The sequence below is a fragment of the Kitasatospora sp. Root107 genome (assembly GCF_001424875.1).
Taxonomy (GTDB): Bacteria; Actinomycetota; Actinomycetes; order Streptomycetales; family Streptomycetaceae; genus Kitasatospora.
Map to the genome: position 1 here is coordinate 56,050 of NZ_LMCT01000013.1, position 45,980 is coordinate 102,029.

Annotated in this window: 42 protein-coding genes, 1 rRNA gene and 1 pseudogene (1 of these 44 running past the window's edge); 37 read left to right on the forward strand and 7 right to left on the reverse strand. The window is 69.7% G+C overall.

Features of this window, described 5'->3' with window-relative positions; translation table 11 throughout:
- A protein-coding gene (gene ftsH, locus ASC99_RS15235) for an ATP-dependent zinc metalloprotease FtsH (protein ID WP_057232308.1) crosses the window boundary here: on the forward strand, positions 1-522 show its 3' end. The gene continues 1,398 nt to the left of window position 1, outside the view; 522 of the gene's 1,920 nt are visible here — the last part of the coding sequence; the start codon falls outside the window, past its left edge; it ends in the stop codon at positions 520-522.
- Positions 523-615: 93 nt separating this feature from the next.
- On the opposite strand, the gene ASC99_RS15240 is transcribed toward ftsH, so the two are convergent.
- Positions 616-1,425: a class I SAM-dependent methyltransferase gene (locus tag ASC99_RS15240; RefSeq protein WP_235502622.1), complete on the reverse strand. Its 810-nt coding sequence runs from the start codon at positions 1,423-1,425 to the stop codon at positions 616-618.
- A 198-nt stretch (positions 1,426-1,623) separates the two neighbouring features.
- Here ASC99_RS15240 and proS point away from each other — a divergent pair, with 198 nt between their 5' ends.
- From proS to ASC99_RS15330, 18 genes are all read left to right on the forward strand, one after another.
- Positions 1,624-3,051 (forward strand): proline--tRNA ligase, encoded by a 1,428-nt coding sequence (gene proS / locus ASC99_RS15245; protein WP_057232309.1) that lies wholly within the window; start codon positions 1,624-1,626, stop codon positions 3,049-3,051.
- 415 nt (positions 3,052-3,466) lie between these two features.
- On the forward strand, positions 3,467-4,045 hold the full coding sequence (locus ASC99_RS15250; protein WP_057232311.1) for a hypothetical protein: 579 nt from the start codon (positions 3,467-3,469) through the stop codon (positions 4,043-4,045).
- A gap of 313 nt (positions 4,046-4,358) precedes the next feature.
- Positions 4,359-4,790 carry a 30S ribosomal protein S16 gene (gene rpsP, locus ASC99_RS15255; protein WP_057232313.1) on the forward strand — a complete coding sequence of 144 codons (432 nt, stop codon included), beginning with the start codon at positions 4,359-4,361 and terminating at the stop codon, positions 4,788-4,790.
- 2 nt (positions 4,791-4,792) lie between these two features.
- Positions 4,793-5,032, forward strand: a complete 240-nt coding sequence (locus tag ASC99_RS15260; protein ID WP_030306741.1) for an RNA-binding protein — start codon at positions 4,793-4,795, stop codon at positions 5,030-5,032.
- Between the two features lie 219 nt (positions 5,033-5,251).
- Positions 5,252-5,878, forward strand: a complete 627-nt coding sequence (rimM, locus tag ASC99_RS15265) for a ribosome maturation factor RimM (RefSeq protein ID WP_057232315.1) — start codon at positions 5,252-5,254, stop codon at positions 5,876-5,878.
- A 5-nt stretch (positions 5,879-5,883) separates the two neighbouring features.
- A complete protein-coding gene (gene trmD, locus ASC99_RS15270; protein ID WP_057232317.1) occupies positions 5,884-6,702 on the forward strand; it encodes a tRNA (guanosine(37)-N1)-methyltransferase TrmD in 819 nt (272 codons plus the stop codon).
- A 153-nt stretch (positions 6,703-6,855) separates the two neighbouring features.
- The gene (rplS, locus tag ASC99_RS15275) at positions 6,856-7,206 is read left to right on the forward strand and encodes a 50S ribosomal protein L19 (RefSeq protein ID WP_057232319.1); all 351 of its coding nucleotides are present in this window, start codon (positions 6,856-6,858) and stop codon (positions 7,204-7,206) included.
- 317 nt (positions 7,207-7,523) lie between these two features.
- A complete protein-coding gene (lepB, locus tag ASC99_RS15280; RefSeq protein ID WP_255359810.1) occupies positions 7,524-8,159 on the forward strand; it encodes a signal peptidase I in 636 nt (211 codons plus the stop codon).
- 187 nt (positions 8,160-8,346) lie between these two features.
- Positions 8,347-9,159: a signal peptidase I gene (gene lepB / locus ASC99_RS15285; protein ID WP_057232323.1), complete on the forward strand. Its 813-nt coding sequence runs from the start codon at positions 8,347-8,349 to the stop codon at positions 9,157-9,159.
- 237 nt (positions 9,160-9,396) lie between these two features.
- Positions 9,397-10,302 carry a signal peptidase I gene (gene lepB / locus ASC99_RS15290; RefSeq protein ID WP_157531553.1) on the forward strand — a complete coding sequence of 302 codons (906 nt, stop codon included), beginning with the start codon at positions 9,397-9,399 and terminating at the stop codon, positions 10,300-10,302.
- Positions 10,303-10,410: 108 nt separating this feature from the next.
- A complete protein-coding gene (gene lepB / locus ASC99_RS15295; RefSeq protein ID WP_235502621.1) occupies positions 10,411-11,199 on the forward strand; it encodes a signal peptidase I in 789 nt (262 codons plus the stop codon).
- 70 nt (positions 11,200-11,269) lie between these two features.
- Complete coding sequence (locus ASC99_RS15300; RefSeq protein ID WP_063857092.1) at positions 11,270-11,806, forward strand: NUDIX hydrolase; 537 nt, start codon at positions 11,270-11,272, stop codon at positions 11,804-11,806.
- Positions 11,803-12,129: a DUF2469 domain-containing protein gene (locus ASC99_RS15305; RefSeq protein WP_057232326.1), complete on the forward strand. Its 327-nt coding sequence runs from the start codon at positions 11,803-11,805 to the stop codon at positions 12,127-12,129. Before ASC99_RS15300 ends, ASC99_RS15305 begins: the two co-directional genes overlap by 4 nt.
- Positions 12,130-12,322: 193 nt before the next feature.
- The gene (locus ASC99_RS15310; protein WP_235502620.1) at positions 12,323-12,853 is read left to right on the forward strand and encodes a YraN family protein; all 531 of its coding nucleotides are present in this window, start codon (positions 12,323-12,325) and stop codon (positions 12,851-12,853) included.
- 1 nt (position 12,854) lies between these two features.
- Positions 12,855-14,504: a YifB family Mg chelatase-like AAA ATPase gene (locus tag ASC99_RS15315; RefSeq protein WP_082598347.1), complete on the forward strand. Its 1,650-nt coding sequence runs from the start codon at positions 12,855-12,857 to the stop codon at positions 14,502-14,504.
- A gap of 178 nt (positions 14,505-14,682) precedes the next feature.
- The gene (gene dprA, locus ASC99_RS15320; RefSeq protein ID WP_057232329.1) at positions 14,683-15,867 is read left to right on the forward strand and encodes a DNA-processing protein DprA; all 1,185 of its coding nucleotides are present in this window, start codon (positions 14,683-14,685) and stop codon (positions 15,865-15,867) included.
- Positions 15,868-16,205: 338 nt separating this feature from the next.
- Positions 16,206-17,051: an RNA polymerase sigma factor WhiG gene (whiG, locus tag ASC99_RS15325; RefSeq protein ID WP_369824228.1), complete on the forward strand. Its 846-nt coding sequence runs from the start codon at positions 16,206-16,208 to the stop codon at positions 17,049-17,051.
- Positions 17,052-17,181: 130 nt separating this feature from the next.
- A complete protein-coding gene (locus ASC99_RS15330; protein WP_157531554.1) occupies positions 17,182-17,820 on the forward strand; it encodes a TetR/AcrR family transcriptional regulator in 639 nt (212 codons plus the stop codon).
- A gap of 92 nt (positions 17,821-17,912) precedes the next feature.
- Here the strand turns inward: ASC99_RS15330 and ASC99_RS39405 are convergent.
- Positions 17,913-18,566 (reverse strand): annotated as a pseudogene (locus ASC99_RS39405) (M23 family metallopeptidase); the annotation flags it as partial.
- 425 nt (positions 18,567-18,991) lie between these two features.
- Between ASC99_RS39405 and rpsB the strand changes: the two are divergent.
- The 6 genes from rpsB (at position 18,992) to rlmN (ending at position 24,770) form a co-directional block, all read left to right on the forward strand.
- Complete coding sequence (rpsB, locus tag ASC99_RS15335) at positions 18,992-19,930, forward strand: 30S ribosomal protein S2 (RefSeq protein ID WP_057232333.1); 939 nt, start codon at positions 18,992-18,994, stop codon at positions 19,928-19,930.
- Between the two features lie 131 nt (positions 19,931-20,061).
- Complete coding sequence (gene tsf, locus ASC99_RS15340; protein ID WP_057232335.1) at positions 20,062-20,901, forward strand: translation elongation factor Ts; 840 nt, start codon at positions 20,062-20,064, stop codon at positions 20,899-20,901.
- Positions 20,902-21,171: 270 nt separating this feature from the next.
- The gene (gene pyrH, locus ASC99_RS15345; protein ID WP_057232337.1) at positions 21,172-21,927 is read left to right on the forward strand and encodes a UMP kinase; all 756 of its coding nucleotides are present in this window, start codon (positions 21,172-21,174) and stop codon (positions 21,925-21,927) included.
- 120 nt (positions 21,928-22,047) lie between these two features.
- On the forward strand, positions 22,048-22,569 hold the full coding sequence (frr, locus tag ASC99_RS15350; protein WP_369824227.1) for a ribosome recycling factor: 522 nt from the start codon (positions 22,048-22,050) through the stop codon (positions 22,567-22,569).
- The gene (locus tag ASC99_RS15355; protein WP_082598349.1) at positions 22,569-23,588 is read left to right on the forward strand and encodes a phosphatidate cytidylyltransferase; all 1,020 of its coding nucleotides are present in this window, start codon (positions 22,569-22,571) and stop codon (positions 23,586-23,588) included. The genes frr and ASC99_RS15355 overlap by 1 nt, the downstream gene beginning before the upstream one ends.
- An 81-nt stretch (positions 23,589-23,669) precedes the next feature.
- Positions 23,670-24,770: a 23S rRNA (adenine(2503)-C(2))-methyltransferase RlmN gene (gene rlmN / locus ASC99_RS15360; protein WP_057232344.1), complete on the forward strand. Its 1,101-nt coding sequence runs from the start codon at positions 23,670-23,672 to the stop codon at positions 24,768-24,770.
- A gap of 75 nt (positions 24,771-24,845) precedes the next feature.
- Here rlmN and ASC99_RS15365 read toward each other — a convergent pair whose 3' ends face one another.
- The 4 genes from ASC99_RS15365 to ASC99_RS15380 form a co-directional block, all read right to left on the reverse strand.
- Positions 24,846-25,994, reverse strand: coding sequence for a hypothetical protein (locus tag ASC99_RS15365; protein WP_057232346.1), 1,149 nt, complete (start codon positions 25,992-25,994; stop codon positions 24,846-24,848).
- Between the two features lie 2 nt (positions 25,995-25,996).
- Positions 25,997-26,725: an ABC transporter ATP-binding protein gene (locus ASC99_RS15370; RefSeq protein ID WP_057232348.1), complete on the reverse strand. Its 729-nt coding sequence runs from the start codon at positions 26,723-26,725 to the stop codon at positions 25,997-25,999.
- A gap of 378 nt (positions 26,726-27,103) precedes the next feature.
- Positions 27,104-28,495 carry an aspartate aminotransferase family protein gene (locus ASC99_RS15375; protein ID WP_057232350.1) on the reverse strand — a complete coding sequence of 464 codons (1,392 nt, stop codon included), beginning with the start codon at positions 28,493-28,495 and terminating at the stop codon, positions 27,104-27,106.
- On the reverse strand, positions 28,492-28,965 hold the full coding sequence (locus ASC99_RS15380; RefSeq protein WP_057232352.1) for an Lrp/AsnC family transcriptional regulator: 474 nt from the start codon (positions 28,963-28,965) through the stop codon (positions 28,492-28,494). Before ASC99_RS15380 ends, ASC99_RS15375 begins: the two co-directional genes overlap by 4 nt.
- A gap of 266 nt (positions 28,966-29,231) precedes the next feature.
- Here ASC99_RS15380 and ASC99_RS15385 point away from each other — a divergent pair, with 266 nt between their 5' ends.
- The 3 genes from ASC99_RS15385 (at position 29,232) to ASC99_RS15395 (ending at position 33,427) form a co-directional block, all read left to right on the forward strand.
- A complete protein-coding gene (locus tag ASC99_RS15385; RefSeq protein ID WP_057232354.1) occupies positions 29,232-30,677 on the forward strand; it encodes a gamma-aminobutyraldehyde dehydrogenase in 1,446 nt (481 codons plus the stop codon).
- A 175-nt stretch (positions 30,678-30,852) separates the two neighbouring features.
- Positions 30,853-32,211 carry an aspartate aminotransferase family protein gene (locus ASC99_RS15390; protein WP_057232356.1) on the forward strand — a complete coding sequence of 453 codons (1,359 nt, stop codon included), beginning with the start codon at positions 30,853-30,855 and terminating at the stop codon, positions 32,209-32,211.
- 64 nt (positions 32,212-32,275) lie between these two features.
- A complete protein-coding gene (locus tag ASC99_RS15395; protein ID WP_057232358.1) occupies positions 32,276-33,427 on the forward strand; it encodes a spermidine/putrescine ABC transporter substrate-binding protein in 1,152 nt (383 codons plus the stop codon).
- 172 nt (positions 33,428-33,599) lie between these two features.
- Here ASC99_RS15395 and ASC99_RS15400 read toward each other — a convergent pair whose 3' ends face one another.
- Positions 33,600-35,276, reverse strand: a complete 1,677-nt coding sequence (locus tag ASC99_RS15400; protein WP_235502619.1) for a PucR family transcriptional regulator ligand-binding domain-containing protein — start codon at positions 35,274-35,276, stop codon at positions 33,600-33,602.
- Between the two features lie 307 nt (positions 35,277-35,583).
- Here ASC99_RS15400 and ASC99_RS15405 point away from each other — a divergent pair, with 307 nt between their 5' ends.
- The 9 genes from ASC99_RS15405 to ASC99_RS15445 form a co-directional block, all read left to right on the forward strand.
- Complete coding sequence (locus ASC99_RS15405) at positions 35,584-37,098, forward strand: gamma-aminobutyraldehyde dehydrogenase (RefSeq protein ID WP_057232362.1); 1,515 nt, start codon at positions 35,584-35,586, stop codon at positions 37,096-37,098.
- 46 nt (positions 37,099-37,144) lie between these two features.
- On the forward strand, positions 37,145-38,395 hold the full coding sequence (locus ASC99_RS15410) for a spermidine/putrescine ABC transporter substrate-binding protein (protein WP_057232364.1): 1,251 nt from the start codon (positions 37,145-37,147) through the stop codon (positions 38,393-38,395).
- Between the two features lie 58 nt (positions 38,396-38,453).
- A complete protein-coding gene (locus tag ASC99_RS15415; protein WP_057232366.1) occupies positions 38,454-39,599 on the forward strand; it encodes an ABC transporter ATP-binding protein in 1,146 nt (381 codons plus the stop codon).
- Positions 39,596-40,519 (forward strand): ABC transporter permease, encoded by a 924-nt coding sequence (locus ASC99_RS15420; RefSeq protein ID WP_057232368.1) that lies wholly within the window; start codon positions 39,596-39,598, stop codon positions 40,517-40,519. Before ASC99_RS15415 ends, ASC99_RS15420 begins: the two co-directional genes overlap by 4 nt.
- On the forward strand, positions 40,519-41,322 hold the full coding sequence (locus ASC99_RS15425; protein WP_057232370.1) for an ABC transporter permease: 804 nt from the start codon (positions 40,519-40,521) through the stop codon (positions 41,320-41,322). Before ASC99_RS15420 ends, ASC99_RS15425 begins: the two co-directional genes overlap by 1 nt.
- Positions 41,323-41,377: 55 nt before the next feature.
- The gene (locus ASC99_RS15430; RefSeq protein WP_057232372.1) at positions 41,378-42,772 is read left to right on the forward strand and encodes an FAD-binding oxidoreductase; all 1,395 of its coding nucleotides are present in this window, start codon (positions 41,378-41,380) and stop codon (positions 42,770-42,772) included.
- A gap of 136 nt (positions 42,773-42,908) precedes the next feature.
- Positions 42,909-43,364 carry a hypothetical protein gene (locus ASC99_RS15435; RefSeq protein WP_057232374.1) on the forward strand — a complete coding sequence of 152 codons (456 nt, stop codon included), beginning with the start codon at positions 42,909-42,911 and terminating at the stop codon, positions 43,362-43,364.
- Positions 43,365-43,619: 255 nt separating this feature from the next.
- A complete protein-coding gene (locus tag ASC99_RS15440; RefSeq protein ID WP_057232376.1) occupies positions 43,620-45,143 on the forward strand; it encodes a CoA-acylating methylmalonate-semialdehyde dehydrogenase in 1,524 nt (507 codons plus the stop codon).
- Positions 45,144-45,880: 737 nt separating this feature from the next.
- Positions 45,881-45,980 (forward strand): 16S ribosomal RNA (locus ASC99_RS15445); the annotation flags it as partial.

A 45,980-nucleotide genomic window follows, 5' to 3' on the forward strand; every position in this document is an offset into this window, starting at 1 on the left:
ATGCTCCAGCCGGGCGCCGACCCGGTCCGCAAGATCACCATCGTGCCGCGCGGCCGGGCCCTCGGCGTCACGCTCTCCACCCCCGACACCGACCGGTACTCCTACACCGAGCCCTATCTGCGCGGCCGGATCATCGGCGCACTCGGCGGGATGGCCGCCGAACAGGTGGTCTACGGCGTGGTCACCACCGGCGCGGAGAGCGACCTGGAGCAGGTCACCAACATCGCCCGGGGCATGGCAGGACGCTGGGGCATGAGCGAGCGGGTCGGCCGACTCACCGCCGTACCCAACGACACCCAGGGCGCGTACGGGCTGTCGGCCGCCCCGACCACGCTGGACGCGGTGGACGAGGAGGCCCGGCGGATCGTCGCGGAGTGCTACGACGACGCGGTCCGGCTGCTGAAGGAGCACCGGCCGCAGCTGGACGCGCTGGCCGGCGCGCTGCTGGAGGCGGAGACGCTGGACGAGGAGGCGGCGTACCGGGCGGCGGGGGTCGACCGGAAGGCGCTCGACCTGGCCTGAGGCCCGACCTGGCCTGAGCCTCGGCCTGGTGTGCGTTGCGGGGATCGTGGGGCGCGTCCGATGCCGGGCGCGCCCCTTGGCGTCGGTACGCGCTCAGTTCACCCGGTCGCCGACCACGTAGCGGAACACGTTGACCATCCGGACCGAGGCGTCCGGACGGACGAACGGGTGCAGCGCCTCCTCCAGCTCCTTCACCACCAGGGCCGACCCGGCCGCCGTCACGGCCGGGTCGAACAGGCCGGTGGAGAGCATTCCGCGGACCGCGCTGTCCAGATCGGCGTAGGCGAACGGGCAGGTCACCCGGCCGCCACCGGCCGGCCGGAGCCCGGCCGCGCCGAGCAGCTCCTCCAGTCGCCCGGGCGCGCCGAGCGCGAAGGGATCACGGACGGGCGTACGCCCCGCCTGCCGCAGCGCCACCTCGAGTACGGCCGCGCTCTCGCAGCGCTCCGGCGGTCCCCAGGAGGCCAGCACCAGCTGACCGCCCGTCAGGGTCCGCCGGGCGGCGGCGGCCACCAGCCGGGTGGGCGAGGGGGTGGTCTGCAACTGCTCGAAAACTGTGACCAGGGAGTGGGCCGAGTGGGCGACGGACTCCGCCGTCCGGGGAGCCTCCTGCACCTGCAGCCGACGACCCTGCGCCAGCTCGCGCAGCTCGGTGTCCGACTCCAGTCCGGCCACCTGGGCACCCCGTTCGGCGGCCAGCAGCAGAGCCAGCCCCGACCTGCAGCCGAGGCCCAGCACGGACGTCGCCGGACCGACCTCCAACCGCTCGTAGACGGCCTGGTAGAGCGGGACGAGCATCCGCTCCTGGATCTCCGCCCAGTCCCTGGCCCGACTGTGTGGGCCGGTACAGACGGGTGTGCGGGATCGCTCCGAGGTCGTGCCGGTCACCTGCGCCGAAGCCATCGCGGCCTCCATCCGGTCCTTGGGTTCTTGCTGCCAACGCGCCCCCCAGAGTCCCGCCCCGAGACCAGCGAACAGCGCCCGGGCTCCGGCGTCCAGAGGTGTGCCGGGTGGTGTCCGCGCGCCGGGCCGGTGCGCCCCCAGCGCCCCCCGCTGGAACGGATTCACAGTCGGGGACCTCGGCCACGTACCATCTGCCCCATGGCTAAGGCACCCGTTCTCACTCCTCAGGCGGACGACTTCCCGCGCTGGTACCAGGACCTCATCAACAAGGCCGAGCTGGCCGACAACGGTCCGGTTCGCGGCACCATGGTCATCCGCCCGTACGGCTACGGCCTGTGGGAGCGGATGCAGCAGGAGATGGACGCACGCATCAAGAAGGCAGGCGCGCAGAACGCCTACTTCCCGATGTTCATCCCGCAGTCCTACCTGACCAAGGAGGCGGAGCACGTCGAGGGCTTCGCCCCCGAGCTCGCCGTGGTCACCCACGGCGGCGGCAAGGAGCTCGACGAGCCGGTCGTGGTCCGGCCGACCTCCGAGACGATCATCAACGAGTACTTCTCCAAGTGGGTGCAGAGCCACCGCGACCTGCCCCTGCTGATCAACCAGTGGGCCAACGTGGTCCGCTGGGAGCTGCGTCCCCGGGTCTTCCTGCGCACCACCGAGTTCCTCTGGCAGGAGGGCCACACGGCCCACGCCACCTACGAGGACGCGCGGGCGTACGCCTCGATGATCCACACCGCCGTCTACGGCGACTTCATGACCAACGTGCTGGGCATCGACGTGGTGCTCGGCCGCAAGACCGCGAAGGAGCGCTTCGCGGGCGCCATCAACACCCTCACCCTCGAGGCCATGATGGGTGACGGCAAGGCGCTGCAGATGGGCACCAGCCACGAGCTGGGCCAGAACTTCGCCAAGGCCTTCAACACCACGTACCAGCTGCAGGGCGCCGAGCGTGAGTTCGTCTGGCAGACCTCCTGGGGCGTCTCCACCCGGATGGTCGGCGGCCTGATCATGTCGCACGGCGACGACAACGGGCTGCGGGTGCCGCCGCGACTGGCCGCCGTGCAGGCCGTGGTGCTCGCCATCAAGGGCGACGACGCGGTGCTGGCCAAGGTCCGCGAGATCGGCGCCCAGCTGGAGGCGGCCGGCATCCGGGTCGTGGTCGACGACAAGACCGACACCCCGTTCGGCCGCCGCGCGGTGGACTGGGAGCTCAAGGGCGTACCGCTGCGGATCGAGGTCGGCCCGCGCGACCTGGAGAACGGCACCGCGATGCTGGTCCGTCGCATCCTTGACCGGAACAGCCCCGGTGGCAAGGAGCCGGTCTCGATCGACGGCCTGGCCGCCCTGCTGCCCGGCATCCTCGAGGAGGACCAGGCGCTGCTGCTCCGTCAGTCCCGCGAGCGCCGGATCTCCCGCACCGTCGAGGTCAAGAACCTGGACGAGGCCGTCGAGGCCGCCGCCACCGGCTGGGGCCGGATGTCCTGGGCCGAGCTCGGCCCGGCCGGCGAGGCCAAGCTGGCCGAGCAGGGTGTGTCGGTCCGCTGCATCGTCGCCGCCGACGGCTCGGTGCCGCTGACGGACGATCAGGAAGGCAACATCGCGATCGTGGCTCGCGCTTACTGATCGCGATCCGATGGGTGTTTACCTGACCGGCGCTTACCGATCGCGATCGGTTCGGTCTTTGTGAGTCATCGAGCACGACTAATGCGGTGCGATTGTTGTACCGCTGACTGACTGTCTGGTGAGACTACTGACCGGTCAACTCCCGGTCGTGCTGAACTAGCGGTACGGTGTACGGCCCGTGGCCCTGTCAATTTCGACGCTGCCACGGGCCGTTCGTCTAAGGGGGCAACCGTCCCCGTGGCGATAGCCGAGAGCCTGGCGAGGTTCGCCGGGCCCAAAGTTGCAGGGGGTTGGTCTTGCGTCAGATACGGGCAGCGCAATTCACGCGCGACAGCGCATTCCTGGGAGTTCGCTGGGAATTCCCGGAGAACAGGAACTCGCGGAACATCGGCGCTCACTGCATCGTTGGTCTAGCGTGAGCACGACACAGCCTCTCGTCCTCGCGGCCGAACTGGCCGCCGCCTGGAGTGACATCCAGGCCCATCACCAGGACCTTCCCGACCTCGCCTCGCCTGAGGCCCTGATCGGCGAGTCCTCCTCCGCCTGCGGCAGCCAGCTCGGCTTCGAGCGACTGCTGCACGAAGCCGCTCACGGCCTGGCCGCGGCCCGCGACATCCGTGACACCTCACGGGCCGGGCGCTACCACAACCGGCGTTTCCTGCTGCTCGCCTCCGAGCTCGGTCTGGCGCACCCGGTCGAGCCGCACGCCAGCAGCGGCTTCTCCCAGGTGACCATGCTGATGGAGACTCAGGAGCGGTACTCGGGAACGATCGAGCGGCTCGACCGCGCGCTCGGCGCACACCAGCTCGCCGTCAACGGCGAAGGTGGACACCGCGCGTTCCGCGGCCCGGCGGCTCGGCACGGTTCCTCCGGTGGCGGTGTCCGGGTCAAGGCGATCTGTGGGTGTGGGCGCAACGTCCGGGTGGTGCCGTCGGTGCTCGCTCAGGCGTCGATCGTCTGCGGTGCCTGTCAGCAGCCGTTCCGGATCGCGTGACCGTAGTTCCGTCCCGCTTTCCTGCCGGCGCCAGTGCCGGTGCCGGTGTCCCGTCCTGTTCCTGCCGTCCGTCGCCAGCGGGCTGTGCCGCACGTTCTGCATCACCTGTAGTGCTGAGACTCGGCTCAACCGGGGGCGGGGGCCCTCGGTCGGGCCGACCGGCGCGGTGTGGCAGAATGGACAGCTGAGTACTCGGCAGCCGAGCAGGACCCCTCTCTCCTACGGCTGGCGTGTCCCTTGAACGGCCGCCCTCGCAACCCCACGCGGTGGCAGCGGCTGTTCACCCACGTCAACACCAGGAGAACCCACTCCCGTGGCAGTCAAGATCAAGCTCAAGCGTCTCGGCAAGATTCGCGCCCCGCACTACCGCATCGTCGTCGCGGACTCGCGCACCAAGCGTGACGGTCGCGCCATCGAGGAGATCGGCATCTACCAGCCGACCTACAACCCCTCGAAGATCGAGGTCGACACCGACCGCGCCCAGTACTGGCTGTCCGTCGGCGCCCAGCCGACCGAGCCGGTCCTCGCCATCCTGAAGCTCACCGGTGACTGGCAGAAGTTCAAGGGCCTGCCGGCCCCGGCCCCGCTGCTGGTGGCCGAGCCCAAGGTCGAGGACTTCTCGCACCTGTTCGCGAAGGCCGTCGCCGGCTTCGAGGACAGCACCACCGGTGTTGCCATCACCCCGAAGGCCAAGAAGGCGGACAAGGCCGAGGCTGAGGCCGACGCCGCTTCCACCGAGGCCTGAGCGTGATCGAGGACGCCCTCGACCACTTGGTCAAGGGCATCGTCGAGCACCCCGACGAGGTGCAGGTGCGTTCGCGCAACCTGCGTCGGGGCAACACCATCGAGGTGCGCGTGCACCCCGATGACCTCGGCAAGGTGATCGGCCGGGGCGGCCGAACGGCTCGCGCTCTGCGCACCGTGGTCGGCGCCCTCGGCGGTCGCAACGTCCGGGTCGACCTGGTCGACGTGGACAGCATTCGCTGACGCTCGACCGTCAGGTTTCTGGGACCGGCCGGGACGCATGTCGTCCCGGCCGGTCCTTCTGCATTTCCGGGCCGGACGGTGCTGGTTTCCCCGGGCTTTGCCGGGGTGTCGCCTGCGCTGCTCTTCGTTTCCCGTCCTGCTCGGCTCTCTCGCCATTCACCGTCTTTCGGCTCACCGGACCCAACGCATCGCCGGTACAGATTCAGGAGAACGATCACCGTGCAGCTCGTCGTCGGCAAGATCGGCCGTGCCCACGGCATCAGGGGGGACGTCAGTGTCGAGGTCCGTACCGACGAACCCGAACTGCGGCTCGGGCCCGGCGCGGTCCTGCTCACCGACCCGGCCACGGTCGGCCCGCTGACCATCGAGTCGGGCAAGGTGCACAGCGGCCGGCTGCTGCTGCGCTTCGCGGGGGTGAACGACCGCAACGCCGCCGAGGCGCTGCGCGGCACCATGCTGATCGCGGAGATCGACCCGGAGGATCGGCCGGACGATCCCGAGGAGTTCTACGACCACCAGCTGATCGGCCTGGACGTGGTGCTGCTCGACGGCACCCTGGTGGGCGAACTCAGCGAGGTGGTCCACCTGCCGTACCAGGACCTGCTGACCGTCACCCGGCCGGACGGGACCGAGGTGCTGGTGCCGTTCGTCACCCGGATCGTGCCGACCATCGACCTGGAGAACCAGCGGGCCGTCATCGACCCGCCGCCCGGGCTGATCGACCCGGCGGAGGCTGTGGTGGTCCGCTCGGACGATGCGGATGACGCGGATGATGTTGCTGGTTCTGAGGGTGCGGCCGGCACCGCGGCCGACGACGCGTCAGACGAGGGCGGTGCGCGCGGGTGAGTGAGATGCGGATCGACGTCGTCACGATCTTTCCGGAGTACCTGGAGCCGCTGAACGTCTCGCTGGTCGGCAAGGCCAGGGCCCGCGGCCAGCTCGACGTGCACCTGCACGATCTGCGCTCGTGGACCACGGACATTCATCGCACGGTCGACGACACCCCGTACGGCGGGGGCCCCGGCATGGTGATGAAGCCGGAGCCGTGGGGGGCGGCGCTGGACGCGGTGCTCGCCGGGGGGCCGGAGGGCGAGGTCCCGACCCTGGTGGTGCCGACGCCGAGCGGGCGGCCGTTCACGCAGGAACTGGCCCAGGAACTGGCCGGACGGCCGTGGCTGGCCTTCGCTCCCGCGCGGTACGAGGGAATCGACCGCCGGGTGATCGAGGAGGCCGCCACCCGGATGCCGGTGGTCGAGGCTTCGATCGGCGACTACGTGCTGGCCGGTGGCGAGGTCGCGGTGCTGGTGATGGTCGAGGCGATCGCCCGGCTGCTGCCCGGTGTGCTCGGCAACGCCGAGTCGCACCGGGACGACTCCTTCGCCCCTGGCGCGATGGCGGATCTGCTGGAGGGGCCGGTCTACACGAAGCCGGCCGAGTGGCGTGGGCGCGAGGTGCCGGAGGTGCTGCTCAGCGGTCACCACGGCAAGATCGCCCGCTGGCGACGGGAGCAGGCGTTCGCCCGGACCTTGGCCAACCGGCCGGACCTGGTCGAGCGCTGGGAGCTCGGCGCCTTCGACAAGAGGGAGCGCGAGGCGCTCAGCATCCTGGGGCTTGCCTGGGACGAGAGCCTCGGCCGATTTCGGTCTCTGGCGGAAGCTGTGGAAGAATAGGCGACTGTTGTCTGCCGTCGGACTTCCCTTGTGGAAGTCGGTGGAGCGTTGCCCCCGCCACGGGGGGACCATCGCGAACCGAAGCGGCCCGCAGCACACCCCATTGTGACGAACTTCCGTGGGCGGCCCGTGGCGCCTGCGATGGAGAGCAAAATGAGCAACAAGCTCGCTGCTGTCGACGTGGCTTCGCTGCGCGACGACATCCCGGCCTTCCGCGCTGGTGACACCCTGAAGGTTCACGTCCGGGTCATCGAGGGCAGCCGCTCCCGTGTCCAGGTCTTCCAGGGCGTCGTCATCCGCCGCCACGGCGCCGGCATCGGTGAGACCTTCACCGTTCGCAAGGTGTCCTTCAACGTCGGCGTGGAGCGCACCTTCCCGGTGCACACCCCGGTCGTCGAGAAGATCGAGGTCGTGACCCGCGGTGCGGTTCGCCGCGCCAAGCTGTACTACCTGCGTGACCTCCGCGGCAAGGCCGCGAAGATCAAGGAGAAGCGCGACCGCTGATCCGCTGACCCCGGCCCTGGCCAGGGGTTCAGTACGCTCGGGTCGGGTGGAGTCCCTTCGGGATAGGCTCTGCCCCGATGAGCACGCAAGAACCAGTCGCGGACCGCGACGGCAGCGCCGCACCTTCGGGTGCGGACGGACTGGAGGGTGGCGCCAGTGCAGCTCCTGGAGGCGACGTCGGAACCTCCGCCGGACCCGCTGAACCAGACCGGTCCGCCGATAGCGCTGAAGCGGCTGAGGGATCAGGAGAGGCGGGGGGAACCGACGAAAGCGGCTCCGAGCTTCCGAGACGGTGGTCCGCACGTGACCTCCTACGGATCGTCGCGGTCTGCGTCCTGACGCTGATGCTGGTCAACGCGTTCGTCGCCCGGCCGTTCGCGGTGCCGTCCGCCTCGATGGAGAACACACTGCGACCGGGGGACCGGTTGGTGGTGAACCAGCTCGCCTATGCATTCGGCGGGCACGTCCGCCGGGGCGAGGTGGTGGTCTTTGACGGAACGGGCTCCTTCCTGCCTTACGCGGAGGAGACGCCGGCTGTGCGACGCTTCCTGTCGGCCGTGGGGCTCGGTTCCGGGAACGGCTCGGTGTACGTGAAGCGTGTGGTCGGCATCGGGGGTGACCGGGTGACGTGCTGTGGGGCGGATGGGCGGCTCAAGGTCAACGGGGTGCCGTTGGATGAGTCGGCCTACCTCTACCCGGGTGACGCTCCCTCAGCGGTGCGGTTCGACGTGGTGGTCCCGGCCGGGAAGCTCTGGGTGATGGGGGATCACCGGAGCGATTCCCGGGACTCGCGGGATCATCTGGGAGAGCCGGGCGGTGGGTTCGTGCCCGAGAAGAGGGTGATTGGGCGGGCGGACTGGGTTGTCTTCCCGATCGGCCGCTGGACGTCGTTGGACCGGCCCGTGAGCTTCGCTGCGGTGGAGGGGATGGGTGGCCATGGGGGACAGAGGTAGAGCCAGGACCGCCACCACCCCGACGGCTGTCGATGACCAGGCCGCTGTCCTGGTGACGCCGGTCGGACCGACGGGGACGGGAGTGACGGCCCCTCCGGCCCGAGGCCGCGCGGAGCGGCGAAGGTCCGCCCGTCGGGCCGCTCGGCGTAGGCGCCGGTCGTTGCTTCGCGAGATTCCGCTGATAGCCGTGGCTGCGTTGCTGATCGCCCTGGTGCTCAAGACTTTTGCGGTTCAGGTCTTCGTGATCCCCTCGCCGTCGATGGAGCAGACCATCCTGATCGGCGACCGGGTGCTGGTGGACAAGCTGACGCCGTGGTTCGGCAGCCAGCCGAGCCGGGGCGAGATCGTGGTCTTCAAGGACCCGGGCGGCTGGCTCGAGCCGGTCCACAAGTCCGAGCAGGACAACTTCGCGCTGCGAGGTGCCAAGCAGGCACTCTCCTACGTCGGGTTGATGCCGTCGGACGATGAGCAGGATCTGATCAAGCGCGTGATCGGTGTGCCCGGCGACACCATTGAGTGCTGTGACGCCAACGGCCGACTGACAGTCAACGGCACACCACTGGAGGAGCCTTACCTCGCGCCAGGGAACGTGCCGTCGAAGCAGCCGTTCAAAGTCACTGTCCCGGCAGGGCGGTTGTGGGTGATGGGGGATCACCGGGATCTCTCCGCCGACTCCCGTTACCACCTGACCGAGGCCGGCCAGGGCACTATTCCGATGGACAACGTGGTGGGCCGCGCGTTCGTGATCGCCTGGCCGGTTCAGCGAATCGGTCAACTCGGTGTTCCCGCCTCCCTGTCGGCGCTTCCTGTGCGGACCGAGGCGTTCGGGCGTAGCGTTCCGGGGGCGAGTGGATACCCGAGCGAGTCTGATCGGGCTAAATCGCCTGGAACTCAACCGGATCTTGCAGAACCTCCGCTCGTTATGGGTGTGTTGGGCGTCATCCCGCTCCTCGTGCGGCCCAGGCGCGCGCGAGTGCGGCGCGCGCCGCCCGTCGGCTGATTCGCCCGTCCTGCCGTGTGGGAGCACGGGCGTCGTGGCCTGGAGTGGTAGAGAAGTGCTGGAGTGCTCGGTGTACGGTCCGATCGCCTCCGGAGGCTGTGCTGGTGTGCCGGTATCAGATCGCCCTGTGACGGGCAGAGCTGATGCGGGCTGACGGTCGGTCACAGAACGTGGTGCCCGCTGTGCGGCACTGTGAGCGCGGGCGCGCAGGCGTCCGCACAGCAGGGAGGAGATGTTGTGGGGGATCTGGTGATCGGTGCCCGTTCCGGGGGCCCTGAGCCCGAGGGCGAAGGCGCTGAGCAGTTGGACGGCTCCGACCGGTCCGCGGACGCCGCTTCGGCGGCCTCGGCCGATGACGAGGCAGGGAGTTCCAAGAAGAAGAAGCCAAAGCAGCGTTCCTTCTGGAAGGAACTTCCGATCCTGGTCGGAATCGCGCTGATTCTGGCTCTCGTGATCAAGACCTTCTTCGTCCAGGCGTTCTCCATCCCCTCGGGATCGATGCAGAACACCCTGCAGATCGGCGACCGGGTGCTGGTCGACAAGCTGACGCCCTGGTTCGGCGCCGAGCCCGAGCGCGGCGAGGTCGTGGTCTTCCACGACCCGGGCGGCTGGCTGAGCGACGAGCCGGCCCAGCAGAGCGACAACGCCTTTGTCCGCGGCGTGCAGGACGTACTCAGCTTTGTCGGGCTGATGCCTTCGGCGAACGAGAAGGACCTGATCAAGCGGGTTATCGCGGTCGGCGGGGACACGGTCGAATGCCAGGGCAGTGGGCCGGTCAAGGTGAACGGGATCGCGCTCGACGAGCCGTACATCTTCCCCGGCAACACCCCGTGCGGGGACAAGCCGTTCGGGCCGGTCCAGGTGCCGGACAACCGGATCTGGGTGATGGGCGACCATCGGGCCGACTCGCTCGACTCGCGGTTCCACCAGGACCAGCCCGGTGGCGGCACCGTGCCCGTGGACAACGTGGTGGGACGGGCCTTCGTGGTGGCCTGGCCGATCAGCAACTGGGCGACGCTGCCGGTGCCGGACACCTTCGACCAGAAGGGGCTTGCGGCTGCAGCACTGCCCTACGCGCCGCCCGCGGCCGGTGCGGCGATCGCACTGCCTGCGGTCTGGTGGCTGCGGCGTTACCGCCGCTGACCTCTCCGGCTGCTGCCGATGAGGTGAAGCAGGGTCTTGCGCGGGCCGTGGTACTGGCGAGTAATCTGCTCGCACGTGCCACGGCCCGCCGGCTTTCCCGGACCCGCCGTGGCCCACCCGCGCGGGCTGCGGGTCGACCTGGAGGTGGCGGCGATGAGCGACGTGATGACCCCGAGGGCTGCCCCGCCGCGTCCGGCGAAGGCCGGGCGCAGTGTCGGGGCCCTGGTCCAGGGGTTGGTGATCGGGATCGGCTTCGTGCTCCTCGTGGGAGCGTTCGGGGCGCTCGCCGTGCAGTACCGGCCGTACCGGATCCCGACCCAGTCGATGACCCCGACCCTGACCACGGGTGACACGGTGCTGGCCCGGTCGGTCGGCGGCGACTCGGTGGGCCGAGGGGACATCGTGGTCTTCCAGAGCCAGCTCTGGGGCAATGTCCCGATGGTCAAGCGGGTGGTCGCGGTCAGCGGTGACACTGTGGTCTGCTGTGACGCGCAGCATCGGCTGGTGGTGAACGACCACCCGATCGACGAGCCGTACCTGGCAAAGCAGCAGCTCAACGACAAGCTGTTCACCACCGTTGTGCCGCCGGGGAGGCTCTTTCTGATGGGCGACAACCGGGACGCCTCGCTCGACTCCCGGAGCCACCTCGACCTGGCGGGCGGCACGGTGGCGACCACCGAGGTGCTCGGACGTGTCGAGGGGACGGTCTGGCCTGCCGACCGGGCTGGGCTGAGCGAGCGTACGGTGGCCTTCGACGGGCTGGCCGGCCCGACGGCCGCGAAGCCTGGACTGCTCGGGCCCGCCGCGATCACGATGGCGACCGGTGCGGCGATGATCGTGTTGGCCTCGCTGGTGGGCGGTCTTGCCTCGCTGGCCCGACGGTTCCGACGGGGTTGACCGGCAGCAGCAACAACAGGCGCAGCAGGAACGTCGGGGCGATCCAGGGGACTGCGCGGAGGAGTCGGCGATGGCGGTGGAACGGCGCCGGGCGGCGCGAGTCCTGCTGTTGGACGAGGCGGACCGGTTGCTGCTCTTCCGGGGCACGGATCCGGCGGTGCCCGGAGTGTTCTGGTGGTTCACCCCCGGCGGGGGAGTGGAACCGGGCGAGGAGCTGCGCGCTGCGGCGTTGCGTGAGCTTGCCGAGGAGACCGGCTTGACCGGAGTGGAGCTCGGACCGGTGGTGGCATACGACACGGTGTCCTTCTCCTATCTGGAGCAGCAGTACGAGCAGGATCAGTGGTTCTTTCCGGCTCGTACGCGTGAGACCGAACTGAGCATGCCGGAGGCAGCTGCGGCCGAGGAGCATGCCCAACTGCTGACGGCGCGATGGTGGACGGTGGCGGAACTTCGGGAGACCGAGGAGATGGTCTACCCGTTCGAGCTGGCGGATCTGGTCGAGCGGCTGCTGGCGGACAGCCCGCCAGTCCGGCCGGTACGGCTCTGCGGAAGGGCCGGGTGGTCCACAATGGGGTGGACGTATCGAGTTGAGGGGACACCTGGATGAGTGCCGAAGACCTCGAGAAGTACGAGACCGAGATGGAGCTCAAGCTCTATCGGGAGTACCGGGATGTCGTCGGCCTGTTCAAATACGTGATCGAGACGGAGCGGCGTTTCTATCTCACGAACGACTACGAGCTCCAGGTGCACTCGGTGCAGGGGGAGGTCTTCTTCGAGGTCTCGATGGCGGACGCGTGGGTCTGGGACATGTACCGACCGGCCCGGTTTGTCCGAAAGGTGCGGGTGCTGACCTTCAAGGACGTCAATATCGAAGAGCTGGCCAAGAGCGATCTCGAGCTGCCCTCGGACGACGCCTCCTTCGGTAACTGAGCGGACAGGACAGCTGCGCCGTCCTCGCGAGGAGACGCTCTACCAGCCTTGGCCTCGATGTCCAGAGGATGTCCGAAAAACCTCCCGCAAGGGTGATTTGGTTATCCACAACCCCTGAGTTATCCACAGAAATCACGAACTCTGGCCCGTTTTCGGACTGATACGACAGCCTCCTGGCACGGAGGTGATTGCCGTGCAGAGTTCCAACAACGGTCTCGGCCGTTACGGCGAAGAAGTCGCAGCCCGCTGGCTCACTGCGGGCGGGCTGCGAATCCTGGAGCGCAACTGGCGTTGCGCTGAAGGAGAGTTGGACATCATCGCGCTGGACGGGGACACGATCGCCGTCTGCGAGGTGAAAACCCGCTCCGAGCGAGGGTTTCAACAGCCGAGCGAAGGCATCGACCAGACCAAGGCCGCGCGGCTCCGCCACCTGGCCGAGCGCTGGCTCGGTGAGCGCTGGCCCGAGCATTTCGCTCGCCTCGCCGACTCGGTCCAGTCATCGGGAGGGCTACCCGCACTGCTCCCGCAGGAACAGGAAGCTGAGGCCGAAGCCGGCAAGGCCCGCCCAGGTAAGGGCAGCCGGAGTAACAAGCAGGTCGTAGAGCCCGCAGCACAGGCTCTTCCAGTGCCCTTGCCTCCCGGAGGCGTGCGGATCGACCTGGTTGCCGTGGTCAACCGCCTGAAGGGTGCCGCCTTGGTGGAGCACCTGCGTGGGGCGGTCTGAGATGGCATTCGCCCGCACCTGCTCAGTTGCCCTGGTCGGTGTGGACGGAGTGGTGGTGGAGGTACAGGCAGATCTTGAGCCTGGCCTCGCGACCTTCGCCCTGGTCGGCCTCCCGGACAAGGCGCTGTCCGAGGCCAAGGACCGAGTTCGGGCCGCTGTCGTGAACAGTGGAGAGCCGTGGCCGCAGCGGAAACTGACGGTCGGTCTGAGCCCGGCCTCGGTCCCCAAGAGCGGCAGCGGTTTCGATCTCGCTGTCGCCTGCGCCGTCCTGGCGGCCGCTGAGCGGCTCGATCCGGCCACCATCGCCGACCTGTTGATCATCGGTGAGCTGGGGCTGGACGGTAGGGTGCGGCCGGTCCGGGGCGTACTGCCCTCGGTACTCGCGGCGGCCGACGCCGGGTACCGGCAGGTCATCGTCGCTGAGCAGACCGCGCCCGAGGCCGCGCTGGTCCCGGACGTCTCGGTGCGGGGCGTCCGCAGCCTGCGCCAGCTGATCGCGATCCTCACCGGCGCCCCGGAGCCTGACGAGCCGGCCGACCACGGTGTCGGCCGCAGGGATTCGGCACTGGCCGGGCTGATGCTCCCCGGCGCCGGAGTCCGAGGGCTCACCGCTGAGAGGGCCGCCGAGCTTGACCTGGCCGACGTGGCAGGCCAGCATCAGGCCCGCCGCGCCCTGGAGATCGCGGCCGCGGGCGGTCACCACCTGTTCCTCAAAGGCCCGCCCGGTGCAGGGAAGACGATGCTGGCCGAACGGCTGCCGGCGCTGCTCCCACCGCTGACCCAGATTGAGGCCCTGGAAGTGACGGCCGTTCACTCGGTCGCGGGGCTACTGCCGACTGACCGTCCACTCATCGACAGCCCTCCGTACTACGCGCCGCACCACTCGACCACGATGCCGGCGATCGTCGGAGGCGGTAGCGGCCTGCCCAGGCCGGGAGCAGTGTCGCTGGCGCACCGGGGCATTCTGTTCCTCGACGAAGCGCCCGAGTTCCCGGTCCGGGTACTCGATGCCCTGCGCCAGCCGCTGGAGTCGGGGGAGGTGACCATCGCGCGCTCAGCCGGTTCGGTGCGGCTGCCCGCCCGCTTCCAGCTCTGTCTGGCGGCCAATCCGTGTCCATGCGGACGCCATTCCCGCCGGGGCGAGGGCTGCGAATGTACCCCGACGATGGTGAGCCGCTATCAGAGCAGGCTCTCCGGGCCCTTGTTGGACCGGGTTGACCTCCAGGTCCAGGTGGAGCCGGTGACCAGAGCAGAGCTGATGGGACAGAGCCGGGCCGAGGGCACCCGGGAGGTGGCGGCCAGGGTTCTGGCGGCCCGTGCGCGAGCTGCCGAGCGGCTCGCCGACACGCCATGGCGAACCAACGCGGAGGTGCCGGGCCACACTCTCCGTACGCGCTGGCGGCTTGCCCCGGGCGCACTGGCCGATGCCGAACGGGATCTGGAGCGCGGCCTGTTGACAGCGCGTGGCCTGGACCGAGTGCTCCGCGTCGCCTGGACGGTGGCCGACCTGGCCGACCGTGACCAGCCCACCCGTATCGACATTCGTACGGCCCTGGTGCTGCGCACAGGTGTGCAGCGCGGTCTGCCCGAACGGGACCCGGCTGTCTGCTTCGGCGAGGAGTCGGACGCTGACCTCGGCGGCGAGTTCTGAGCGCACGGTCCGACAGCCGGGCAGGGGACCCGGTGCCCGCTCCTCCGAGCATTGCCCGTCCGACCTGTCCGACCCGCCTGGGGTTCGATCCGTCAGAGCCGTCGTCACCGTGGAGGCGCAGGTGAACCGCAGTAACCAGACCCCGACAGCCCCCGCCACCCCCCGGGCCGCGCCAAGGATGCGCCCGTCAACGCCGTCGGCGGCAGAGCCGACACCCCAACCGGCGGCCGATGCCGAGCGCCGCGCTCGGGCCGCACTCACCAGACTGATCGAGCCCGGTGATGCCGTCATCGGCCGGTGGCTCGGTCAGGTCGGGGCATCCACCTTGGTCGAGGCCATTCACCGCCGTACCGTCCCGGGCTACCTCGACCTGGGCGCAGACCGTCTAGGCGCCTACCGCGCCAGGCTCCCGCTGGTCGACGTCGATGCGGACCTGGAACGAGTGGGTGCCGCCGGTGGCCGGTTCATCATTCCGGGCGACATCGAGTGGCCGTCCCAGCTCGACGATCTGGGCGACGGCCGACCCATCGGCCTCTGGGTCCGTGGCACCGGATCACTGCGGATGCTCGCCCTGCGCTCGGTGGCCATGGTGGGCGCCCGAGCCTGTACCGCCTACGGCGCGCACGTCGCGGGTGAGCTCTCGGCCCAACTGGCCGAGCGAGGCTGGGTGGTGGTCTCGGGAGCGGCCTATGGCATCGACGCGGCAGCTCACCGGGGCGCGCTCGCGGTCGGCGGAGTCACCCTCGGAGTGCTCGCCTGCGGAGTCGACGTGGCCTACCCGGCCGGCAACTCGGAGCTGATCGCCCGCATCGCTGCCCAAGGTCTGTTGGTCAGCGAGCTGCCTCCGGGCGAGCACCCGAACCGGTTCCGATTCGTGCTCCGTAACCGGGTGATAGCCGCACTGACCCGGGGCACCGTGGTGGTCGAAGCCGCCATGCGCAGCGGGGCGCTGAGTACCGCTCGTCGGGCCCGTGACCTGAACCGGCACACCATGGGTGTGGCCGGCCCAGTGACCTCCGAGCTGTCGGCCGGGGTCCACGCGCTGATCCGTAGCGGTGGCGCCACGCTGGTGACGGACGCGGCCGAGATCGGCGAGTTGGTCGGCGCGATCGGGGACGACCTGGCGCCACGCCGGTCCGGCCCGGTACTCCCCAGAGACCTGTTGCCCCCGCCGGTGGCCCGGGTGCTGGAGGCTGTGCCCGCCTCGGCCGAGGGCGCGCCGGTGGAGCGGCTGGCTCGGCAGGCAGGGCTCTCGCCGGACGAAGTCCTGCAGCGGCTCTACGAGTTGGGATCACTCGGGTTCGTCGAGAGATGTGGCGCGCACTGGCGACTGGTGCGCAGTAGTCGAGCTCGGAAGGAGTGACGCCGAGGGGTCGGCGCGGAGTGCGCCACGCCGGGTGCACCACCGGTTCGGGCGACGACCGAGTGGCGGTAGCACTGCGCAGTGACTTGGTCACGCTACGCTCGCAGTGGCTTCCCTATCAGCACATGACTCGGCAGAACGGCGCAGACCAACGTATGCCCACACACATTCCCGGACACAGGGTGACCGGCGCCCTCCGGTCCTCGGGAGGGCCAGGGCCGGGGGCCGAGGCACGACCCGCCGCCGAGGCGCAGAGCAGAGCGCCAGGGGTGATGGAGGTGACCAGGCAAGCCGGTCGGGTGCGAGCCCGAACCGCGGGAGAGGACACCTCGGTCCAGCTGCCTTCCCGCCCCCCGGCCGCCCGCCGCGAGGCCGAGGCGGCAAAGCCGCCCACGTCAAGCGTGGCAAAGCCTGCTGTTGACGACCGGTCAGCTCTGGAGCTGCTATGGCGCTCGTACAAAGAGACCGGGGACGCCAGACTGCGGGAGCAACTGATCCTGCACTACTCACCGCTGGTCAAATACGTGGCAGGCCGGGTCGGAGTCGGTCTGCCGGCCAATGTGGAGCAGGCCGACTTCGTCTCCTCAGGGGTGTTCGGTCTGATTGACGCGATCGAGAAGTTCGACATCGAGCGCGCGATCAAGTTCGAGACCTATGCCATCAGCCGGATTCGCGGCGCGATCATCGACGAACTCCGGGCGCTGGACTGGATCCCACGATCCGTTCGGCAGAAGGCCAAGGCGGTGGAGCGCACGTACGCGACCCTTGAGGCCCGACTGCGCCGCACGCCGCACGAGCCCGAGGTGGCTGCGGAGATGGGTATCGCGATCGAGGAGCTGCACGCGATCTTCAGTCAGCTCTCGCTCGCCAACGTGGTGGCGCTGGATGAGTTGCTGCACCCGGCCGGGGAGAGCGGCGACCGGCTCAGCCTGATGGACACCCTGGAGGACACCGGCGCCGACAACCCGGTCGAGGTCGCCGAGGACCGGGAGCTGCGCCGCCTGCTCGCCACCGCGGTCAACACCCTGCCGGAGCGCGAGAAGACCGTGGTGACCCTCTACTACTACGAGGGCCTCACGCTCGCCGAGATCGGCCAGGTGCTCGGCGTCACCGAGAGCCGGGTCAGCCAGATCCACACCAAGTCGGTGATCCAGCTTCGCGCCAAGCTCTCCGAGGTGTGCTGAGCCCTTCTGACGCACCCAGCAGCCGCGGCAGAGCGTACGTCGAGGTGAATGCGCCGGAGTGTTGCACCGCACGCCCGGCGATTCCCATGGCGCTGTCCCGGAAGTTCGTCCGGCTCCGTACAGTAGGAGCGTGCCGAAGATCCGGGCGGCCACGGTGGCCGAGCATCGTCAGCTGCAGCGCGCAGCCCTCCTCGACGCTGCCCGCACGCTGCTCACCGAGGGCGGCATGGAGGCGATGACCTTCCCCGCGCTTGCCGCGCGGGCCGGGCTCGCGCGCTCCTCGGTGTACGAGTACTTCCGTTCGCGCGCGGCCGTGATCGAGGAGCTGTGCGCGGTCGACTTCCCGCTCTGGGCGGCGGAGATCGAGGCGGGGATGGCGGCCTGCGACACCCCGCACGCCAAGGTCGAGGCCTACGTTCGCGGCCAGCTCGCACTGGCCGCCGACCCCAGGCACCGCGCTGTCGTCGCGATCTCGGCGCTGGAACTCGACGAGGCCGCGCGAGGCCGGATCAGGACGGCACACCACGCCCTGGTCGACCTGGTGGTCCAGGCTCTGCAGGAGATCGGGCACGAGCAGCCCCGGGTGGCGGCCGCGCTGCTCCAAGGAGTGGTCGAGGCGGCTGTGCGCCAAGCCGAGCGGGTCGGCGAGGAGGGGGCCGGTTCGGTCTCCGACTCCGCCGTGTCGATGGTGCTGCACGGGCTCTGCCCCGCCCACCGGCCCGGCGCCGATGCCGACGAGACGGTCCTGAAGCCCGCCACCACCGCCTGAGTGGTGGTCCGGTGCTGAGCCTGCGTCACCTCACCGTCCAGTGGCAGCAGCCGCGCCTGGCCGGTTCCCAGCAGAGCCAGCGGGTCGAGGTAGCGCTTCCCCCGCAGTAGTCCCCAGTGCAGGCAGCCCGTCGCGCAGTGCCCGACACCGGTCGCCAGAACCCCGATCGGTTCGCCGCCGGCGATGGCCGTGCCGACCGGCACGCTGCCGGTGACGGGTAGGTAGGTGGTGCGCAACGGGGGATTCCCCGAGGCGGGGTGAGTCACCGTCACCACCGGCCGGCCCGCGACCATCCCGGCGAACGAGACCACCCCGGGCGCGGCGGCCCGCACCGGCACTCCGACCGAGGCGGCCAGGTCCACACCGCGGTGCCCCGCCGCCCAGCGCACCGGCGGCGGGTCGAACCGCTGGAGCAGACCGCCCGGCCCGCCCACCGGCCAGGCGCGTCCGGGCCCCGGACCGACCGCAAGAGCCGCAGCCCTAACCCCAACCTCAGCCCCAGCCCCGGACGCCGAAGGCTGCGGCAGCCCGACGAACAGCAGCGCGGTGAGCAGTGCCACCAGCAGCACCACCACCCGCCGGTCCGGCGGATGCGGCGGGTGCGGCGGCGGCCCCGCGCCCGGTCCGGTGACGATCGGCAGCAACAGCGGAAAGAGAGGAGCACCCATGCAGAGCAGGCTTCCGGCCATCGCGGTCAGCGCCCAGCACCCCCACCTGCCCTGTGGACAACCCGATCCTGGGGACATCGGCGTTCCCCCGCAAGGGTGATTCCGCCGGCGGTCCGCACCCCGTACCGGGCAGTGAACGAAGGAGCGTGGGGCCGGTACAGCGCGGTCGAACCCCGGCTGTCCCACCCCGAAAGGTCGGAGTCGCTCCCGGCTCGGGGCTTCCCGTACACTTCACACGCGACCCGGTCTGCCGGGTCGACTTCGCACGCCCCGCCACCGACAGCAGAGGTCACCCCGCAAGGGTGCCCGAGGCCCGTTCGGTGCGAGTGCCGCTCGGTCCGCCGAGCCTGGCGCGGTCCAGTCACCGCACAGGCGCAGGTGGCTCGGCACGTCGGGGCGTCAGGCGTGGCGGTCGCCCGACCGGCACGGAACAACCGAGAACACCTGGCACCCCGGGTCCGTAAGGACCAGGCGCGCCGGGCAGAACACCGAGGAGCACGGCCATGGCCGTCGTCACGATGCGGGAGCTGCTTGAGAGCGGCGTCCACTTCGGTCACCAGACCCGTCGTTGGAACCCGAAGATGAAGCGCTTCATCTTCACGGAGCGCAACGGCATCTACATCATTGACCTCCTGCAGTCGCTGAACTACATCGACCGCGCCTTCGAGTTCGTCAAGGAGACGGTTGCCCACGGCGGCAGCGTCCTCTTCGTCGGTACCAAGAAGCAGGCCCAGGAGGCCATCGCCGAGCAGGCCACCCGCGTGGGCATGCCCTACGTGAACCAGCGCTGGCTCGGCGGCATGCTGACCAACTTCCAGACCGTCTACAAGCGCCTTCAGCGGATGAAGGAGCTCGGCGAGATCGACTTCACGGATGTGGCCGGTTCCGGTCTCACCAAGAAGGAGCTCCTGGTCCTCGAGCGCGAGCACACCAAGCTCGAGAAGACCCTTGGCGGTATCCGTGACATGCAGCGCGTTCCCAGCGCTGTCTGGATCGTCGACACCAAGAAGGAGCACATCGCGGTTGGTGAGGCCCGCAAGCTTCACATCCCGGTCGTCGCGATCCTGGACACCAACTGTGACCCCGACGAGGTCGACTACAAGATCCCGGGCAACGACGACGCGATCCGCTCCGTCACGCTGCTGACCCGCGTCATCGCCGACGCCGTCGCCGAGGGCCTCAAGGCCCGTGCCGGTGTCGCCAAGGGCGACGTCAAGGCCGAGCCGGGTGCCGACCAGCCGCTGGCCGACTGGGAGAAGGACATCCTCGAGGGCGAGCCGAAGGCCGACGAGACCGTCGAGGCCCCCGCCGCTGAGGCCACCGAGGCTGCTGCCGAGACCGTCGAGGCTCCGGCCGCCGATGTTGAGGCCCCCGCCGCCGAGGCCACCGAGGCTGCTGCCGAGACCGTCGAGGCTCCGGCCGCCGAGGCCGAGCAGGCCTGACGTACCAAGGGTGAGGGGCACTCGCCGGTACGACACCGGTAAGTGCCCCTCTCTCCCGTGCCGGGGGCTGTATCCAGCCCGCCAGGCACCTCCCCACGCAGACACGCGAGACGCGAGAAGAGATTCACACCATGGCGAACATCTCCGCCGCGGACGTCAAGAAGCTCCGTGAGCTCACCGGCGCCGGCATGATGGACTGCAAGAAGGCGCTGGACGAGGCCGAGGGCAACGTCGAGAAGGCCGTCGAGCTGCTTCGTATCAAGGGCCAGAAGGGCGTCGCCAAGCGCGAGGGCCGCGACGCCTCCAACGGTGCCGTTGCCGCGCTCATCGCCGAGGGTGCCAAGTCCGGCGTCCTGGTCGAGCTGAACTGCGAGACCGACTTCGTCGCCAAGGGCGGCAAGTTCGTCGAGGTCGCCAACGCGATCGCCGCTCACGTGGCCGCCACCTCCCCGGCCGACCTGGAGACCGCGCTGGCCTCCGAGATCGCCGCCGGCCAGACCGTCCAGCAGTTCGTGGACGAGGCCAACGCGACCCTGGGCGAGAAGATCGTGTTCCGCCGCTTCGCGCAGTTCGACGGTGACGGCTTCGTCGGCGTCTACATGCACAAGTCGGACCCGGACCTCCCGCCGACCATCGGTGTCCTCGTCGAGCTCGACAAGGAGAACGCCGAGGTCGCCAAGGACGTCGCGCAGCACATCGCCGCCTTCGCGCCGAAGTACCTGTCCCGCGAGGACATCCCGGCCGAGGACATCGAGAACGAGCGTCGGGTCGCCGAGGCCACCGCGCGCGAGGAGGGCAAGCCCGAGGCTGCCCTGCCGCGCATCGTCGAGGGTCGCGTCACCGGCTTCGTCAAGGAGAACTCCGTTCTGGAGCAGGCCTTCGCGAAGGACAACAAGAAGACCGTCGCCAAGGTGCTCGAGGAGAACGGCGTCGCCCTCAAGCGCTTCGCCCGCTTCCGCGTCGGCGCCTGACCCACGTTCCGCAGCGCTTCCCGCCTAAGGTAGGAAGCGCCCGGCCGCTCACCAGGGTGGCCAGGAACGCGCCGATCGGGCTCGACCAGCGCCAGGAAGTCAACGGGCGGGCCACGTCGGCACCATGAACGACGAGGAGGCCATTGCCGTGCAGGACACCGTACCGGTTCCCGCGGCAGTGGCCTCTTTGCGTGTACGCGCAGGTCAGGGGACCGGCACTGCCCGTCGGCGGCCCCGTCTGTGAACCAGTAGGTGGAGAAGGAGAAGTCCATGACGGAGACGCAGGAGACCGTGCAGGAGAGCAACCGTCGGCGGGTTCTGCTCAAGCTGTCCGGTGAGGCGTTCGCCGGTGGTGGCGGCCTCGGCGTCGACCCGGATGTCGTGCACAAGATCGCCCGTGAGATCGCCACGGTGGTCCGTGGCGGTACCGAAGTGGCGATCGTGATCGGCGGCGGCAACTTCTTCCGCGGCGCCGAGCTGCAGGTCCGCGGCATGGACCGGGCGCGCTCCGACTACATGGGCATGCTCGGCACCGTGATGAACTGCCTGGCGCTGCAGGACTTCCTGATCAAGGAAGGCATCGAGACCCGGGTCCAGACCGCCATCACGATGGGCCAGGTCGCTGAGCCGTACCTGCCGCTGCGGGCCGTCCGGCACCTGGAGAAGGGCCGCGTGGTCATCTTCGGCGCCGGAATGGGTATGCCGTACTTCTCCACCGACACCACCGCCGTGCAGCGCGCCCTGGAGATCCACGCCGAGGTGCTGCTGATGGGCAAGAACGGTGTCGACGGGGTGTACGACTCCGATCCCCGCACCAACCCCGCGGCGGTCAAGTTCGACTCCCTCGACTACAGCGAGGTCATCGCGCGCGACCTCAAGGTGGCCGACCTGACCGCGATCACGCTGTGCAAGGACAACGATCTGCCGATGCTGGTCTTCGAGCTGCTGGCGGAGGGCAATATCGCCCGCGCGGTGAACAGTGAGAAGATCGGCACACTCATCAGCCAGGACTCTGCCCGGGCCTGAGCAGTCGTCACCTGAGCAGCAATCAGCCGTCCGGGGTATTCGCCGGCCGGAACCACAGCAGATGAACGGGACAGGGAGCAGACAGTGACCGACGAGATCCTCTTCGAGGCCGAGGAGAAGATGGACAAGGCCGTCGGGGTCGCCAAGAACGACTTCGCGGCGATCCGGACCGGCCGGGCGCACCCGGCCATGTTCGCCAAGATCTTCGCGGACTACTACGGTGCGCTGACGCCGATCAACCAGCTCGCCTCGTTCTCGGTGCCCGAGCCCCGGATGGCGGTCGTCGCGCCGTTCGACAAGACCGCGCTGAAGGCCATCGAGACCGCGATCCGCGACTCCGACCTCGGGGTCAACCCGTCCAACGACGGCTCGATCATCCGGGTGGTGCTGCCGGTGCTGACCGAGGAGCGCCGCCGCGAGTACATCAAGCAGGCCCGGGCCAAGGGCGAGGACGCCAAGATCTCGATCCGGGCGATCCGCCGCAAGGCCAAGGACGCGGTCGACAAGCTGGTCAAGGACAGCGAGATCGGCGAGGACGACGGCCGCCGCGCCGAGAAGGAGCTCGACGACACCACGGCGAAGTACGTGGCGCAGATCGACGAGCTGCTGAAGCACAAGGAAGCCGAGCTGCTCGAGGTCTGATGCACGACGCTTCCGGGCGCCGGTCTCCGGCGCCCGACTCCGCTGCTGCGGGTGACCTTGGACCCCAAACGGGTCACTCGCAGCAGCTCCCGGTGTACCGACCCGGCCTCTCGGCACAGACTCCTGTCATGCCGCACCGCCCCACCCCGACATCCGCCCCAGGGCAGGAGACAGCAGTGGCCCAGCCCGACCAGCAGCCCCGCAAGCAACGCGGTGGCCGCAACCTGCAGGCCGCGATAGGGGTGGGGGTCGGTCTCGGCGCGGTGATCGTCGCCTCGCTGTTCGTGGTGAAGGTGCTCTTCCTCTTCGTGGTGGCCGCCGCGGTCCTGGTGGGCGTGTGGGAGCTGACCAGCCGGCTGGCCGAGCGCAAGGAGATCAGCACGCCGCTGATCCCGCTGCTGGTGGGCAGTCTGGCGATGCTGGGTGCGGGGTACTGGGCCGGCCCGCAGTGGGCGGCCGCGGCGCTGGCGCTGACCGGACTCGCGGTGATGATCTGGCGGATGAGCGAGCCGCCGGAGAACTACCTGCGCGACATAACGGCAGGCATCTTCACCGCGTTCTACGTGCCGTTCCTGGCCACCTTCGTGGTGATGATGCTGGCGGCCGACGACGGCCCGCAGCGGATCCTGCTCTTCCTGATCGTCACCATCTGCAGTGACACCGGCGCCTACGCGGTCGGCTACAAGTTCGGGAAGAACAAGCTGGCCCCGACCATCAGCCCGGGCAAGACCCGGGAGGGTCTGGCCGGCGGCATCGGTCTTTCGATGATCGCGGGCGCGCTGCTGATGCAGTACGTGATCGACGACGGCACCTGGTGGCAGGGCCTGATCCTCGGCGCCTGCGCGGCGGTCACGGCGACCCTGGGCGACCTGGCCGAGTCGATGATCAAGCGCGACCTGGGCATCAAGGACATGGGGACCCTGCTGCCCGGCCACGGCGGCATCATGGACCGGCTCGACTCGCTGCTGCCGACCGCTCCGGTGGTCTGGCTGCTGCTGGCCGCCTTCGTCGGCAGCTGACATCTCGTCAGTCTCGTCAGTTCCGGAGCCCCGGATGCCACGGCATCCGGGGCTTTGTCGATCTGCGACACTGGATGAACCATGCCTAAGCCCGGAGAACTGACCTTTGTCGCGCCGCGTGGCGCCAAGCCCCCGCGACACCTTGCCGACCTCGCCCCCGCCGACCGCAAGGCGGCCGTCGCCGAGCTGGGCGAGCAGCCCTTCCGCGCCAAGCAGCTGTCGAACCACTACTTCGGACGGCTGTCGAGCGACCCGGCCGAGTGGACGGACATCCCGGCCGGCAGCCGGGAGAAGCTGACTGAGGCGCTGCTGCCGGAGCTGATGTCGGTGGTCCGGCACGTCTCCTGCGACGACGACACCACCCGCAAGACGCTGTGGAAGCTGTTCGACGGCACGCTGGTCGAGTCGGTGCTGATGCGCTACCCGGACCGGGTGACCATGTGCATCAGCTCGCAGGCGGGCTGCGGGATGAACTGCCCGTTCTGCGCCACCGGCCAGGCCGGGCTGACCCGGAACCTCTCCACCGCCGAGATCGTCGAGCAGATCGCGGCCGGGATGCGTTCGCTGAAGGCCGGCGAGATCCCGGGCGGCGAGGCCCGGCTGTCCAACGTCGTCTTCATGGGCATGGGCGAGCCGCTGGCGAACTACAACCGGGTGCTGGCCTCGATCCGCCGGCTGACCGACCCGGCGCCGGACGGCTTCGGCCTCTCCCAGCGCGGCATCACGGTCTCCACCGTCGGCCTGGTCCCGGCGATGAACCGGCTGGCGGACGAGGGCCTCTCCTGCCGCCTGGCGCTCTCCCTGCACGCCCCGGACGACGAGCTGCGCGACGAGCTGGTGCCGGTGAACACCCGGTGGAAGGTGGCCGAGGTGCTGGACGCCGCGTGGAACTACGCGGAGCAGTCCGGCCGGCGGATCTCCATCGAGTACGCGCTGATCAAGGACATCAACGACCAGGCGTGGCGGGCCGACCTGCTCGGCCGCCTGATCAAGAACCACCGGGTGCACGTCAACCTGATCCCGCTGAACCCGACGCCGGGGTCGAAGTGGACCGCCTCCCGCCCCGAGGACGAGCGCGAGTTCGTCCGGCGGCTGCAGTCGCACGGGGTGCCGACCACGGTCCGGGACACCCGGGGCCAGGAGATCGACGGCGCCTGCGGACAGCTGGCCGCCGCAGGGTGACCTGACGGTACGACAGCGGGGCCCGGACGCGCGTCCGGGCCCCGCTGTCGTACCGCGGGCCCCGCTGTCGTACCGTCAGCCGAGTGCGCCCGCCGCGAGCACCGCGGTCAGGCCGCCGGTGAGCAGCAGTACGGTGCCCGCCGCGAGCACCCGCAGCGCGGCAGCGCCGAACAGCAGCCGGGGTGCGGCGCCCAGCCGGAGCAGCGTGGAGCTGACGTCCCGTCGGGCGCTGCGCACCTCGGCGGCCCGGACCAGCAGGGCGGCCAGCGCGCAGGCGACCACCAGCAGGCCCTCGACGCTGGTCAGCGTCTCGGAGCTGCCGGGGCGGCCGATCCAGTAGCGGAACGCGGCCAGCACGGCGGCCGCGGCCAGCCCGAGCACGGCCAGCGGGGTGCCGATCCGCCGGGCCTCGGCGGTCAGGCCCCGGCCGGCCAGCAGCCGGAGCGGGGTGGGGCGGCCGAGTGCGAGCAGTCGGCCGGCCAGCGCCAGCAGCGGGGCGGTGAGCAGGGCCAGGCCGAGCGCGGCGAGCGACCAACCGACCAGGGCCGCCACGCCGGTGTCGCCGAGCCCGCCGGGCAGCGCGACCGGGCGGCCGTCCACCGAGGCGCCGGGCCGCAGGCCGTACAGCTCCAGGGCGGTCCCGGTCAGCAGCAGGCCGGTGGGCAGGGCGATCCGGAGCGGGCCGAAGCCGGTCGGGGCGGTGTGCTCCCGGCCGGTCGGCAGCGGGTCGGTGAGCGGGACGGCGCAGGCCGCCGAGACCCCGGCCACCAGCGGGACCAGGACCAGCAGGGTGACCGGGGCGGCGGCCGGCAGCGGGCTGCCCATACCGAGGTCGGCGGCCAGCGAGGGGTCGGCGATGTCGTTGCGCAGGACCAGGAAGAGCAGCAGGGCGACGGCGCTGCCGAGGGTGCAGGCGAGCGCGATCTCCCCGGCGACCAGCAGCCGGATCCGGACCGGTCCGGCGCCGGCGGCGGTCAGGCCGTCGATCCGTTCTGGGCGGGCGGCGGGTACGGCGCGGCCGACGACGGCGGCGAACCAGCCGACGGCGGCCAGCGGTGGCAGGCACCAGAGCAGCCGGGGCAGTGAGCTGACGGCGGGTTCGCCGAGGGCGCGGCCGAGCGCGCGCAGCAGCAGGGCCGCCACCAGGGCGGCGGCGGTCGCGGTGAGCAGCCAGCGGCCGAGGTCGGCGGGCCGGTAGCCGCGGGCCAGGCGGAAGTACAGCATGGTCAGCGCCCCGCGGTGAGCGCGGCGGCGCCGCGCGGTACGGGGGCGACCGGTCCGGTCAGCCGTCCGTCCAGCAGGGCGACGGTGCGGTCGGCGTACTTGACCAGCTCGGGGTCGTGGGTGGCGAGCACCAGGGTGAGCTGGTGCGAGCGGGCGGCGCTGGCCAGTATCCGCAGTACCTGGTCCTTGGCCTCGCGGTGCAGCGGGGCGGTCGGGTCGTCGGCGAAGACCACCGCGGGCAGTGGGGCGAGTGCGCGGGCCACCGCGATCCGCTGGCGCTGACTCTGGATCAGTTCGGCGGGGCGGCGCTTGGCGTGGTCGGCGACGTCCAGCCGCTCCAGCCACTCGGCGGCGGCGGTGTACGCGGCTTTGTGACCGGCGCCGGAGAGCAGCAGCGGCAGGGCGACGTTCTCCCGGGCCGTCAGCTCCGGGACCAGGTGCGGTTCGGAGCCGACGAAGCCGAAGCGGTCCCGGCGCAGCCGTTCCCGGCCGAGCCGGCTCAGGGTGTGCACGGGGGAGCTGTTGAACCAGACCTCGCCCTCGTCCACCGGGAGCAGCCCGGAGAGGCAGCCCAGCAGGGTGCTCTTGCCGGAGCCGCGCGGGCCGGTGACGGCGAGGACCTCGCCCTCCCGGACGCCGATCGAGATCCCGCGCAGGGCGGGGGTGCCGTGGTGGGACTTGACGATCCCTCGGGCCCACAGCACGTCGTTGTCGGGCGGGGCCGCTGACATGAGGTCCATCCTGGTGCCGACGGGGATATGACAGTCGTCAGATTAGAACGACCGGGGCGGGTCGAGGATGCGGCACACTGACCCAATCAGGTTCAAACCCTGGCGAATCCGGCGTGTTGGCCGCAAGAAATACCCTCCGGTACGGCCCGGGAACGCCCGAAGGCGGCCCCGGAGAGCGGGGCCGCCTTCGGCGGAGGGTGGGACGGAAAGCCTGAGACCGACCGGTGATTGGGGAGCGGCGTCGCGTCGCCGGGGCACGCACCTCGCCGGCTTCTCGTCGGTCGCCGATGCTCCGCATGGGCTCCCTCCTCGGCACCGCCGAGGCACGCACCCCAACGCCGCTCCTTCACCCACCCCCCAATCACCGGTCGGTCTACATCAGATCTTGGCCCACGCGTCGGTGAGGCTGACCCGCAGGATCTGCTCGATCTCGTCGAAGGTCGACTGGTCGGAGATCAGCGGCGGGGCCAGCTGGATGACCGGGTCGCCACGGTCGTCGGCGCGGCAGTACAGGCCGTTGTCGTAGAGCGCCTTCGACAGGAAGCCGTAGAGCACGCGCTCGACCTCGTCGTCGTTGAACGACTCCTTGGTGACCTTGTCCTTCACGAGCTCGATGCCGTAGAAGAAGCCGTTGCCGCGCACGTCGCCGACGATCGGGAGGTCGCGCAGCTTGTCCAGGGTGCCGAGGAAGTTCGCCTCGTTGTCCAGGACGTGCTGGTTCAGGCCCTCGCGCTCGAAGATGTCGAGGTTGGCCAGCGCCACCGCGGAGGAGACCGGGTGGCCACCGAAGGTGTAGCCGTGCAGGAAGGTGTTGTCACCCTTGTAGAACGGCTCGGCCAGGCGGTCCGAGATGATCGTGGCGCCGATCGGGCTGTAGCCCGAGGTCATGCCCTTGGCGCAGGTGATCATGTCGGGCTGGTAACCGAACTTGTCGGCGCCGAACATGGTGCCGAGGCGGCCGAAGGCGCAGATGACCTCGTCCGAGACGAGCAGCACGTCGTGCCGGTCGCAGATCTCGCGCAGCCGGGCGAAGTACCCGGGCGGCGGCGGGAAGCAGCCGCCGGCGTTCTGCACCGGCTCGACGAAGACGGCGGCGACGGTGTCGGCGCCCTCGTTGAGGATCGCCACCTCGATCTCGTCGGCGGCCCAGCGGCCGTACGCCTCGGGGTCGATCTTGCCGTCGCGCTCCAGGAAGGCGGGGGCGCGGTAGATGTTGGTGTTCGGCGCCTTGTGGGTGCCCGGGACCAGCGGCTCGAACGGGGCCTTCAGGCCCGGCAGACCGGTGATCGACAGGGCGCCCTGCGGGGTGCCGTGGTAGGCGACGGCGCGCGAGATGACCTTGTGCTTGGTCGGCTTGCCGGTCAGCTTGAAGTACTGCTTCGCCAGCTTCCAGGCAGTCTCGACCGCCTCGCCGCCACCGGTGGAGAAGAAGACCTTGTTCAGGTCGCCCGGCGCGTAGTGCGCCAGCCGCTCGGCCAGCTCGATCGCCTTCGGGTGGGCGTAGCTCCACACCGGGAAGAAGGCGAGCTCCTTGGCCTGCTTGGCCGCGGCCTCGGCGAGCTCCTCGCGGCCGTGACCGGCCTGCACGACGAACAGGCCGGCCAGGCCGTCCAGGTACTTCTTGCCCTTGTCGTCCCAGACGTAGGTGCCCTTGCCCTTGACGATCGTCGGCACGGGGGAGTTCTCGTACGACGACATGCGGGTGAAGTGCATCCACAGGTGGTCGTAGGCGGTCTTGGAAAGGTCCTTCTGCGCCGGGTCGGCAGTCATCTGGTGCCCCAGGTGTAGGTCTGTTTCCGGAGCTTCAGGTAAACGAAACTCTCGGTGCTCCGCACGCCGGGAAGCGCGCGGATGCGCTTGTTGATCAGTTCGAGCAGGTGCTCGTCGTCCTCGCAGACCAGTTCGGCCAGCAGGTCGAACGAGCCTGCGGTGCAGACCACGTAGTCGACCTCGTCGAGGGCGGCCAGTGCGTCGGCGACGGGTTCGATGTCGCCTTCGACGTTGATCCCGACCATCGCCTGGCGGGTGAAGCCGACGGTGAGGGGGTCGGTGACGGCGACGATCTGCATCACGCCTTGGTCGAGCAGCTTCTGGACCCGCTGACGTACCGCCGCCTCGGACAGGCCGACAGCCTTGCCGATGGCGGCGTACGGGCGACGCCCGTCCTCCTGGAGCTGCTCGATGATCGCCTTGGAGGCGGCATCGAGGGGAACGCTCGCGTTCCGGTCGCGGTTGGCCACGTCGCCACTGTGCCTGATCGTTTCGTCGTACGCAACCGCTTCTGCTGCTGATTTCGTCGTCGTTTCGAAAATTGCATGCGGATTACGTGGCACTTGTCCATGAGTACTGCCGAGAAGCGAAGGCAACCGGTTAGGCTGGTCAGGTACACGCGGAGGCGTGCACAACCCACTCAGTGGACCGCGGCTCCCACAGCCCGGCCACTCGGCGCCGGAGTACCCTGGCGCCGGTTCCTGCAACGTGGCAGGCCCCGACCGAGGAGAGACCCGTGAGCGAGCTTCGTACGCTGCGCAACTACGTCAACGGTGAGTTCGTCGATGCTGCGGACGGCCGCACGCTGGACGTGATCGACCCGACCACCGGCGAGGTGTACGCGACGTCGCCGCTGTCCGGTGCAGCGGACGTGGACGCGGCGATGGCCTCGGCCGCCGTGGCGTTCCCCCTCTGGCGTGACTCCACGCCGTCCGTTCGGCAGAAGCTGCTGCTCAAGATCGCGGACGCGGTCGAGGCGCGGGCCGACGAGATCGTGGACACGGAGTGTCGCAACACCGGCAAGCCGCGGTCGCTGACGCTGTCCGAGGAGATCGGTCCGATGGTGGACCAGATCCGGTTCTTCGCCGGTGCCGCCCGCCTGCTGGAGGGCAAGGCCGCGGGCGAGTACATGGACGGGATGACCTCGATCGTCCGCCGTGAGCCGGTCGGCGTCTGCGCCCAGGTCGCGCCGTGGAACTACCCGATGATGATGGCCGTGTGGAAGTTCGCCCCGGCCATCGCGGCGGGCAACGCGGTCGTGCTCAAGCCGTCCGACACCACCCCGGCCTCCACCCTGCTGCTGGCCGAGATCATCGGCGGCGTGTTGAAGGACCTGGAGCTCCCGGCCGGTGTCTTCAACGTGATCTGCGGTGACCGGGAGACCGGCCGCCTGATGGTCGAGCACTCCACCCCGGCGATGGCCTCGATCACCGGCTCGGTGCGCGCGGGCATCCAGGTCGCCGAGTCGGCGTCCAAGGACGTCAAGCGGGTGCACCTGGAGCTCGGCGGCAAGGCGCCGGTGGTGGTCTTCGAGGACGCCGACATCGCCGAGGCGGTCGAGGGCATCTCGGTCGCGGGCTTCTTCAACGCCGGCCAGGACTGCACTGCCGCCACCCGGGTGCTGGTGCACGAGTCCATCCACGACGACTTCGTGACCGCGCTGGCCAAGGCCGCCGCCGACACCAAGACCGGCGGGGTGGACGAGGAGGACGTGCTCTACGGCCCGCTGAACAACGCCAACCAGCTCAAGCAGGTGGCCGGCTTCATCGAGCGCCTGCCCTCGCACGCCAAGATCGAGTCCGGTGGCCACCGCGTCGGCGAGATCGGCTACTTCTACGCGCCGACCGTGGTCTCGGGTCTGAACCAGGACGACGAGATCATCCAGAACGAGGTCTTCGGCCCGGTCATCACCGTGCAGAAGTTCACCGACGAGGACCAGGCGGTGGACTACGCGAACGGCGTCGAGTTCGCGCTCGCTTCCTCGGTGTGGACCAAGGACCACGCGCGGGCGATGCGGATGTCGCGCCGACTGGACTTCGGCTGCGTCTGGATCAACACCCACATCCCGCTGGTCGCCGAGATGCCGCACGGTGGCTTCAAGAAGTCCGGCTACGGCAAGGACCTCTCCTCGTACGGCTTCGAGGACTACACCCGGGTGAAGCACGTCATGACCGCGATCTAGCGGGTCGTGACAGTCAGCGCAGAATTACCGCGATCTAGTTTTCTGACGCAGGCTCACTTGAGGGGCGCACCCGGTCGGGTGCGCCCCTCCTGCTTGTCAGGCTGTCGGGTGAGACGCGGACCGCCTGACAGGATGCAACTGCACCTCGGCCGGACGGTTCCCTACGCTTACGGGCATGAGCACCCCCACTGCTGACTCGGCCGCCGGACGGGCTGTCAAGGCCGCCGACCGCGCGCACGTCTTCCACTCGTGGTCCGCCCAGGCGCTGATCGACCCCCTCGTGGTGGCCGGTGCCGAGGGTTCGTACTTCTGGGACTACGACGGCAACCGCTACCTCGACTTCTCCTCGCAGCTGGTGAACACCAACATCGGTCACCAGCACCCCAAGGTGGTCGCCGCGATTCAGGAGCAGGCCGCCAAGCTCTGCACCATCGCCCCGGGCTTTGCGTACGAGTCGCGCAGCGAGGCGGCCCGGCTGATCGCCGAGCGCACGCCGGGGGACCTGGACAAGATCTTCTTCACCAACGGCGGCGCCGAGGCGAACGAGAACGCCATCCGGATGGCCCGGCTGCACACCGGCCGGCAGAAGATCATGTCGACTTATCGCTCCTACCACGGCGCCACCGCCAACGCGATCGCGCTGACCGGCGACCCCCGTCGCTGGGCCAACGAGACCGGCGTCTCCGGCATCGTGCACTTCTGGGGCCCGTACGCCTACCGCTCCAACTTCCACGCCGAGAACGAGGCGCAGGAGTGCGAGCGCGCGCTGGAGCACCTGGAGCAGGTGCTCGCCTTCGAGGGCCCCGGCACCGTGGCCGCGATCATCCTGGAGACCGTGGTCGGCACCGCCGGCATCCTGATCCCGCCGGCCGGCTACCTGGCCGGGGTGCGGGAGATCTGCGACCGGTTCGGCATCGTCTTCATCCTGGACGAGGTGATGGCGGGCTTCGGCCGGACCGGTGAGTGGTTCGCCGCCGACCACTGGGGCGTCGTCCCCGACCTGCTGACCTTCGCCAAGGGCGTCAACTCCGGCTACGTCCCGCTCGGCGGCGTGGCGATCTCGGCCGAGATCGCGGCCACCTTCGCGGAGCGGCCGTTCCCCGGCGGGCTCACCTACTCGGGCCACCCGCTGGCCTGCGCCTCGGCGGTGGCCACCATCAACGCGATGGCCGAGGAGGGCATCGTGGAGAACGCCAAGCACATCGGCGAGACCGTGATCGGCCCCGGCCTGCGGGCGCTGGCCGAGCGGCACCCCTCGATCGGTGAGGTGCGCGGGCTCGGCGTGTTCTGGGCGCTCGACCTGGTGAAGAACCGGCAGACCCGGGAGCCGATGGTCCCGTACAACGCGGCCGGTGCCGCCAACGCGCCGATGGCCGAGCTGGCCGCCGCCTGCAAGCAGCGCGGGCTCTGGCCGTTCGTCAACATGAACCGCTTCCACGTGGTGCCGCCGTGCACGGTCACCGAGGAGGAGGCCAAGACCGGCCTGGCGATCCTCGACGAGGTGCTCACCCTCACCGACGCGCACACCAGCTGACGTACCGTCGTCGCGGCCCCGGGCTGATGCAGCCCGGGGCCGCCCCTTGTTCGGAGCCAGTCACATGACCTTCACCCGTCGCGCCCTGCTCGGCACCGCGAGCCTGCTCGGCCTGTCCGCCTGCGGGATTCCCGCCGCCTACGTGCCCGAGGAGCGGCGGGCCGCCACCGACCGATCGGAGAACGACAAGGCGCTGACCTTCTCCAACTGGACGCAGTACATCGACACCGACGACAAGGGCGGGCGGCCGACCCTGGACGCGTTCGCCCAGGACGCCGGGATCGAGGTCGCGTACACCGAGGACATCAACGACAACGACGAGTTCTTCGGGAAGATCAGCCCGGTGCTGGCCCAGGGCGGCGACCCGGGCCGTGACCTGATGGTGGTCAGCGACTGGATGGCCGGACGGTACGTGGCACTCGGCTGGGTGCAGCAGTTCGACGCGGCGAACATGCCGAACGTCGCCAAGCACCTCGACCCGCAGCTGGCCTCGCCGGCCTTCGACCCGGGGCGTCGGCACAGCGTGCCGTGGCAGTCCGGGATCACCGGCATCGCGTACAACCGGAAGGCGCTCGGGCGGGAGCTACGGTCGACGGCCGACCTGTGGGCGCCCGACCTGAAGGGGCGGGTCACGCTGTTCGCCGGGATGGACGAGGCGCTCGGGCTGCTGATGCTGGCTCAGGGCGCGGACCTCTCGAAGTTCACCGCGGACGATGCGCACAAGGCGATGGCGCAGGTGCAGAAGCTGGTGGACACCCGGCACATCCGGCGGTTCACCGGCAACGACTACACCAGCGACCTGGCCTCGGGCGCGGCGGTCGCCTGCCAGGCGTACTCCGGCGACGCGATCCAGCTCAAGGCGGAGAACCCGGACATCGAGTTCGTGGTGCCCGAGGAGGGTGGCGAGCTGTGGGCGGAGAGCCTGATGGTGCCGAACCGGGCCGCGCACAAGCAGAACGCCGAGCTCCTGATCGACTACTACTACCAGCCCGAGGTGGCGGCCGAGTTGGCGGCGGCCGTGCAGTACATCTGCCCGGTGCCGGCGGCGCGGGACGTGTTGGCGAACAGTGCCGACGCGGAGACCGCCGCGCTGGCGGAGGAGGCGTTGATGTTTCCGACGGACGAGATGCGGGCGCGGCTGCACGCCATGCGGGACGTCACCGCTGCGGAACGGCCGGACTTCCACCGGATCTGGGGCAAGGTCGCCGGCGTCTGACTCTTTTGGCAGGTGCTCAAGCATCTACGGTCAGGGGCTCGGGGAACTGCGACGCCGACCTCTGGAGCGTTGCACCCGTGTGGGTGGTCAGGCACCTTCGCAGTGACCCCGGCGCCAGATCTCCTCGCAGTTCCCCGAGCCCCTGGTGGTGCATGGCTGAGCGCCTGCCAAATCACCGGCGTACGGCGTCCAGGGCGAGTAGCGCGACGTGCAGGGAGAGGCAGGACTCGACCTGGTCGAGGTCGACGGCGAGGATGCGTTCGACCTTGTGGAGGCGGTCGTAGAAGGAGGGGCGGGAGAGGTGGGCGGCGTCGGCGGCCGCCGACTTGTTGCGGCCCTGTTCGAGGTAGATCCGCAGCAGCTGGACCAACTGGCCGCCGTGCTCGGCGTCGTACGCCAGCAGGGGGCCCAGCTCGCGTTCGACGTAGGTCTGCAGGCGGGCGTCGTCGCGCAGCAGGTGGAGCAGGCCGCGCAGCCGGACGTCCGGCAGGCGGTAGTACGAGGCGGCCCGGCCGCCGGGGGCGTCGTGCAGGGCGGCGTCGGCGACCTGGGTGGCCTCCAGCAGGGTGCGCCGTGCGTCGCGGACCGAGCCGACCGAGGAGCCGACCGCGATCACCGGCTCGAACACGGGCTGCGCTGACGCCCCGTCACGCGCCCCGTCCGCGACCAGCTTGCGCAGCGCTGCGGCGAAGCCTTCGAGCGCGGTGTGCTCGTCCTGCTGCGAGCCGAGCGCGATCAGGACGCCCACGCCCTCGTCGTCGAGGGCGCCGACCAGGGCGGAGAGCCGGCAGCTGCGGATCGCGGTGGCGGCCAGTTCGGTGAAGTCGCGCAGCCGGGCCTGGGCCTCCAGGGCGGCGGGGATCGGGCCGCGTCGCTGCCGGAGCACCACGCCGACCAGGCGGCGGGTGTCCAGCGGTACGCCCAGGGCGGTGGCCCGAAGGGCGACCTCACTGACCGTCAGGGCGTGGGTGAGGATGCCGGAGAGCAGGGTGCGGTGGGTCTGCCGCTCCAGGCTCTCCCGGTCGCGGACCACCAGCCGGTTGAGGGCGAGGGTGGCTGCGCCGCGTTCCAGCAGCATGGCGTGCGGGTGCGGGGTGCCGTCGGGCAGCGTGCGGGGGTCGTCGACCAGGATCAGCCGTCCCCAGTCCTGGCCGCGGGCGCCGACGGCGGTGACCAGCCAGCCGCTGCGCGGGTCGTAGCCCGTCCGTCCCGGCGAGCGGACGCCGCGCGAGCGGCGCTCCCAGCCCTCCAGCAGTTCGGTCTCGGGGCGGCCGGCCGTCTCGTGTGCGAGCACCTGGTGGGCGAGGTTCTCCAGTACCACCGGGGCACCGGCCATCCGGGCCACCTGGCGGACCACCTCGGCCGGCTCGGCCCCCTCGACGGCGAGCTCGTTGAAGACCTGGTGGACGGCTTCGGAGATCCGCAGCTGCTCCAGCTGGGCGTTCACCACCAGCGCGTGCACGGCCTCGGTGACCGCGACGAAGCGCAGCTCGCGACGGAGCGCGATCAGCGGCAGTCCGCGCTGTTCGGCGGCGTGCACCAGGGCGCGCGGCAGGCTGTCGAAGTAGCGGCGGCCGAACTCGACCACCAGACCGGCGGCGCCGATGTCGGCCAGCTCGCGGACGTACCTGGCCAGTCCCTCGCGGTCCTCGGGCAGGGCGATGCCGGTGGTGAGCACCAGTTCGCCGCCCTGCAGCATGCCCGCCACGTCGGGGAGCTCGCTGACGTGCACCCAGCGGACCGGACGTTCCAGGTGTTCGGCGCCGGCCACCACCTGGGGCAGACCACGTCGCATCACGTCGAGGTCGAGCACGCGGGCGACGGTGGGGAGCACGGGAGGACCTTCCATGGGCAGCAGGGTGTCAGGTGAATCATGCATCGACCGGACGACCTGTTGCCTTTCCATCCTGTAAGGCCCTTGCGGCCGAGGCTGTCGGAGTGACCCTTGTCACCCCGAGGAGTGAGCAGGCATCGTCAGCGGGTCGGCAGTACCGGCCCGGACCACGGGCCGTGGGATGAATACGGTGTTGACCCCGAAATCCGTCGCGTAATGAGAACGCAACAGCGGAATCCCTTGTAGGGGCAACCCCCGGGTGTCAGGATCGCCGGACCCCGAGGATCCCTGGCCGACTCACCGGGCACCCTGGAGGAACCTGATGGACCTGACCGACTTCAGCGCAGGCGCGCAGTACATCGCGGGCCGGCTGACCGAGGGCACCGGTACGGAGCCCTTCCAGGTCGTCAACCCGGCCGACGGCAGCGTCGTCCAGCACGTCACGCTCGCCTCGACCGGCGACGTGGACACCGCCGTGGCGGCCGCGAAGGCCGCGCTGCCCGCCTGGTCCTTGGCCACCCCCGGTGCCCGCTCGGAGGCGCTGCTCAAGCTGGCCGCCGTGCTGGCCGAGCACGCCGAGGACTTCGCCCGGGTGGAGACCGCGCAGACCGGCAAGCCGATCAAGCTCTCCACCGAGTTCGACGTGCCCGGCACGGTCGACAACACCTCGTTCTTCGCCGGGGCCGCCCGCAACCTGGAGGGCAAGGCCGCGGGGGAGTACTCCGGTGACCACACCTCGTACGTCCGCCGTGAGGCGATCGGCGTGGTCGGCTCGATCTCGCCCTGGAACTACCCGCTCCAGATGGCCGCCTGGAAGATCCTCCCGGCGATCGCGGCGGGCAACACCATCGTGCTCAAGCCGGCCGAGCTGACCCCGCTCACCTCGCTGATGTTCGCCCGGGCCTGCACCGAGGCGGGCATCCCGGACGGTGTGGTCAACGTGCTCACCGGCGCCGGGCGCGGCGCGGGCGAGCACCTGGTCTCGCACCCGGACGTCGCGATGGTCTCCTTCACCGGCTCCACCCCGGTCGGCAAGCGGGTCGCCGAGCTCGCCACCGCGAGCGTCAAGCGCACCCACCTGGAGCTCGGCGGCAAGGCCCCGTTCGTGGTCTTCGACGACGCCGACCTGGACGCCGCCGTGCACGGCGCGGTGGCCGCCTCGCTGATCAACGGCGGCCAGGACTGCACCGCCGCCACCCGCGCCTACGTGCAGCGCCCGCTGTACGACGCGTTCGTGGCGGGGGTCGCCGAGCTGTACGGCCAGGTCCGGATCGGCCACCCGCTGAACCCCGCGACCGACCTCGGCCCGCTGGTCTCGTACACCCACCGGGACCGGGTGGCCGGCTTCGTCGAGCGGGCCCGCTCGTACGCCACCGTGGTGACGGGTGGTCAGGCCCTGGGCCCGGGCCACGACGGCACCGACCTCACCCCCGGCGCGTACTACCTCCCGACCCTGATCACCGGAGCCGCGCAGGACAGCGAGGTGGTGCAGGGCGAGATCTTCGGCCCGGTGCTGGTCGTGCTGCCCTTCGACTCCGACGAGGAGGGTCTGCGGCTGGCCAACGACACCCCCTACGGTCTGGCCGCCTCCGCGTGGACCCAGAACGTGCACCGCTCGCTGCGCGCCACCCGGGAGATCCAGGCCGGCTGTGTCTGGGTCAACGACCACATCCCGATCATCAGCGAGATGCCGCACGGCGGCTACAAGGCCTCCGGCTACGGCAAGGACATGTCCCAGTACTCGCTGGACGAGTACACCCAGCTCAAGCACGTCATGTTCGACACCACTGCGGTGGCCAGGAAGGACTGGCACCGCACGGTCTTCGGAGACAGATAACCCCCGTCTGCTCCGCCACCTTCTTCCCCCGAAGGGTGTCCCCAGCATGGAGTTCAACGAGATCGCCGACGGCATGTCAGCTCCCGTCCGCAAGGCGTGGGCGCGCAGTCTGACCAACGGCCGGGCCGCGATGTCACGGCGGATGCTGTTGCAGGCCACGGCCCTGATGGCAGGTACGGGCACCCTCGCGGCCTGCGGCATACCCGCGGCCAAGTCCGGCTCCCAGGAGAGCGCGCCGGCCGCCGGGCCGGACAGCTCGGACACCGACAAGACGCTCAGCTTCTCCAACTGGCCGCTCTACATCGACGTGGACGCCAAGGACGAGACCAAGCGCCCCACGCTCGACGCCTTCACCGCCGCCACCGGGGTCAAGGTCAAGTACACCGAGGACATCAACGACAACGTCGAGTTCTTCGGCAAGGTCAAGCCGCAGCTGGCGGCCGGTCAGGACACCGGCCGGGACCTGGTGGTGCTGACCGACTGGATGGCCGGCCGGCTGATCCGGCTCGGCTGGGCACAGAAGCTGAACCCGGCCAACCTGACCAATGCGCTGACCAACCTGGAGGCCCGCTTCCGGGCCCCCGACTGGGACCCGGGGCGCCAGTACTCCTACCCCTGGACCAGCATCCAGACCGTGATCGCCTACAACAAGAAGGCGACCAAGGGGAAGGAGATCACCAGCGTCGCCCAGCTGCTGGACGACCCGGCGCTGAAGGGGCGGGTCACCTTCCTCTCCGAGATGCGCGACACCATCGGCATGGTGCTGCTCTCGATGGGCAAGGAGCCCGCGAAGTTCACCGCGGACGACTTCGACGCCGCGATCGCCCGGGTGCAGAAGGCCGTGGACAACAAGCAGATCCGCAAGTTCACCGGTAACGACTACGGCCAGGAGCTCTCGTCCGGGGACATCGCGGCCTGCATCGCCTGGGGCGGGGACCTGATCCAGCTCAAGGCCGACAACCCCGACATCGAGTTCGTCATCCCGGCCGAGGGCTACCTCTCCTCCACCGACAACATGCTCGTGCCGGCCAAGGCCCAGCACAAGAAGAACGCCGAACTGCTGATCAACTTCTACTACCAGCACGAGATCGCGGCGCAGCTCACGGCGGGGATCAACTACGTCTCCCCGGTGGCGGGCATGGAACCGGAGCTTGCGAAGATCGCGCCCGAGGTGGCGGAGAACCCGTTGGTGGTGCCCACCCGGGAGATGGCGGCCAAGACCCACCTCTTCCGCAGCCTGACCGAAGCCGAGGAGACCGACTTCGAGAGCAAGTTCTCCAAGTTGATCGGCGCCTGACCCCCACCACGGCTCGGCTTCTCAAGCCAAGACAGCACCGGACAGAGAGACACCCCCCATGACTGAGCAGCTGCGCGAGGCGGCGACGGCCGGTGGCGACGTACGCCTCACCGGTATAGGCAAGACCTACGGCGCGTTCACTGCCGTCCAACCGCTCGACCTGACCGTGCCGCAGGGCTCCTTCTTCGCCCTGCTCGGCGCCTCCGGCTGCGGCAAGACCACCACGCTGCGGATGATCGCCGGCCTGGAGGAGCCCACCAGCGGCACCGTCCTGATCGGGGGTCAGGACGTCACCGCGCTGCCGCCGTACAAGCGGCCGGTGAACACCGTCTTCCAGAGCTACGCGCTCTTCCCGCACCTGGACATCTTCGAGAACGTCGCCTTCGGCCTCCGCCGCCGGGGGAAGAAGGACGTGAAGAAGCAGGTCGAGGAGATGCTCGAACTGGTCGAGCTGGGCCCGTACGCCCGGCGCAAGCCGCACCAGCTCTCCGGTGGCCAGCAGCAGCGCGTCGCGGTCGCCCGCGCGCTGATCAACCACCCGCAGGTGCTGCTGCTCGACGAGCCGCTCGGCGCCCTCGACCTCAAGCTGCGCCGGCAGATGCAGCTAGAGCTCAAGCGGATCCAGACCGAGGTCGGCATCACCTTCGTGCACGTCACCCACGACCAGGAGGAGGCCATGACCATGGCCGACACCATCGCGGTGATGAACGGCGGCCGGGTCGAGCAGCTCGGCGCCCCCGCCGACCTGTACGAGAACCCGGGCTCCACCTTCGTGGCCAACTTCCTCGGCCAGTCCAACCTGATCCCGGCCGAGGTCACCGGCAGCGCCGACGGCTCGCTGCTGCTGAGCGCGGGCGGTGCACGGCTCGCGATGCCGAAGGCCCGCTGCGCCACCGAGGCGAGCAGCGTCTACCTGGGCGTCCGGCCGGAGAAGATCACCATCGCCGGTGCCGACAGCGAGGTGGCCGAGGGCCGCAACCGGATCACCGGCACCGTGGTCGACTCCAGCTTCATCGGCGTCTCCACCCAGTACGTGGTGCGCGCCGAGACCGGCCAGGAACTCGCGGTCTTCGAGCAGAACATGGACCGCGACACCCGGCTCACCCCCGGCGCCCCGGTCGTCCTGCACTGGAACCCGGCACACTCCTTCGGCCTGGACGCCGCCCAGGCGATCGACGCCGGCACCGGGGAGGCCGCCGCGTGACCGCGACCGCCGAGGCGGCACCGACCCAGGTGATACCTCTTCAGGACCGGCCCCCGCGCCGCAGGCTGACGCCGTACTGGCTGCTGCTGCCCGGCCTCGCCTGGCTGGTGGTCTTCTTCGTGGTGCCGATGGTCTACCAGGCCTCCACCTCGCTGCAGACCGGTTCGCTGGAGCAGGGCTTCCAGCTGACCTGGCACTTCTCGACGTACTGGGACGCGCTGAGCGAGTACAAGTGGCACTTCGTCCGCTCGTTCGGCTTCTCCGCGATCGCCACCCTGCTCTGCCTGGCGATCGGCTACCCGCTGGCGTACACGATCGCCTTCAAGGCGAGCAAGCGCTGGCGGAACGTCATCCTGATCCTGGTGATCGCACCGTTCTTCACCAGCTTCCTGATCCGCACGCTGGCCTGGAAGACCATCCTGTCGGACAGCGGCCCGGTGGTGGAGACGCTGAACGCGCTGCACCTGCTGAGCCTCACCGACGCGATCGGCCTGACCACCGGTCAGCGGCTGCTGGCCACCCCGCTCGCGGTGATCTGCGGCCTGACGTACAACTTCCTGCCGTTCATGATCCTGCCGCTCTACACCTCGCTGGAGCGGATCGACCCCAGGCTGCACGAGGCGGCCGGTGACCTGTACGCGCGGCCGTTCACCACCTTCCGCAAGGTCACCTTCCCGATCTCGCTGCCGGGTGTGGTGGCGGGCACGCTGCTCACCTTCATCCCGGCCTCTGGCGACTACATCAACGCCCAGCTGCTCGGCTCGCCGAGCGAGCAGATGATCGGCAACGCGATCCAGAAGCAGTTCCTGAACGTGCTCGACTACCCGACGGCCGCCGCTCTGAGCTTCATTCTGATGGCCCTGATCCTGGGCATGGTGACGGTCTACATGCGCAAGGCCGGGACGGAGGAACTGGTCTGATGAGCCGAATCGTGAAGTGGGTCCGGGCCCACCTGGTGGTGCTGGCCGGGGTGCTCGCCCTGGCCTACCTGGTGCTGCCCAACCTGGTGGTGCTGGCGTTCTCGTTCAACAAGCCCAACGGCAAGTTCAACTACGAGTGGAACGAGTTCTCCACCGACGCCTGGACCGACCCGTGCGGCGTCGCCGACATGTGCGGCTCGCTCTCGCTCAGTCTGCAGATCGCGGTGCTGGCCACCATCGGCGCCACCGTGCTCGGCACCATGGTCGCCTTCGCGCTGGCCCGCTACCGGTTCCGGGGGAGGGGCGGCGCGACCGGCCTGATCTTCCTGCCGATGGCGATGCCCGAGGTGGTGATGGCCGCCTCGCTCGGCACCCTGTTCCTCAACATGCGGATCCCGTTCGGCTTCACCACGATCCTGATCGCGCACGTCATGTTCTGCCTGAGCTTCGTGGTGACGGCGGTCAAGGCCCGCGTGATGAGCATGGACCCGCGGCTGGAGCAGGCCGCCCAGGACCTCTACGCCACCCCCGTACAGACCTTCCTGAAGGTGACCCTGCCGCTCGCCGCCCCCGGCATCGCGGCCGGCGCGCTGCTCAGCTTCGCGCTCTCCTTCGACGACTTCATCATCACCCAGTTCAACTCGGGACCGACCACGGTCACCTTCCCGATGTTCGTCTGGGGCGCCTCGCAGCGCGGCATCCCGGTGCAGGTCAACGTGATCGGCACCGCGATGTTCCTCGCCGCCGTGGTGCTGACGGTGGTCGGCCAGTGGGTCGGCAACCGTCGGAAGGCGCAAGCCTGACATTCTGTTCGTACCAGCTGAAATACCTTCAATCCGCAGAAAGTAGCTGATAGGCATGGACTCCGCCCGTGCGCTCAGTGATGCCCGACCCACCCCCTTCTGGCTGGAGGATCCGGGCCGCCCGGAGACCCTGCCCGCCCTGGTGGGTGACACCAGGTGCGACCTGCTGGTGGTCGGCGGCGGCTACTCCGGACTCTGGACCGCACTGATCGCCAAGGAGCGCGACCCCTCGCTGGACGTCGTCCTGATCGAGGGTCACGAGATCGGCTGGGCGGCGTCCGGGCGCAACGGCGGCTTCTGCGCCTCGAGCCTCACCCACGGCTTCGGCAACGGCCTCCAGCGCTGGCCCGGCGAACTGGCCGAGCTGGAGCGCCAGGGCCTGGCCAACCTGAACGAGATCGAGGCCTCGATCAAGCGGTACGGCATCGACTGCGAGTGGGAGCGCACCGGCGAGATCGACATCGCCACCCAGCCGCACCAGCTGGCCGAACTGCGCGAGGTCGCCGAGGCGGTCACCGAGTACGGCGGCGAGCTCACCTTCCTGGACGCCGACCAGCTCCGCGAGCAGGTCGACTCGCCCACCTTCCTGGGCGGCATCTGGGACAAGGAGGGGGTGGCCATGCTGCACCCCGCCAAGCTCGCCTGGGGCCTGCGGGAGGCTTGCCTCGCCCAGGGCGTCCGGATCTTCGAGCGCACCAAGGGCCTGGCACTCGCCGAGCAGGGCAGCGGGATGGCCGTCCGCACGCCGTACGGGCGGGTCTTCGCCCGCAAGGTCGCGCTCGGCACCAACGCCTTCCCCTCGCTGGTCAAGCGGGTCCGGCCGTACATCGTCCCGGTGTACGACTACGCCCTGATGACCGAGCCGCTCACCGACGAGCAGCTCGCCTCGATCGGCTGGACCGGACGGCAGGGGCTGAGCGACAGCGCCAACAAGTTCCACTACTTCCGGCTCTCCGCCGACAACCGCATCCTCTGGGGCGGCTACGACACCATCTACCACTTCGGCAGCAAGCTGCAGGCCGAGCACGACCAGCGGCCGGAGACCTTCCGCACCCTGGCGCTGCAGTTCTTCCAGACCTTCCCGCAGCTGGACGGCGTCCGCTTCACCAACGCCTGGGGCGGGGCGATCGACACCTGCACCCGGTTCTCCGCCTTCTTCGACACCGCCTACAAGGGCAAGGTCGCCTACGCGGCCGGCTTCACCGGCCTCGGTGTCGGCGCCACCCGTTACGGCGCCGAGGTGATGCTCGACCTGCTGGCCGGTGAGCTGACGGAGCGTACGGCGCTGGAGATGGTGCGCAGCAAGCCGCTGCCGTTCCCACCCGAGCCGGTGCGCTGGGCCGGGATCGAGATGACCAAGTGGTCGCTGGACCGCTCGGACCGGCGTGGCGGGCAGCGCAACCTGTGGCTGCGCACGCTGGACCGGATGGGGCTGGGCTTCGACAGCTGACGATGCCGTTGGGGGGTGGGGCGCTCCGTTTCGACGGGGCGCCCCACGCTTTTTGGCGTTTCTGTTCGGCGTTTACGTGTAAGAGACCGGTGCTGCGTGCCTCTCCCTCCTGACAGGTACCCGAGTAGGAGGACCGATGGAGAGCACCCCTGGCGGCCGAGCGGTCAACTGGCTGGCTGCCGCGGCACCCGACCCGCAGGTCTGCCGAGCGGAGTGGGAGAGCAGCGGCCGGGGCGTCATGCTGCTCCCGGCCGGGCGGCTCTGGGACGTGCTGCTGGTCCCCGGACCGCTCGGCCACCCGACCTTCGACCTGCTCGCCCGGGGGGCCGGTACCAGGGCTCGCGGCGCCGGGCCGGTGTACGCGGACTTCGCGGACGGGCAGCTCGGCTTCCTGGTGCCGGTCGGCACCGCTGGGCGCTGGGTGGGCACCGGCGTACGGAGTGCGGGCGCCGGCACCTGGGTGGCGCTGCCGCACCCGGCCGGGGCCACCCGGGGGCTGCGCTGGCTGGCCGCACCGGACGGGTCGGGGCAGCTGACCGATCCGGCGGTGCTGGAGCTGGCCCTGCACGACGCGGCGGCCCGGCTGCTGTGACGGCTGGGTGGTTGATACGGGTGGCTGATGCTGGGTGGTGGCTGGTGCAGAAACGTCCCTGCCGGGAGCGGCTCGGCGACGACCTGTAAGGCTGAATCTCCATTCCCCGTCAGCCTGTTCGTTGAGCCGGGGCGCGCGGGTGAGCAGACTGGAGAACGAGCGCGGTAGCCCGTGATCCCGCTGCCCGGCCGATGCCGGCGGCGCCGTACAGGGACCGTCGGCCAGGCGCCGAACGGACTTCGGAGGCAGACGACCTTGAGCAAGCACATCACCCACTGGATCGACGGCGCCGCCGTCGCCACCGCCGGCTCCGCCCCGCGGCGCGGCGACATCTTCGACCCCGCGACCGGCCAGGTCACCGGGCAGGTGGACTTCGCCTCGATCGCCGAGGTCGACCAGGCCGTGGCCGCGGCCGCCTCCGCCTTCGGCGAGTGGCGGAACGCCTCGATCGCCAAGCGCACCCAGGTGCTCTTCGCCTTCCGTGAGCTGTTCAACGCCCGCAAGGACGAGCTGGCCTCGATCATCGTCTCCGAGCACGGCAAGGTGCACTCCGACGCCCTCGGCGAGCTGGCCCGCGGTCAGGAGGTCATCGAGTACGCCTGCGGCATCCCGCAGTTGGTGAAGGGCGGCTTCTCCGAGCAGGCCTCCACCGGCATCGACGTCTACTCGATCCGCCAGGCGCTCGGCCCGGTGGCGATCATCTCGCCGTTCAACTTCCCGGCGATGGTGCCGATGTGGTTCTTCCCGATCGCCATCGCGGCCGGGAACACCGTCATCCTCAAGCCCTCCGAGAAGGACCCCTCGGCCGCCAACTTCATGGCCGAGCTGTGGAAGGAGGCCGGCCTCCCGGACGGCGTCTTCAACGTCGTGCACGGTGACAAGGTCGCCGTCGACCGCCTGCTCGAGCACCCCGACATCAAGGCCGTCAGCTTCGTCGGCTCCACCCCGATCGCCCGCTACGTCTACGAGACCGGCACCCGGTACGGCAAGCGCGTGCAGGCCCTCGGCGGCGCCAAGAACCACATGCTGGTGCTGCCGGACGCCGACCTCGACCTGAGCGCCGACGCGGCCATCAACGCCGGCTTCGGCGCGGCCGGCGAGCGCTGCATGGCGATCTCCGTCCTGGTCGCGGTCGACCCGATCGGCGACGAGCTGGTCGAGAAGATCAAGCAGCGGATGGCCACCCTCAAGGTCGGCCCCGGCTGCAACGGCGAGAGCGAGATGGGCCCGCTGGTCACCGGCCAGCACCGCGACAAGGTCACCTCGTACGTCGAGTCCGGCCTCGCCGACGGCGCCGAGCTGGCCGTGGACGGCCGAAAGCACGCGATCGCGGGGGAGGACGCCACCGGCACCCCCACGGCCGACGGCTTCTGGCTCGGCCCGACCCTGTTCGACCACGTCAAGCCCGGCATGTCGGTCTACAACGACGAGATCTTCGGCCCCGTGCTGTCGGTCGTCCGGGTCGCCTCCTACCAGGAGGGCCTGGAGCTGATCAACAGCAACCCGTACGGCAACGGCACCGCCATCTTCACCAATGACGGCGGCGCGGCCCGGCGCTTCCAGCACGAGGTGGAGGTCGGCATGATCGGCATCAACGTGCCGATCCCGGTGCCGGTCGCCTACTACTCCTTCGGCGGCTGGAAGGCCTCGCTGTTCGGCGACACGCACGCCTACGGCCCGGACGGCGTCCAGTTCTTCACCCGCGGCAAGGCCGTCACCTCGCGGTGGCTGGACCCGTCGCACGGTGGGATCAACCTCGGGTTCCCGACCAACTCCTGAGCCTCGCCTGATCTGACGGCGGCCCGCACCGGTGACNGGTGCGGGCCGCCGTTGTCGTGCGCCGGGCGGACTGGTGGGTGGGCCTGCGGGTGGCATTTGCACCGGGAGCGCTGCGGGGGTAGTGTTCCCTAGTCGCTCGGCAGGGAGCACCGGACACGCATCGGCGCGGACGGTCCCGGGGTGGCCAATCCTCTGAACACATCTTCTGATCGAGCCGATTCGCGCGTTTTTGCGGGTCGGGTCTATTTGTCGTGTGCGTTTATATGGATTGCGGCTGGATTCGCTTTGTGAAGCGGGGATCGGCTAAGGTTTGAAACGTCGGACAGGCCGTCAGGTCGGTTACGGCACAAGCTTCTTGAGGMTCCGGAAGCGCGGAACGGCTGGTCAGGGAAACCTGGTAGAGTCGGAAGCGCCGAAAGGCCGAAGGAAAGAGYGAGTCGGTGAGTGAAACTCCGGAAAACGGAGCGGAAAACATCTGATAAGCTCGGAAMACGAAAGAACGAAGCGCCCGGAGGGTCCGCCTGATAAGCGGCTCGAAGGAAGTGTCCGTTCCTTGAGAACTCAACAGCGTGCCAAAAGTCAACGCCAGATATGTTGACATCCCCGGCCTATCCTTTGGATGGGTYGGAGATTCCTTTATGAAGTAAAACACTAGCGAGGACGCAGTGCGCGGGGCCGCCTATTCCGGTGGTTGCCGTGCCGCTCTTCCGAAGTGGTTRCMRGATTACYKGYAGACATTCACGGAGAGTTTGATCCTGGCTCAGGACGAACGCTGGCGGCGTGCTTAACACATGCAAGTCGAACGATGAAGCTCTTCGGAGTGGATTAGTGGCGAAC

What these genes read in the sequence shown, in the direction of transcription:
- ASC99_RS15240 (WP_235502622.1), bottom strand. Translation starts at nt 1,425, where the DNA reads ATGGCTTCGGCGCAGGTGACCGGCACGACCTCGGAGCGATCCCGCACA.
- proS (WP_057232309.1), top strand. Translation starts at nt 1,624, where the DNA reads ATGGCTAAGGCACCCGTTCTCACTCCTCAGGCGGACGACTTCCCGCGC.
- trmD (WP_057232317.1), top strand. Translation starts at nt 5,884, where the DNA reads ATGCGGATCGACGTCGTCACGATCTTTCCGGAGTACCTGGAGCCGCTG.
- rplS (WP_057232319.1), top strand. Translation starts at nt 6,856, where the DNA reads ATGAGCAACAAGCTCGCTGCTGTCGACGTGGCTTCGCTGCGCGACGAC.
- ASC99_RS15300 (WP_063857092.1), top strand. Translation starts at nt 11,270, where the DNA reads ATGGCGGTGGAACGGCGCCGGGCGGCGCGAGTCCTGCTGTTGGACGAG.
- ASC99_RS15305 (WP_057232326.1), top strand. Translation starts at nt 11,803, where the DNA reads ATGAGTGCCGAAGACCTCGAGAAGTACGAGACCGAGATGGAGCTCAAG.
- ASC99_RS15315 (WP_082598347.1), top strand. Translation starts at nt 12,855, where the DNA reads ATGGCATTCGCCCGCACCTGCTCAGTTGCCCTGGTCGGTGTGGACGGA.
- dprA (WP_057232329.1), top strand. Translation starts at nt 14,683, where the DNA reads ATGCGCCCGTCAACGCCGTCGGCGGCAGAGCCGACACCCCAACCGGCG.
- rpsB (WP_057232333.1), top strand. Translation starts at nt 18,992, where the DNA reads ATGGCCGTCGTCACGATGCGGGAGCTGCTTGAGAGCGGCGTCCACTTC.
- tsf (WP_057232335.1), top strand. Translation starts at nt 20,062, where the DNA reads ATGGCGAACATCTCCGCCGCGGACGTCAAGAAGCTCCGTGAGCTCACC.
- pyrH (WP_057232337.1), top strand. Translation starts at nt 21,172, where the DNA reads ATGACGGAGACGCAGGAGACCGTGCAGGAGAGCAACCGTCGGCGGGTT.
- frr (WP_369824227.1), top strand. Translation starts at nt 22,048, where the DNA reads ATGGACAAGGCCGTCGGGGTCGCCAAGAACGACTTCGCGGCGATCCGG.
- ASC99_RS15355 (WP_082598349.1), top strand. Translation starts at nt 22,569, where the DNA reads ATGCACGACGCTTCCGGGCGCCGGTCTCCGGCGCCCGACTCCGCTGCT.
- rlmN (WP_057232344.1), top strand. Translation starts at nt 23,670, where the DNA reads ATGCCTAAGCCCGGAGAACTGACCTTTGTCGCGCCGCGTGGCGCCAAG.
- ASC99_RS15365 (WP_057232346.1), bottom strand. Translation starts at nt 25,994, where the DNA reads ATGCTGTACTTCCGCCTGGCCCGCGGCTACCGGCCCGCCGACCTCGGC.
- ASC99_RS15370 (WP_057232348.1), bottom strand. Translation starts at nt 26,725, where the DNA reads ATGTCAGCGGCCCCGCCCGACAACGACGTGCTGTGGGCCCGAGGGATC.
- ASC99_RS15375 (WP_057232350.1), bottom strand. Translation starts at nt 28,495, where the DNA reads ATGACTGCCGACCCGGCGCAGAAGGACCTTTCCAAGACCGCCTACGAC.
- ASC99_RS15390 (WP_057232356.1), top strand. Translation starts at nt 30,853, where the DNA reads ATGAGCACCCCCACTGCTGACTCGGCCGCCGGACGGGCTGTCAAGGCC.
- ASC99_RS15395 (WP_057232358.1), top strand. Translation starts at nt 32,276, where the DNA reads ATGACCTTCACCCGTCGCGCCCTGCTCGGCACCGCGAGCCTGCTCGGC.
- ASC99_RS15400 (WP_235502619.1), bottom strand. Translation starts at nt 35,276, where the DNA reads ATGGAAGGTCCTCCCGTGCTCCCCACCGTCGCCCGCGTGCTCGACCTC.
- ASC99_RS15405 (WP_057232362.1), top strand. Translation starts at nt 35,584, where the DNA reads ATGGACCTGACCGACTTCAGCGCAGGCGCGCAGTACATCGCGGGCCGG.
- ASC99_RS15410 (WP_057232364.1), top strand. Translation starts at nt 37,145, where the DNA reads ATGGAGTTCAACGAGATCGCCGACGGCATGTCAGCTCCCGTCCGCAAG.
- ASC99_RS15415 (WP_057232366.1), top strand. Translation starts at nt 38,454, where the DNA reads ATGACTGAGCAGCTGCGCGAGGCGGCGACGGCCGGTGGCGACGTACGC.
- ASC99_RS15425 (WP_057232370.1), top strand. Translation starts at nt 40,519, where the DNA reads ATGAGCCGAATCGTGAAGTGGGTCCGGGCCCACCTGGTGGTGCTGGCC.
- ASC99_RS15430 (WP_057232372.1), top strand. Translation starts at nt 41,378, where the DNA reads ATGGACTCCGCCCGTGCGCTCAGTGATGCCCGACCCACCCCCTTCTGG.
- ASC99_RS15435 (WP_057232374.1), top strand. Translation starts at nt 42,909, where the DNA reads ATGGAGAGCACCCCTGGCGGCCGAGCGGTCAACTGGCTGGCTGCCGCG.